The 54635-nt window shown below is 66.8% G+C and carries 57 protein-coding genes and 1 other RNA gene (2 of these 58 cut by a window edge); 32 read left to right on the forward strand and 26 right to left on the reverse strand.

The window, feature by feature from the left end:
• Both MU449_RS03255 and MU449_RS03260 read left to right on the forward strand, forming a co-directional pair.
• Positions 1-36: the 3' end of a hypothetical protein gene (locus MU449_RS03255; protein WP_244736581.1), read on the forward strand. It extends 351 nt beyond the left edge of the window; only the last 36 of its 387 coding nucleotides appear in the window; the start codon falls outside the window, past its left edge; the stop codon is at positions 34-36.
• Positions 37-173: 137 nt separating this feature from the next.
• Positions 174-440 (forward strand): hypothetical protein, encoded by a 267-nt coding sequence (locus MU449_RS03260; protein WP_244736582.1) that lies wholly within the window; start codon positions 174-176, stop codon positions 438-440.
• A 45-nt stretch (positions 441-485) separates the two neighbouring features.
• Here the strand turns inward: MU449_RS03260 and MU449_RS03265 are convergent, their stop codons facing one another.
• The 6 genes from MU449_RS03265 to MU449_RS03290 form a co-directional block, all read right to left on the reverse strand.
• The gene (locus MU449_RS03265) at positions 486-1169 is read right to left on the reverse strand and encodes a molecular chaperone DjiA (protein WP_244736583.1); all 684 of its coding nucleotides are present in this window, start codon (positions 1167-1169) and stop codon (positions 486-488) included.
• 32 nt (positions 1170-1201) lie between these two features.
• Positions 1202-1687, reverse strand: a complete 486-nt coding sequence (locus tag MU449_RS03270) for a GNAT family N-acetyltransferase (RefSeq protein WP_244736584.1) — start codon at positions 1685-1687, stop codon at positions 1202-1204.
• On the reverse strand, positions 1684-3240 hold the full coding sequence (locus MU449_RS03275; protein WP_244736585.1) for a Ppx/GppA family phosphatase: 1557 nt from the start codon (positions 3238-3240) through the stop codon (positions 1684-1686). Before MU449_RS03275 ends, MU449_RS03270 begins: the two co-directional genes overlap by 4 nt.
• 45 nt (positions 3241-3285) lie before the next feature.
• Positions 3286-5463 (reverse strand): RNA degradosome polyphosphate kinase, encoded by a 2178-nt coding sequence (locus MU449_RS03280; RefSeq protein WP_244736586.1) that lies wholly within the window; start codon positions 5461-5463, stop codon positions 3286-3288.
• Positions 5464-5528: 65 nt separating this feature from the next.
• Positions 5529-6215 (reverse strand): P-loop NTPase family protein, encoded by a 687-nt coding sequence (locus MU449_RS03285; protein ID WP_244736587.1) that lies wholly within the window; start codon positions 6213-6215, stop codon positions 5529-5531.
• A complete protein-coding gene (locus MU449_RS03290) occupies positions 6212-7291 on the reverse strand; it encodes an AI-2E family transporter (RefSeq protein WP_244736588.1) in 1080 nt (359 codons plus the stop codon). Before MU449_RS03290 ends, MU449_RS03285 begins: the two co-directional genes overlap by 4 nt.
• A 128-nt stretch (positions 7292-7419) precedes the next feature.
• Here MU449_RS03290 and proS point away from each other — a divergent pair, with 128 nt between their 5' ends.
• From proS to MU449_RS03305, 3 genes are read left to right on the forward strand one after another with little or no spacing between them, the layout of a single operon-like run.
• The gene (gene proS, locus MU449_RS03295) at positions 7420-8757 is read left to right on the forward strand and encodes a proline--tRNA ligase (RefSeq protein WP_244736589.1); all 1338 of its coding nucleotides are present in this window, start codon (positions 7420-7422) and stop codon (positions 8755-8757) included.
• A 10-nt stretch (positions 8758-8767) separates the two neighbouring features.
• The gene (locus MU449_RS03300; protein ID WP_244736590.1) at positions 8768-10057 is read left to right on the forward strand and encodes a lipoprotein-releasing ABC transporter permease subunit; all 1290 of its coding nucleotides are present in this window, start codon (positions 8768-8770) and stop codon (positions 10055-10057) included.
• Positions 10050-10724 (forward strand): ABC transporter ATP-binding protein, encoded by a 675-nt coding sequence (locus MU449_RS03305; protein ID WP_244736591.1) that lies wholly within the window; start codon positions 10050-10052, stop codon positions 10722-10724. The genes MU449_RS03300 and MU449_RS03305 overlap by 8 nt, the downstream gene beginning before the upstream one ends.
• A gap of 138 nt (positions 10725-10862) precedes the next feature.
• Here the strand turns inward: MU449_RS03305 and MU449_RS03310 are convergent, their stop codons facing one another.
• The 3 genes from MU449_RS03310 to MU449_RS03320 form a co-directional block, all read right to left on the reverse strand.
• Positions 10863-11585: a gamma-glutamylcyclotransferase gene (locus MU449_RS03310; RefSeq protein ID WP_244736592.1), complete on the reverse strand. Its 723-nt coding sequence runs from the start codon at positions 11583-11585 to the stop codon at positions 10863-10865.
• A 37-nt stretch (positions 11586-11622) separates the two neighbouring features.
• On the reverse strand, positions 11623-13572 hold the full coding sequence (gene parE, locus MU449_RS03315) for a DNA topoisomerase IV subunit B (protein WP_244736593.1): 1950 nt from the start codon (positions 13570-13572) through the stop codon (positions 11623-11625).
• 69 nt (positions 13573-13641) lie between these two features.
• Positions 13642-14301: a glutathione S-transferase family protein gene (locus tag MU449_RS03320; RefSeq protein WP_244736594.1), complete on the reverse strand. Its 660-nt coding sequence runs from the start codon at positions 14299-14301 to the stop codon at positions 13642-13644.
• A gap of 124 nt (positions 14302-14425) precedes the next feature.
• Here MU449_RS03320 and MU449_RS03325 point away from each other — a divergent pair, with 124 nt between their 5' ends.
• The 6 genes from MU449_RS03325 to MU449_RS03350 all read left to right on the forward strand — a co-directional run bounded on the left by MU449_RS03325 (position 14426) and on the right by MU449_RS03350 (position 21785).
• Positions 14426-15769 (forward strand): MATE family efflux transporter, encoded by a 1344-nt coding sequence (locus tag MU449_RS03325; RefSeq protein ID WP_244736595.1) that lies wholly within the window; start codon positions 14426-14428, stop codon positions 15767-15769.
• Between the two features lie 58 nt (positions 15770-15827).
• Positions 15828-16616 carry a ribose-5-phosphate isomerase RpiA gene (rpiA, locus tag MU449_RS03330; RefSeq protein WP_244736596.1) on the forward strand — a complete coding sequence of 263 codons (789 nt, stop codon included), beginning with the start codon at positions 15828-15830 and terminating at the stop codon, positions 16614-16616.
• 2 nt (positions 16617-16618) lie between these two features.
• Complete coding sequence (gene gor / locus MU449_RS03335) at positions 16619-17977, forward strand: glutathione-disulfide reductase (protein ID WP_244736597.1); 1359 nt, start codon at positions 16619-16621, stop codon at positions 17975-17977.
• A gap of 52 nt (positions 17978-18029) precedes the next feature.
• Entirely contained in the window at positions 18030-19187 is a 1158-nt protein-coding gene (hflK, locus tag MU449_RS03340) for an FtsH protease activity modulator HflK (RefSeq protein WP_244736598.1), read from the forward strand.
• Positions 19187-20101 (forward strand): protease modulator HflC, encoded by a 915-nt coding sequence (gene hflC / locus MU449_RS03345; protein ID WP_425309919.1) that lies wholly within the window; start codon positions 19187-19189, stop codon positions 20099-20101. Before hflK ends, hflC begins: the two co-directional genes overlap by 1 nt.
• Before the next feature lie 241 nt (positions 20102-20342).
• The gene (locus tag MU449_RS03350; RefSeq protein ID WP_425310572.1) at positions 20343-21785 is read left to right on the forward strand and encodes a DegQ family serine endoprotease; all 1443 of its coding nucleotides are present in this window, start codon (positions 20343-20345) and stop codon (positions 21783-21785) included.
• On the opposite strand, the gene MU449_RS03355 is transcribed toward MU449_RS03350, so the two are convergent.
• Complete coding sequence (locus tag MU449_RS03355) at positions 21760-22176, reverse strand: peptidoglycan-binding domain-containing protein (RefSeq protein WP_244736599.1); 417 nt, start codon at positions 22174-22176, stop codon at positions 21760-21762. The two genes, MU449_RS03350 and MU449_RS03355, sit on opposite strands and share 26 nt — an antisense overlap.
• A 130-nt stretch (positions 22177-22306) precedes the next feature.
• Here MU449_RS03355 and MU449_RS03360 point away from each other — a divergent pair, with 130 nt between their 5' ends.
• Positions 22307-22630, forward strand: coding sequence for a 2Fe-2S iron-sulfur cluster-binding protein (locus MU449_RS03360; protein ID WP_244736600.1), 324 nt, complete (start codon positions 22307-22309; stop codon positions 22628-22630).
• Here the strand turns inward: MU449_RS03360 and MU449_RS03365 are convergent.
• Complete coding sequence (locus tag MU449_RS03365; protein ID WP_244736601.1) at positions 22627-22773, reverse strand: hypothetical protein; 147 nt, start codon at positions 22771-22773, stop codon at positions 22627-22629. The two genes, MU449_RS03360 and MU449_RS03365, sit on opposite strands and share 4 nt — an antisense overlap.
• 73 nt (positions 22774-22846) lie before the next feature.
• Between MU449_RS03365 and MU449_RS03370 the strand changes: the two genes are divergently transcribed.
• Complete coding sequence (locus tag MU449_RS03370) at positions 22847-23935, forward strand: PA0069 family radical SAM protein (RefSeq protein WP_244736602.1); 1089 nt, start codon at positions 22847-22849, stop codon at positions 23933-23935.
• Here MU449_RS03370 and MU449_RS03375 read toward each other — a convergent pair.
• Positions 23917-24237: a DUF1476 domain-containing protein gene (locus MU449_RS03375; RefSeq protein WP_244736603.1), complete on the reverse strand. Its 321-nt coding sequence runs from the start codon at positions 24235-24237 to the stop codon at positions 23917-23919. The genes MU449_RS03370 and MU449_RS03375 overlap by 19 nt on opposite strands.
• A gap of 155 nt (positions 24238-24392) precedes the next feature.
• Between MU449_RS03375 and MU449_RS03380 the strand changes: the two genes are divergently transcribed.
• The 3 genes from MU449_RS03380 to MU449_RS03390 all read left to right on the forward strand — a co-directional run bounded on the left by MU449_RS03380 (position 24393) and on the right by MU449_RS03390 (position 25804).
• Positions 24393-25133, forward strand: a complete 741-nt coding sequence (locus MU449_RS03380) for a phosphoribosylaminoimidazolesuccinocarboxamide synthase (RefSeq protein WP_244736604.1) — start codon at positions 24393-24395, stop codon at positions 25131-25133.
• A gap of 10 nt (positions 25134-25143) precedes the next feature.
• Positions 25144-25383 carry a phosphoribosylformylglycinamidine synthase subunit PurS gene (purS, locus tag MU449_RS03385; protein WP_244736605.1) on the forward strand — a complete coding sequence of 80 codons (240 nt, stop codon included), beginning with the start codon at positions 25144-25146 and terminating at the stop codon, positions 25381-25383.
• A 106-nt stretch (positions 25384-25489) separates the two neighbouring features.
• Positions 25490-25804: a hypothetical protein gene (locus MU449_RS03390; protein ID WP_244736606.1), complete on the forward strand. Its 315-nt coding sequence runs from the start codon at positions 25490-25492 to the stop codon at positions 25802-25804.
• Positions 25805-25841: 37 nt separating this feature from the next.
• Here the strand turns inward: MU449_RS03390 and MU449_RS03395 are convergent, their stop codons facing one another.
• Both MU449_RS03395 and glyA read right to left on the reverse strand, forming a co-directional pair.
• Positions 25842-26612 carry an alpha/beta fold hydrolase gene (locus MU449_RS03395; protein ID WP_244736607.1) on the reverse strand — a complete coding sequence of 257 codons (771 nt, stop codon included), beginning with the start codon at positions 26610-26612 and terminating at the stop codon, positions 25842-25844.
• A 32-nt stretch (positions 26613-26644) separates the two neighbouring features.
• Positions 26645-27940 (reverse strand): serine hydroxymethyltransferase, encoded by a 1296-nt coding sequence (gene glyA, locus MU449_RS03400; RefSeq protein WP_244736608.1) that lies wholly within the window; start codon positions 27938-27940, stop codon positions 26645-26647.
• Positions 27941-28048: 108 nt separating this feature from the next.
• Here glyA and MU449_RS03405 point away from each other — a divergent pair, with 108 nt between their 5' ends.
• The gene (locus tag MU449_RS03405) at positions 28049-28810 is read left to right on the forward strand and encodes an NAD kinase (RefSeq protein ID WP_244736609.1); all 762 of its coding nucleotides are present in this window, start codon (positions 28049-28051) and stop codon (positions 28808-28810) included.
• Here MU449_RS03405 and MU449_RS03410 read toward each other — a convergent pair.
• Positions 28807-31086 carry an NADP-dependent malic enzyme gene (locus MU449_RS03410; RefSeq protein ID WP_244736610.1) on the reverse strand — a complete coding sequence of 760 codons (2280 nt, stop codon included), beginning with the start codon at positions 31084-31086 and terminating at the stop codon, positions 28807-28809. The genes MU449_RS03405 and MU449_RS03410 overlap by 4 nt on opposite strands.
• 113 nt (positions 31087-31199) lie before the next feature.
• Here MU449_RS03410 and MU449_RS03415 point away from each other — a divergent pair, with 113 nt between their 5' ends.
• Genes MU449_RS03415 through upp form a run of 5 tightly spaced genes read left to right on the forward strand, consistent with a single transcriptional unit; the run spans position 31200 to position 35457 of the window.
• Positions 31200-31622 carry a cytidine deaminase gene (locus MU449_RS03415; RefSeq protein WP_244736611.1) on the forward strand — a complete coding sequence of 141 codons (423 nt, stop codon included), beginning with the start codon at positions 31200-31202 and terminating at the stop codon, positions 31620-31622.
• Positions 31622-32929, forward strand: coding sequence for a thymidine phosphorylase (locus tag MU449_RS03420; protein ID WP_244736612.1), 1308 nt, complete (start codon positions 31622-31624; stop codon positions 32927-32929). The genes MU449_RS03415 and MU449_RS03420 overlap by 1 nt, the downstream gene beginning before the upstream one ends.
• Positions 32926-34050, forward strand: a complete 1125-nt coding sequence (locus tag MU449_RS03425) for a phosphopentomutase (protein WP_244736613.1) — start codon at positions 32926-32928, stop codon at positions 34048-34050. The genes MU449_RS03420 and MU449_RS03425 overlap by 4 nt, the downstream gene beginning before the upstream one ends.
• Positions 34047-34823 carry an amidohydrolase family protein gene (locus tag MU449_RS03430; RefSeq protein ID WP_244736614.1) on the forward strand — a complete coding sequence of 259 codons (777 nt, stop codon included), beginning with the start codon at positions 34047-34049 and terminating at the stop codon, positions 34821-34823. Before MU449_RS03425 ends, MU449_RS03430 begins: the two co-directional genes overlap by 4 nt.
• Positions 34816-35457 (forward strand): uracil phosphoribosyltransferase, encoded by a 642-nt coding sequence (gene upp, locus MU449_RS03435; protein ID WP_244736615.1) that lies wholly within the window; start codon positions 34816-34818, stop codon positions 35455-35457. Before MU449_RS03430 ends, upp begins: the two co-directional genes overlap by 8 nt.
• Before the next feature lie 116 nt (positions 35458-35573).
• Here upp and MU449_RS03440 read toward each other — a convergent pair whose 3' ends face one another.
• From MU449_RS03440 to MU449_RS03450, 3 genes are read right to left on the reverse strand one after another with little or no spacing between them, the layout of a single operon-like run.
• Complete coding sequence (locus MU449_RS03440) at positions 35574-36596, reverse strand: hypothetical protein (RefSeq protein WP_244736616.1); 1023 nt, start codon at positions 36594-36596, stop codon at positions 35574-35576.
• A 13-nt stretch (positions 36597-36609) separates the two neighbouring features.
• Positions 36610-37203 (reverse strand): thymidine kinase, encoded by a 594-nt coding sequence (locus MU449_RS03445; protein ID WP_244736617.1) that lies wholly within the window; start codon positions 37201-37203, stop codon positions 36610-36612.
• A 54-nt stretch (positions 37204-37257) separates the two neighbouring features.
• Entirely contained in the window at positions 37258-38583 is a 1326-nt protein-coding gene (locus MU449_RS03450; protein ID WP_244736618.1) for a DEAD/DEAH box helicase, read from the reverse strand.
• A 207-nt stretch (positions 38584-38790) separates the two neighbouring features.
• Here MU449_RS03450 and purQ point away from each other — a divergent pair, with 207 nt between their 5' ends.
• From purQ to MU449_RS03480, 6 genes are all read left to right on the forward strand, one after another.
• The gene (gene purQ / locus MU449_RS03455) at positions 38791-39459 is read left to right on the forward strand and encodes a phosphoribosylformylglycinamidine synthase subunit PurQ (protein WP_244736619.1); all 669 of its coding nucleotides are present in this window, start codon (positions 38791-38793) and stop codon (positions 39457-39459) included.
• 46 nt (positions 39460-39505) lie between these two features.
• Positions 39506-41272, forward strand: a complete 1767-nt coding sequence (locus MU449_RS03460; protein WP_425310574.1) for a sensor histidine kinase — start codon at positions 39506-39508, stop codon at positions 41270-41272.
• Between the two features lie 7 nt (positions 41273-41279).
• Positions 41280-42608, forward strand: coding sequence for a sigma-54-dependent transcriptional regulator (locus MU449_RS03465; RefSeq protein ID WP_244736620.1), 1329 nt, complete (start codon positions 41280-41282; stop codon positions 42606-42608).
• Between the two features lie 52 nt (positions 42609-42660).
• Positions 42661-42888 carry a hypothetical protein gene (locus MU449_RS03470; RefSeq protein WP_244736621.1) on the forward strand — a complete coding sequence of 76 codons (228 nt, stop codon included), beginning with the start codon at positions 42661-42663 and terminating at the stop codon, positions 42886-42888.
• Between the two features lie 364 nt (positions 42889-43252).
• Positions 43253-45664, forward strand: a complete 2412-nt coding sequence (locus tag MU449_RS03475) for an Rne/Rng family ribonuclease (protein ID WP_244738958.1) — start codon at positions 43253-43255, stop codon at positions 45662-45664.
• A 101-nt stretch (positions 45665-45765) separates the two neighbouring features.
• On the forward strand, positions 45766-46512 hold the full coding sequence (locus MU449_RS03480; protein WP_244736622.1) for a cytochrome c biogenesis CcdA family protein: 747 nt from the start codon (positions 45766-45768) through the stop codon (positions 46510-46512).
• Here MU449_RS03480 and MU449_RS03485 read toward each other — a convergent pair.
• The 5 genes from MU449_RS03485 to ssrA all read right to left on the reverse strand — a co-directional run bounded on the left by MU449_RS03485 (position 46450) and on the right by ssrA (position 49231).
• Complete coding sequence (locus tag MU449_RS03485; protein WP_244736623.1) at positions 46450-46716, reverse strand: ribbon-helix-helix domain-containing protein; 267 nt, start codon at positions 46714-46716, stop codon at positions 46450-46452. The two genes, MU449_RS03480 and MU449_RS03485, sit on opposite strands and share 63 nt — an antisense overlap.
• Positions 46713-46886, reverse strand: coding sequence for a DUF4169 family protein (locus tag MU449_RS03490; protein ID WP_244736624.1), 174 nt, complete (start codon positions 46884-46886; stop codon positions 46713-46715). The genes MU449_RS03485 and MU449_RS03490 overlap by 4 nt, the downstream gene beginning before the upstream one ends.
• Positions 46883-48274, reverse strand: a complete 1392-nt coding sequence (gene fumC / locus MU449_RS03495) for a class II fumarate hydratase (RefSeq protein ID WP_244736625.1) — start codon at positions 48272-48274, stop codon at positions 46883-46885. The genes MU449_RS03490 and fumC overlap by 4 nt, the downstream gene beginning before the upstream one ends.
• A gap of 90 nt (positions 48275-48364) precedes the next feature.
• Entirely contained in the window at positions 48365-48817 is a 453-nt protein-coding gene (locus MU449_RS03500; RefSeq protein WP_244736626.1) for an SspB family protein, read from the reverse strand.
• A 60-nt stretch (positions 48818-48877) separates the two neighbouring features.
• Positions 48878-49231, reverse strand: a transfer-messenger RNA (tmRNA) gene (gene ssrA / locus MU449_RS03505).
• Positions 49232-49276: 45 nt separating this feature from the next.
• Here ssrA and MU449_RS03510 point away from each other — a divergent pair.
• On the forward strand, positions 49277-49600 hold the full coding sequence (locus MU449_RS03510; protein ID WP_244736627.1) for a DUF3140 domain-containing protein: 324 nt from the start codon (positions 49277-49279) through the stop codon (positions 49598-49600).
• On the opposite strand, the gene MU449_RS03515 is transcribed toward MU449_RS03510, so the two are convergent.
• A complete protein-coding gene (locus MU449_RS03515; RefSeq protein WP_244736628.1) occupies positions 49601-50647 on the reverse strand; it encodes an extracellular solute-binding protein in 1047 nt (348 codons plus the stop codon). It abuts the gene before it with no gap.
• Positions 50648-50772: 125 nt separating this feature from the next.
• Between MU449_RS03515 and MU449_RS03520 the strand changes: the two genes are divergently transcribed.
• The 3 genes from MU449_RS03520 to MU449_RS03530 are packed head-to-tail and all read left to right on the forward strand — an operon-like array spanning position 50773 to position 54024.
• Positions 50773-51729 (forward strand): MDR family oxidoreductase, encoded by a 957-nt coding sequence (locus tag MU449_RS03520; protein ID WP_244736629.1) that lies wholly within the window; start codon positions 50773-50775, stop codon positions 51727-51729.
• A 2-nt stretch (positions 51730-51731) separates the two neighbouring features.
• Positions 51732-53147, forward strand: a complete 1416-nt coding sequence (locus MU449_RS03525) for a cryptochrome/photolyase family protein (RefSeq protein WP_425309931.1) — start codon at positions 51732-51734, stop codon at positions 53145-53147.
• 4 nt (positions 53148-53151) lie between these two features.
• The gene (locus tag MU449_RS03530; protein ID WP_280517627.1) at positions 53152-54024 is read left to right on the forward strand and encodes an NUDIX domain-containing protein; all 873 of its coding nucleotides are present in this window, start codon (positions 53152-53154) and stop codon (positions 54022-54024) included.
• Here MU449_RS03530 and MU449_RS03535 read toward each other — a convergent pair.
• Complete coding sequence (locus MU449_RS03535) at positions 54005-54502, reverse strand: cytochrome b (protein ID WP_244736631.1); 498 nt, start codon at positions 54500-54502, stop codon at positions 54005-54007. The genes MU449_RS03530 and MU449_RS03535 overlap by 20 nt on opposite strands.
• Positions 54503-54546: 44 nt before the next feature.
• A protein-coding gene (gene thrS / locus MU449_RS03540) for a threonine--tRNA ligase (protein ID WP_244736632.1) crosses the window boundary here: on the reverse strand, positions 54547-54635 show its final stretch. 1852 nt of this gene lie beyond the right edge of the window; the window shows 89 of its 1941 coding nt (coding positions 1853-1941); the start codon falls outside the window, past its right edge; it ends in the stop codon at positions 54547-54549.

The following is a 54635-nucleotide window of genomic DNA, read 5'->3' on the forward strand; positions in this document are numbered from 1 at the left end:
CCGCCAGTCACGCCCGACGACGACTGGGACGACTGAAACATTCGTGACCGGTTCCGGCCAAGTTTTGCCGAATGCGTGTCCCTGCACGCGATTGCGTCTTTTCTGGCGACGCGTTTTGTCTATGTTCCATCCACGGAATAACGAGGAGCCGAGCAATGGCGAAAATGAAATTCATGACGGTTGCGGCCGTTCTGGCAACGGTGGCCGTGGCAGGGTGCTCCGACCCCTATGCGGGCAATCAGTATGGCACCTATTACGGTGCAACCCAGGCCCCGCGCGGCAACCAGCCGATCAACAACGCGGCGATCCGCACGCTGGGCGGCGCAGCCGCCGGTGCGCTGGTGGCGGATGCGACCAAGGGCAGCAAGACGCAAGGCGCACTGATCGGCGCGCTGGCCGGTGGCGGGTCCTGCGCCATTCCGGGTCAGAACTGCAACTGATCGGGTCCCTCGGGATCGACGGGCCGCCCTTCGGGGCGGCCTTTTTCATGCGGCCTGCTTGGCGGTGATCTCGGCCCAGGCGCGGTTGATGTCCACCAGCCGCTTCTGCGCCAGCTGCACCGCCTCTTCGGGAACACCGCGCGCGATCAGCCGGTCGGGATGATTGTCGCGCACCGCCTGCCGCCACGCGGCGCGGATGGCGGCGATAGGCGCGTCGGCATCCACCCCCAGAATGTCATAGGGATCGCAGCACTGCGCCCCGGCATAGCGGGTGCGCAGCACGCGGAAACACCGATCCGACAGGCCGAAAATCTCGGCCACCGTGCGCAGGAACGTATCCTCCTCGTCGGCATAGCTGCCATCGGCGGTCGCGATCTGGAACAGCCCCTCCATCACGTCGATCAGCATGGCATGGTCGCGCGCGAACATCCCGGCGATCTTGCGGGCATAGGCGTCGTATCCGGCCACATCCTGACGGGCGAGGTTGAAGACATGCGCCGCGTGCCCCTCCTCCTCGGGTGGGATGGCGAAGACGCGGCGGAAGGCGGCCACCTCGTTGCGGGTCACCACACCGTCGGCCTTGGCCATCTTCGCCCCCAGACCGATCACGGCGATGGTAAAGGCCACGGACCGTTCGGGCGGTGTGCGCAGGCGGGCGAACACCTCGGACAAAGGTTCGCCCGACGCCAAGGCGGCCAGGGCGGCGGTGATGCGGGACCAAAGGGACATGCGGGCCATGTTAGCGCGAAACGAAACCGGTGTCAGAGAAATTTCTGCATCAGGACAAGATCGAGCCACTCGCCCCATTTATGACCCGATTGCGGCACGGTGGCGACGGTGGCATAGCCCAAGGCCGCGTGAAACGCCAAGCCCTCGGGGTTCTTCGCGCTGACGCCCGCGATCATGGAATGGACCCCGCCGCTGCGGGCGTGATCCTCCACCGCCTGCATCAGCGCGCGGCCGTATCCGCAGCCCTTCGCCTCGCTCAGCAGCGCCACCGTGTTTTCCATCGTGAAACGATAGCCGGAATTGGCGCGAAACTGGAAATATGTGGCAAAGCCCACGACACCACGCTCATCCTCGGCCACGAAAATGGGGTAGCCCTGTCGGGGCCGCTCACGAAGGATCTCCTCGACCTCGGCCAACGTCTTTTCGATTTCGGAGAAGTTGGCCGTGCTGTCGGTGATCATCGTGTTCCAGATGGCCCGCACCTGCGGCGCGTCGGCCAGCGTTGCGTGGCGGATCATGCGACCCCCCGCGGCATGACGATCTGCCCTTCGGCCTTCAGGGCCGACACCAGCGATTTGAACCGCGCCTGCGCCACCTCTCCGAACAGATCGTGGCCCTGTCGGGTCAGCGTCAGGGTCAGCACCCGCTTCTTCGGCGCCCAGTCCAGCGTGCCTGCATCGGACGGATCGTCCATGGTGAACATCGCGCCGAACCGCATCGCCTTGCCCAGCACTTCGGCCTCGCGCACCTCCGCCTCGGGCAGCAGGCTGAACAGCGGATCGAACCGCGTGCCGTTGCGGCTGTTCTTGTAACGGTGCAGCAGCGCCAGCCCCAGAAACACCCGGCCTGGATGGTCCAGACCGCCAAGGTTCGCGCGGGTCGCATTGTCGAAACACAGCTCGGCCCGATAATCGGGATGGGCGCGCCATGTCGTGTCATGCAGCAGGCAGGCGGCCTTGATCAGGCGCAGGCGGTCCATGCCCGCCGTTTCGAATATGGGCGACAGGAACCGGAACAGCGATTTGCCGAAACCGGGGATGCGGGCCGAGGTGGCCTCCGTCGCCCGCGCCGCCTCAATCAGCGGATCGCGCTCACGCAGTTTCTGCGGCATCCGTTCGTAAAGCAGCCCCTCGCGGATGCCATAGGACGACACGTCGATCTCGCTCGGTTTGAAGATGCGGATCAGTTCGCGCAGCACCTCGCAGGCCAGGGGCACCAGTTCCATCCGTTCCGACGATGTGCCGGTGGCGCTGCGCAGCTTGGCCGGATCGGACGCCGCGATCCAGTCGAGGGTCTTGAGAACCTCGTCCGGTTGCATCCGGTATTCGTGCAGCACCAGAAGGGGATAGCCGCGCCGCTCCATGTCCATGCGGGCGATCACGCGCCAGGACCCGCCCACCAGAAAGATGCGGTCGTTCTGCGGCGCCATGCGGGTGGCCAGATCCATCAGGATGCGCTGGATATGCTGCTGACGTTCCTGGACACCGCCCGGCACCTGCTGCAACCGGAACGGCCCCAGGGGGGAGGTGCCGCGCACCCCCACCTTGCCATCCCCGATTCGCGCCAGCTCCATGGAGTTGCCGCCGATGTCGCACACGATCCCCTGTGCCCCCGGCCAGCCCAGCAGCACCCCCTGCGAGGACAGGCGCGCCTCCTCGTCCCCGTCGATCACCCACAGGTGCAGGCCGGTCTCCTCCTCCACCTGTCGGCGGAAGGCGGGGCCGTCCTCGGCCTCGCGCACGGCGGCGGTCGCCACCACCGTCAGGTCGTCGATGCCCATGCCGCGCGCAAGGGCGGCAAACCGGCGCAGCGCGGCCAGCGCGCGCGCGCGCCCCTTGGGGTTCAGGCGGTTGGTTTCCGCAAGGCCAAGGCCCAGGCCCGCCATGACCTTTTCGTTGAAGAAATAGGCCGGGCTGCGGGCCGCACCGTCAAACACCACCATCCGGACGGAGTTCGAGCCGACATCGACCACACCCACCCGCCGCAGGGCCCGCACCAGCGGGTCGTTCACCAGCGGCGCACCGAACAGGGTGGCATCATCGGCTTTCGCCAAAGGGGGGGGCTTGGACATGCGGTTCTCCTTGGGCGGCGACTTTGACCGCCCGCATGGCCAAGGTCAATCGCCTGCAGCGCCTGTCAGACGCGGCACATCCTTGTCGCCCGCCGTGCCCCGCCCCGAAAGCGAGGGGTTTTCCATGAAGAACTTGTGGCAGGAGAACAGCGTCTCGCCCGCCGCCCCCTCGGGACGGGTGTAGCGGCCCGTGCCGTCAAGGATCCAGCTGTGCGCCGCGTCCGCCATGTTGGCGACCATGATCTGATCGACGATCTGCGCCTTCACGGTGGGGTTCTTCGCCTCCACCAGCGTCTCCACCCGCCGGTTCAGGTTGCGGCCCATCCAGTCGGCCGAGGACAGGAACACCCGCGCGTGATGCGAGGGCAGGGCATGGCCGTTGCCGAAACACACGATCCGGCTGTGTTCCAGGAACCGTCCGACGATGGATTTGACGCGGATATTCTCCGACAGCCCCTTCACCCCCGGGCGCAATCCGCAGATGCCGCGGATCACAAGGCTGATCTTCACCCCCGCCTGGCTTGCGGAATAAAGCGCGTCGATAACCTCGGGATCCACGACCGAGTTCATCTTGGCCCAGATCTCCGCCGGGCGCCCTTCACGCGCGTTGTCCGCCTCGGCCGCGATCATCTCCAGCAGGCGCGGCTTCAGGCTGATGGGCGAGATGGCGAGGTTTTCCAGCTTTTCCGGCTGCACATAGCCGGAGAGATAGTTGAACACCCGCGTCGCGTCGCGCCCCAGCGCCCCGTCGCAGGTGAAGAACGACAGGTCGGTATAGATGCGGGCGGTGATCGGGTGATAGTTGCCGGTGCCGTAATGGGTGTAGGTGACCAGTTGATCCCCCTCGCGCCGCACGACGGTGGAGATCTTGGCATGGGTCTTGTAGTTCATGAACCCATAGACGACATGCGCGCCCGACCGTTCCAGACGGCGCGACTGGCGGATGTTCGCCGCCTCGTCGAAACGGGCCTTCAGCTCCACCAGCGCGGTCACGGATTTCCCGGCCTCCGCCGCTTCGCACAGGGCGGCGACGATGGGGCTGTCGGTGGAGGTGCGGTAGAGCGTCTGCTTGATCGCCAGCACGTTGGGATCGGTCGCCGCCTGTTTCAGGAAGCGGACGACCATGTCGAACGTTTCATACGGGTGATGCAGAAGCATGTCCTTCTGGCGGATCGCCGCGAACATGTCGCCTTCGAAATCCTGCACCCGTTCGGGCACGCGCGGATTGAAAATCGGCCACAGCAGATCGGGGCGCGACGGCAGGACCAGCTCCTTGAGGTCCGCCATGCCGATCAGGCCCCGCACCTGAATGACCTCCTGATCCGAGACGTCCAGCTCGTCCTTGATCAGCGCGAACAGTTCGGGCGGGGCCCCGGCGCTGATGGTCAGGCGGATCACATCGCCGCGCCGGCGGCGTTTCAGCGCGGTCTCGAACTCGCGCACCAGATCCTCGGCCTCCTCCTCCACCTCCAGATCGCTGTCGCGCAGCACGCGAAAGCTGCAATGGCCGCGCATGGCATAGCCGGGGAAAAGTACGTTCAGATGCAGCAGCAGCAGTTCTTCCAGCGGCAGGAACCGTTGTTCGCCATCGCGGCCCGGAAGGGCGACGAAGCGGGCCACCTGCGCGGGAATCGGCAAAAGCGCCTGAAGCGTGCGACTGTCCGAGGCCCGCTCCATTTCCAACCCCAGGCAGAATCCGGTATTGGGAATGAAGGGGAAGGGGTGCGCGGGGTCGATCGCCAGGGGCGACAGGACCGGAAACACCGCGTCCAGAAAATGCCGCTCCAGATGGACCAGATCGCGTTTCGTCAGCTTCGACCGCGTCAGAAGGCGGATGCCCTCCGCCTCCATCTGCTTGCGCAGACGGTTGTAGACCACCTGCTGCGTGCGCATCAGACGCCGCGCCTCGACATGGACCATCGCCAGTTGCTCGACGGGGGAGCGGCCATCCTCGGACAGGCCGGGCTTGGACCGCCGCGCCAGCGCGCGCAGGCCCGCCACGCGCACGGTATAGAATTCGTCCAGGTTGGTATCGCAGATCGACAGGAACCGTAGCCGTTCCAGCAGCGGCACGGCGGGGTTCGTCGCCTCCTCCAGCACGCGCCAGTTGAAGCCGAGCCAGCTCATCTCACGGTTGAAGAAGCGGCGGGGGCCGGCAATCTCGGGCCCGGGCAGGCTGATCGGGGGGGCATAGGGCGTGCGAAGGAAGTCGGCGGTTGTCATGCGATGTCTTCGGGCAAGAGGCTAGGTCTGAACACTGGGGATGTAGAGGATAGGTCGTGACAGGATCATGACGCCCAAAAATCCGCCCCGTCCAGCAGTTCTGCGGCCATCTGTCGCGTGATGGGGCGCCCTTCGGCCAGCGATCGCGCATCCAGCGCCGCGACCAGCGCCCGCGCGGTCGCCAGATCGCGGTCCATCCGCTGGCCCAGATAGGCGATGAGAGTGGGCGCCACGGTGATCTGGCGGTCGGCGAACAGCTTGACCAGAACGGCCGACAAGAGCGCGTCGTCCGGCGGGTCCAGGCGCGCCAGGGGGGCCGCCTGCATCCGGCTGCGAATGTCGGGCAGGGTCAGGCCCCAGTCGCGGGGAGGGGTGCGCGCGGTCAGAAGGAAGGGCACGCGCCGTTCGGCCAGAAGGTTGTGCAGGTGAAACAGCGCGACCTCGGCGTCGCGGTCGCCCGCCAGACGGTCGGCATCCTCAAGTGCGACGGCGGGTTCTTCGGCCAGCGCGCGCAGATCGGCGCCGGGCAGCGCGCCCGATTCCACCAGAACCGCCCCCGCCGCCGTGGCCCAGACATGGGCCAGATGCGTCTTGCCCGCGCCGTGCGGGCCGGCCAGGATCATGCGGTTCTGTGGCCAGGCCCCCCATCCGTCGAGCGCCGCCACGGCCAGCGTGTTGGCGGGGGAGATGAACAGATCCTCCCGCCGAAGCGATGGCCGTGTGGGCAGGTCGAAGGCGAGCTGTCGGCTCACCCCTGCTCTTCCCGGTAGGGTTGGTCGTCCACCCCGTGATACAGGCGGCTGGCCTTGTATTGCGATACGGCGAACCGTGTCAGCACGCCCAGGGCGGCGGCCACGGGCACCGCGACCAGCATACCCACGAAACCGAACATCGCGCCGAAGGCCGACAGCGCAAAAAGCAGCCACACCGGATGCAGGCCCACCGAACTGCCCACCAGGCGCGGGGTCAGGATGTTGCCTTCCACGAACTGGCCCGACTGGAAGATCGCCCAGATGATCAGGATGTGCCACCATTCGCCCCAGAACTGGAACAGCGCAAGGCCGATCGCCAGACCGCCCCCGACCAGCGCGCCGACATAGGGGATGAAGGTCAGGAACCCCGCGATCGCACCCACGATCGCGCCGAAATTCAGCCCCGCCGCCATCAGCGCCACGGCGTAATAGGTGCCGAGGATCACGCAGACCAGCGTCTGCCCGCGCACGAAGCCCGCCAGGGCGCGGTCGATCTCCTTGGCCAGTTCGCGGATCGTGGGGGCGTGTTCCAACGGCAAAAGCGCGTCGATCTTGGCCACCATCCGGTCCCAATCCAGAAGCATGTAAAACGCCACGACCGGCGCGATGACCATGAAGACCACCGCGTTGATGACCGAGAAGACCGATGCGATCAGCGTGTTCGCCATCTCACCCCCCCGTTGCTGGATCGTCTGGCCCAGCGAATCCAGCGTCTGGCGGATGGTGGAGGTTTCGTCGTTCAGGTCGGGAAAACGTTCCAGAACGAAGGTCTGCAACCGCGTGAAGATTTCGGGCGCCGAATTGATCAGCTGCGTCAACTGGGCGATCAGCGTGGGGATCACGGCCAGAAACAGCATCACCACGATGATGAGGGTCAGCACCGCGATCACCGTCGTGGCCAGGGTCCGGCTCAGCCCCAGCCGTTGCAGGCGGTCGGCCAGGGGGTCGAGGAAATAGGCGATGGCCCCCCCCACCAGAAACGGCAGGATCACGTCGCCCATCGCCCACATGAGGATCAGGAAGACCACGGCGGCGATGCCCCACCACTTGGTCTGGTTGAATTGCGACGTCCGCATGGGGATCTCCGTGTCCTGTGGGCAAGAGATGGCTCATCACCCGACGGTGCGCAAGCGAAAGCGCGTGGCGCTTGCCTGCCCGCGCGCAACGCCCTACACCGCAACAAACCGCATTCAACGAGGGCCCCATGCGTCTGAGCCGTTATTTCCTGCCCGTCCTGAAGGAAAACCCTGCCGACGCGCAGATCGTGTCCCACCGTTACATGTTGCGGGCGGGGATGATCAAGCAACAGGCGGCGGGGATTTATTCCTGGCTGCCCTTGGGCTTCAAGGTCCTGAAGCGGATCGAGCAGATCGTGCATGAGGAGCAGATGCGCGTGGGCCACATCCCGCTTCTGATGCCCACGATGCAGACGGCGGACTTGTGGCGCGAAAGCGGCCGGTATGACGATTACGGGCAGGAGATGCTGCGGATCAAGGACCGTCAGGGCCGCGAGATGCTGTTCGGCCCCACGAACGAGGAGATGATCACCGACATCTTCCGGGCCCACGTGAACAGCTACAAGGATCTGCCGCTGACGCTGTATCAGATCCAGTGGAAATTCCGCGACGAGGTGCGGCCGCGCTTCGGCGTGATGCGCGGGCGCGAGTTCCTGATGAAGGACGGCTACAACTTCGATCTGGACCGCGATGCGGCGATCCACGCCTACAACCGCCACATGGTCAGCTATCTGCGGACCTATGAACGCATGGGCCTCACGGCGATCCCGATGCGCGCCGACAGCGGGCCCATCGGCGGCGATGACACGCATGAATTCCTGGTTCTGGCCGAAACGGGCGAAAGCGAGGTCTTCTATGACAGCGCCGTCACCGACCTGAAGCTGGGCACGCGCGAGATCGACGTGGACGACCGCGCCGCCGTGGCCGATGTGTGCCGCGAATTCACGACGCTTTACGCCCGCACGGACGAAACCCACGACGCCGCCCTGTTCGACGCCGTGCCCGAGGACCGCCGCCGCGTGGCCCGCGGGATCGAGGTAGGGCAGATCTTCTATTTCGGCACCAAGTATTCCGAGGCGATGGGGGCCACGGTCGTCACCCCGGACGGCAGCCGCGTGCCGGTGGAAATGGGCTCGCACGGGATCGGCGTGTCCCGCCTTCTGGGCGCGATCATCGAGGCGAACCACGATGACAAGGGCATCATCTGGCCCGAAGGCGTGACCCCGTTCCATGTGGGCATCGTCAACCTCAAACAGGGCGACGGATCGACCGACAGCGCCTGTTCCGCGCTTTACGCCGCGCTGGTGGCCAAGGGGCTGGAGCCGCTTTATGACGATCGCGACGAACGGGCGGGGGCGAAATTCGCGACGATGGACCTGATCGGGCTGCCGTGGCGCATTACGGTCGGCCCGCGCGGTCTGGCGAACGGCAAGGTCGAACTGACCAGCCGCCGCACGGGCGAATCCGAGGAGGTGTCGCTCGAGGCCGCCGTGGAACGCGTCGCCCAGATCTACGCCAACCTTTAAGGAGCCGTTCATGGCCACCAGACCCTTCGCGTCCTTCGAATGGATGATCGCCTGGCGCTACCTTCGGGCGCGTCGGGCCGAAGGCGGCGTGTCCGTCATGACATGGATCAGCCTGATCGGCATCACGCTCGCGGTCTTCGCCCTGATCGCGACGCTGGCCGTCCGGTCGGGCTTTCGGGCCGAATTCGTGGACACGATCCTGGGCGCCAACGCCCACGTCACCGTCTATTCCGCCGGAACGGTGGATCAGAACGGCGTGGTGACGCGGGGCATCCAGGATTTCGACGCGCAGGCCGAACGGCTGGCGCAGGTGCCGGGCGTGACACGCGCGGCACCTTTGGTGAAGGGGCAGGTCATGGCCTCGGCCAACGACGTGTCGGGTCTGGGCGATGTGTTCGGCATCCGCGAAAGCGATCTGCGCGCCATCCCCCGCGTCGGCGACGGTGCGGCGGACGCGATCGGCACGCTTGACGGCTTCGGCGACGGTCAGGGCATCGCCATCGGCAGCGAGATGGCCCGCGACCTTGGCGTGACGGTGGGCGACCGCATCCGCCTGACCTCGGCCAACGGGGTGCGCACGGCCTTCGGCACCAGCCCGCGCGTCAACGCCTACGAGGTGACGTATATCTTCACCGCGGGCCGCTATGACATCGACAAGGTCCGCATCTACATGCCCTTTGCCGAGGCGCAGAGCTTCTTCAACCGCGAAGGCTTCGCGGACGAGATCGAGGTGATGGTGGAGGACCCCGAGCATGTGGACCGCGTGATGCCCGACCTGATGCAGGCGGCGGCCCCGGGGTCGATGTTCTGGACCTGGCGTGACAGTGCCGGCAGCTTTCTGCGCGCGCTGGATGTGGAGGACAACGTGATGTTCGTCATCCTGTCCATCCTCGTGCTGATCGCCACGATGAACATCGTGTCGGGTCTGATCATGCTGGTGAAGAACAAGGGCCGCGACATCGGCATCCTGCGCACGATGGGCCTTACCGAAGGATCGATCCTGCGCATCTTCTTCATCTGCGGCGCGGGGACGGGGATCGTCGGCACGGCGATGGGGGTGATCCTCGGCTGTCTGTTCGCGATCTATATCGACCCGATCTTCAGCCTTGTGAACTATGTCGGCGGGGGGGGCGTCTGGGATCCGGAAATCCGCGGCATCTATCACCTTCCGGCGCAGCTTCGCGTGAACGATGTGCTGTCGGCGGTGGTGCTGTCCTTGGGCCTGTCCTTCATCATCACGATCTTTCCCGCCCGTCGCGCCGCGCGGATGAACCCGGTGGAGGCGCTGCGCTATGAATGAGATGCTGGTTCTGGACGGGCTGCAAAAGGGCTACAACCCCGGCCGTCCCAATGCGATCACGGTGCTGGACGGGGCGTCGCTTACCGTCGGCGCGGGCGAGGTGGTGGCCCTGGTCGCCCCGTCGGGTGCGGGGAAATCCACGCTTCTGCACATCGCGGGCCTGTTGGATACGGCGGATGCGGGGCGGGTGCTGATCGGCGGCACGGATTACGCCGGCAAGTCCGACCGCGCCCGGACCGAAGCGCGGCGGCGCGACGTCGGCTTCATCTATCAGTTCCACCACCTGCTGCCGGAATTCACGGCCGCCGAAAACATCATCCTGCCGCAACTGGCGAACGGTGTGGTGCGCAAGGATGCCGAGGCGCGGGCGGCGGAGCTTCTGGCCCATGTCGGCGTCGGGCATCGCGGCGACCATCGCCCCGCCGCCATGTCGGGGGGCGAACAGCAGCGCGTGGCCTTCTGCCGGGCGCTGGCGAACCGACCGAAGCTGCTGCTGGCGGACGAACCCACCGGCAACCTCGACCCCACCACCTCGGACCGGGTGTTCGATGCGCTGATGACGCTGGTGCGGGAAACCGGCCTGTCGGCGTTGATCGCAACGCACAACCTTGCGCTGGCCGAACGCATGGACCGGACGGTTCGGATGGAAGGCGGCAAACTGGTGTGATCGTGGGCGCCGGAGGAGGGGGAGGAGAGACCTGGTCCGGCGCCACACCCTCAATCTGCCACCCTTTCGCGGGGGTGCGGATTCAAATCGTTCCATTCCGGCACCGCCGCGCGAAAACGCCTAAAATTCCGGCGCTTTTCAGGTCTCCGGCCCCACAGGATGCGGTTTGTCGATGGGCCAGCCCGCAATCTCCGTCGCGACAAGGTGTTCGAGGTGATGCAGGTTGCGGTCGCGCAGGCCGTATTCCTCCAGCTTGCGCACCGTGTTGTGCAGATATTGCGCCCCTGATCCGCCGTGGCCGCAGGCGTGCGCCAGCCGCCATGCCTGCTCCTCGGGGGGGAGGGAGACCACCATGTCGCCCTTCGGCCCCGCCCAGAAGGTCAGCGCCCGTTCCACGCCGCGTTCGGTCTTGACCTGAACCCAGCGGACATTCTCCACCAGTTCCTTTGCCACCAGTTCGCGTTTCAGCAGGGCGCGCAGGCTGTCCTGCTCGTGCCCCTTCGCGATCTCCATGATCAGGCCGGTGGCCGAACCGCCGCGCGCCAGCGCCATCATCAGGCCGGGGCAATCCTCCGATCCACGCCATTGGCGAATCTCCAGACAGAAGGACCGATGCCAACCATGCGCCACGGCCTTGCGGATGTCGCCAACCGTGAAATCCGGGTTCCAGATCAGGCTGCCATAGGCGAAGATCGGGACCGGTCCCTGATGCCCGCGCATCAGATCGGCCGTCAGATCGTCGTAATCGGCGTCGGTCAGCGGCGTCCAGCCGGGCGGGGGGCCGGGGTCGGGCACATGGCGCAGGGTGCGCAGGACGGCGTCGTCGGTCAGGCTCAGGCGGGGGGAGGGGGTGCGGGGCATGGCCCTCAGATGGCACCGCCCCGCCGGAATTGCCAGATCAGACGTCCAGTTCCTCGACGAATTTGGCGTTTTCCTGAATGTATTGAAAGCGCAGCTCCGGCTTCTTGCCCATCAGGCGTTCGACCAGATCGCCCGCCTCGTTATCCTCGTCGATCGATACGCGGATCAGCTTGCGGGTGGCGGGGGTCATCGTCGTCTCCTTCAGGTCCTTGGCGTCCATCTCGCCAAGCCCCTTGAAGCGCTGCACGTCGATCTTGCCCTTGCCGCCAAGGCCCTTCTTCACCCACTTCTCCTTCTCCGCGTCGTCGGCCACATACATCCGCCGCGCCCCTTGCGTCAGGCGATAGAGCGGCGGGCAGGCCAGATAGAGATGCCCCCGGTCGATCAGCGGGCGCATCTGGGTGAAGAAGAACGTCATCAGAAGGGAGGCGATATGCGCGCCGTCCACGTCGGCGTCGGTCATAATAATGATCTTTTCATACCGCAGGTCGTCGACGTTGAACTTCGCGCCCATGCCGACGCCCAGCGCCTCGCAGATGTCGCGGATCTCGGCGTTGTCGTTCAGCTTGCCGCTGGCCGCGCCCAGAACGTTCAGGATCTTGCCCTTCAGCGGCAGCAGCGCCTGCGTGTTGCGGTCCCGCGCGCCCTTGGCCGACCCTCCGGCGCTGTCGCCCTCGACGATGAACAGCTCGGTCCCGGCGCGGTTCTTGGCGGTGCAGTCGGTCAGCTTGCCCGGCAGGCGCAGCTTTTTCGTGGCGGATTTGCGCGCGGTTTCCTTTTCCGCCCGCCGCCGCATCCGTTCTTCCGCCCGCAGCACCAGAAAATCGAGGATCGCCCCCGCCGATTTGTTGTCGGAGGCCAGCCACATGTCGAAATGGTCGCGGACCGAGGATTCGACGTATTTCGCCGCCTCGTCCGTCGAAAGCCGGTCCTTGGTCTGGCCCACGAAGGACGGCTCTCGGATGAAGATCGAGATCAGCGCGACGCCGCCGGTCAACAGATCCTCGCGCGTGATGTCGGAGGCCTTGCGGTTCTTTACCAGCTCGCCATAGGCCTTGATCCCCTTCAGGATCGCGGCCCAGAACCCCGCCTCATGCGTGCCGCCTTCGGGGGTGGGGACGGTGTTGCAATAGGAATGGATGGACCCGTCGCGCGAAGGGGTCCAGTTGATCGCCCATTCGATCCGGCCCGGCACGCCGAACTTCTCCTGAAACACCACCTTGCCGGCAAAGGGGGCGGCGGCATAAGTCGTCACGCCTTCCAGCGTCTCGTTCAGGTAATCGGCCAGCCCGTTGGGATACTGGAACGTCGCCTCCATCGGCGTGTCGCCATCCTCCAGCGCGGATTTCCAGCGGATTTCCACGCCCGAGAACAGATAGGCCTTGGAGCGCACCATCTTGTAGAGGCGTGAGGGTTTCAGCAGCAGATGGCCGAAAATCTCGGGGTCGGGGTGGAAGGTCACGGTCGTTCCGCGCCGGTTCGGGGCGGGGCCGACCTTGGCCACCGGCCCCTGCGGCACCCCGCGCGAAAACTCCTGCACGTAAAGCTCGCGGTTGCGCGCCACCTCCACCCGCATCCGGTCGGACAGGGCGTTGACCACCGACGACCCGACGCCGTTGAGGCCCCCCGAGGTCGAATAGGCCTTGTTGGAGAACTTGCCCCCCGCATGAAGGGTGCAGAGGATCACCTCCAGCGCCGACTTGTCCGGGAACTTGGGGTGCGGATCGACCGGAATGCCGCGCCCGTTGTCGCGCACCGTCACCGAATGGTCGGCATGCAGCTCCACCTCGATGCGGTTGGCGTGGCCCGCCACCGCCTCGTCCATGGAGTTGTCCAGAACCTCGGCCACCAGATGGTGCAGGGCGCGTTCATCCGTGCCGCCGATATACATGCCGGGGCGTTTGCGGACCGGCTCCAGCCCTTCCAACACCTCGATCGAGGAGGCGTCATAGGTCTCGGTCGTCTGGGAAAGCAAGTCTTCGGGCATGGGCGGTCCTTGGGTTGGACCGCCATTAGACCATTCCGGGCGGGGGCGGGCAAGCCGCCCCCTGTCACGTTACGCGGGTTCCGCCGCCCGTGCGGCCATCATGTCCTGGAACGCGGGCCGCGCCTGGCATCGCGCCAGCCATGCGCCCACCGCCGGATATTCGGCCAGCAGCGTCGGATGCCCCTGACCATAGCGCGTGCATTCGGCCACGTTGATGTCGGCCACGGTGAACCGGTCGCCCACCAGCCAGTCATGCGTGGCCAGATGCCGTTCGAGCCGGGCGAACGGGCGGCGCAGCTTCTGGGCCGAGATCGCCAGCGCGCCCTGCGCCTCCGCCATCTCGGTTCCGCCCTGTTCCAGCACGGTCTGGATTTCCAGCGCGGGGGATTCGATGCCGGTGGCGGCCAGCAGGCTCCACTGACAGATCAGCGCGACCTCCGCCGGGGTGCGCCCGCCCAGATCGCCGCCCCGCACCTGCGCGATATGCTGGGTGATCGCCAGCGATTCGGTCAGGATCAGCCCGTCCTCCTCCATCACCGGGATCTGGCCCAGCGGGTTCAGGGTCAGAAACTCCTCCGACTGGGTGTTGAAGGGCGCATCCGCGTCATGCGGGGCGCCCAGACGATAGGCCTGGATGACCGGCACATGATTGAACGTGCCGCCGATTTCGCGAAGCAGCCACAAGGGCCGCGTCGCGCGCGAGCGATAGACACCATAGATCGTCAGCATTTGCCTCTCCCCGAGATTGCTGCGCGCATGGTCACCATGTTTCGCGGGGAACGGAAAGGGGAACGGTTTCCCTGTTCACAAAACGGCGAAGATTTGGGCATAAGGGCGGGACAAGAGGTGTTCCATGTCATTGCCCGTTCCCGCCCATATCCGCGCCACACTGGCGTTGGGTCTTCCGCTCATCGGTTCCAACCTTGCGCAGATGTCGCTGCATGTCAGCAATTCGGTGATGATGGGCCGATACGGCGTGCCGGAACTGGCGGCGACCGTGCTGGGGGCGTCCACGTTTTTTGTGACGTTCATCCTGGGCGCGGGTTTTGCCAACGCGGTGTTGCCCATGGTCGCCTCGGCCTTGGGGCGGGGGGATGAGGCGCAGGTGCGGCGCGACACGCGGATGGGGCTGTGGCTGTCCATCGCCTATGGAGTGGCGGTGCTGCCGATCTTCTGGTTTTCCGGCACGTTGCTGGGGTGGGCGGGGCAGGAGCCGCAGGTGGCGGCGCTGGCGCAGGACTATCTGCGCATCTCCGGGTTCGGGATGTTCGCGGCGCTGACGGTGATGGTCCTGAAAAGCTATCTTTCCGCGCTGGGCCGGACGCAGGTCGTGCTGTGGTCCACGCTGACCGCGCTGGGGGTGAACGTGGCCGTCGGCTTTCCCCTGATCTTCGGGCTTTGGGGCCTGCCGGAGATGGGGGTGCGGGGCGCGGCCATCGCCAGCCTTGCGGTGCAGGCGCTGAACGTGCTGGTTCTGGGGATCTATGCCGCGTTCCTGCCCGAGCTGCGCCGGTTCGAGCTCTTCAGCCGTTTCTGGCGCCCCGACTGGCCCGCGCTGGTGCAGGTGGCCCGTCTTGGTGCGCCCATCGGCTTCACCGGTCTGGCCGAGGCGAGCCTGTTTCAGGCCACCGCCTTGATGATGGGCTGGATCGGCACGGTGGAACTGGCGGCCCACGGCATCGCGCTGGAGGTGGCGGCCTTGTCCTACATGATCCATCTGGGGCTGGCCTCCGCCGCGACGATCCGCGTCGCGCGCTATCACGGGGCCGGGCTGGTGGAGGAGATGCGCGTGTCGGCCTGGGTCGCGATCGGCCTGTCCTGCGCGGTGGGCGTGGCGGTGGTGGGGCTGTATCTTGGCCTGCCCGCGCAGATCATCGGCTTGTTCCTGACCGACGGCGCGCCCGATACGGCCGCGATCATCGCCTATGGCACCGGCCTTCTGGCGCTGGCGGCGGCGTTCCAGTTCGGGGATGCGATGCAGGCGGTCGCGCTGGGCCTGTTGCGCGCGCTGAAGGACACGCGGACGCCGATGATCATCGCGATCATCAGCTATTGGGTGGTGGGGCTGCCCACCGGCTATCTCTTGGGGTTTCATGTGGGCTGGGGCGGATACGGGCTTTGGACGGGGCTGGTTCTGGGGCTGGGGGTCGCGGCGGCGGCGCTGATGCTGCGGTTCTGGATGCGCGCGCCGCGCTGATTGTGGATGGGCGGGCGCTTGCCTATAAGGGGCGCGACCGTTCCCGCAGGAGGCGCTGATGCCCACCGAACTCTCCCCCATCGAAAAGGCGAAGTTCGCCGCCGCCCGTCATGCCACGACCTTCATCCGCGACGGGATGAAGGTGGGCCTTGGCACCGGATCGACCGCGGCGTGGATGGTGCGCTGTCTGGCCGAGCGGGTGCGGGACGAAGGGCTGCGCGTCACCGGGGTCGCCACATCGACCCGCACGGCGGATCTGGCCCGCAGCCTGGGCCTGACCGTCACCACGCTGGAGGAGGCGGGCTGGCTGGACCTGACCATCGACGGGGCGGATGAATTCGACGGCGATCTGGGTCTGATCAAGGGCGGCGGCGCGGCGCTGCTGCAGGAAAAGATCGTGGCCGCCGCGTCGGACCGGATGGTCGTGATCGCCGATGCGGCGAAACGGGTGGCGGCGCTGGGCGCCTTCCCCCTGCCGGTGGAGGTGATCCCGTTCGGCTGGACCGCGACGCAGCGCCTGATCGAGGAGATGCTGGCCGGTCAGGACGTTCTGGGCCACGAGATCACACGGCGGATGGCCGGCGATCAGCCGCTCCGCACGGATGAAAACAACCTGATCCTCGATCTGCACCTGAAGCGGATCGGCGACGCCCGCGCGCTGGCGCTGATGTTGAACCAGATCCCGGGCGTGGTCGAAAACGGGCTGTTCAACGACATCTGCGACACGGTCATCGTCGGCCATCCCGACGGCCGGGTGGAGGCGTTCGAACCCGACGCCCCCGCGCGCGAGGTGGGGCTGATCGACATCCGCTCCTCCGCCAACATCTTTGCCGATCTGGGAGAATGACGATGGCTTTCGATTACGACCTTTTTGTCATCGGCGGCGGTTCGGGCGGGGTGCGCGCGGCGCGGGTCGCGGCGGGCGATCACGGCGCGAAAGTGGCGCTGGCCGAGGAATACCGCATGGGCGGCACCTGCGTCATCCGTGGCTGCGTTCCGAAAAAGCTGATGGTGTTCGCCAGCGAATACGGCGAAATGGCCGCGGACGCGCAGGCCTATGGCTGGGACATGGAGGTGCGCGGCTTCGACTGGACGCGTTTCCATGCCAACCTGGAGGTGGAGCTGAACCGGCTGGAGGGCGCCTATCGCAACACCCTGCGCAATGCGGGGGTTCAGACGTTCGACCAGCGCGCGACCGTGGTCGATCCGCATACCGTGGCGCTGGCCGATGGCACCCGCCTGACCGCCAGGCACATCCTGATCGCCGTCGGCGGTCGCCCCTTCGTGCCGGAGTTCGAGGGGTCGGACCTCGCCATCACCTCGAACGAGATCTTCCATCTGTCGGCGCTGCCGACAAAGGCGCTGATCGTCGGCGGCGGCTATATCGCGTCGGAATTCGCCTGCATCCTGAACGGGCTGGGGGTGGAGACGCACCAGTATTACCGGGGCGACCAGATCCTGCGCGGCTTCGATCAGGAATGCCGCACCCATATCGCCACGCAGATGCAGGCCGACGGCGTGCGCCTGCGCACCGGCACCGACATCGTCCGGCTGGAGCGGGAGGGCGCGGCCATCCGCGCCACCGCGACCGACGGATCCGACGATCTGTTCGACGTGGTGATGTATGCCACGGGCCGCGTGCCCAACACCGACAGCCTGGGGCTGGAGGGGGCGGGCGTCCATCTTGGCCGCAAGGGCGAGGTGGTGGTGGACGATTACAGCCAGACCAACATCCCCTCCGTCTTCGCCGTGGGCGACGTGACCGACCGCATCGCCCTGACGCCCATCGCCATCCGCGAAGGGCACGCCTTTGCCGATACGATGTTCGGCGGGCAGAAGCGGACGGCGGATTGGGACCTCGTGCCGTCCGCCGTGTTCACCCAGCCGGAATTCGGCACCGTGGGCCTGTCTGAGGAGGACGCGGCGGCCAAGGGTCCGATCGAGGTCTATGTCGCGACCTTCCGGCCCATGCAGACCCTGTTCGCCGGACGTCAGAACCGGGTGCTGATGAAGCTGGTTGTCTGCGCCCAGACGCGTGTCGTCCTGGGCTGTCATATCGTCGCACCCCATGCGGGGGAAATGATCCAGATGGCGGGCATCGCGGTCAAGATGGGCGCGACGAAAGAGGATTTCGACCGCACCGTGGCCGTCCACCCCTCGATGTCCGAGGAGCTGGTGACGATGCGGAAACCCGTGCGCAAAACTTGATTTTGCCGGACGAATGGTCAATTTGACCGCAGTTTGAGAAGAGGGAAGCGGAATGGCGAATGGTGGGCCGTGGGGCGGCGGCGGTGGGGGCGGACGTGATCCGCAGGACGGGCGCAACGAAGGCAATCGGGGCGACAACCGTGGCGGACCCCCGCCCGGCGGCAACGGCGGCCCGGATTTCGACGACATGGTCCGCAAGGGCCAGGAACGTCTGCGCGTGATCATGGGGGGGCGTGGCGGCCGCACCGGGGGCCCCGCCGGGCCTGCGGGGCAGGGCGGCAGCATCCCCCCGAAATACATCGTGTTGGGCGGCCTTGTGGCGGCGGCGCTGATGTGGTCCGTCGCCTCGATCTATACCGTGCGTCCCGAACAACGGTCGGTCCAGCTTTTCCTGGGCGAGTTTTCGACGATCGGTCAGCCGGGTCTGAACTTCGCCCCCTGGCCGCTGGTCACCCATGAGATTGTGGAAGTGACGGGCGAACGCAGCACCGAGATCGGTCTGGGGCAGGCGGGGCAGAACGACACGGGCCTCATGCTGACGCAGGATCAGAACATCGTCGATATCGGCTTTCAGATCGTCTGGAACGTGGCCGATCCGGCGGCTTTCCTCTTCAACCTTGAAAACCCGAACGAGACGATCCGCGCCGTGGCCGAAAGCGCCATGCGCGACATCATCGCGCGTTCGAACCTTGCCCCCATCCTCAACCGGGACCGTGGGGCGATCGCGAACCAGCTTCTGGGCGCGGTTCAGGGCACGCTCGACAGCTATAACGCGGGGATCAACGTGATCCGCGTCAACTTCGACCGCGCCGATCCGCCCGAAGAGGTGATCGACAGCTTCCGCGAAGTGCAGGCCGCCCAGCAGGAACGCCAGCGGCTGGAAAACGAGGCGGGCGCCTATCGCAACCGCGTGACCGCGGGCGCGCGCGGGGAAGCCGCCCGCGTGCTGGAGGCCGCCGAAGCCTATCGCGCGCAGGCCGTCAACACCGCGCAGGGGGAGGCGAGCCGCTTCAACTCCATCTACGACCAGTATGTGACCGCACCCGACGTGACGCGTGAACGCATGTATCTGGAAACGATGGAACGGGTTCTGGGCGGCATGAACACCACCATCCTGGACGGGGTGACGGGCGAAGGCGGGGTCGTGCCCTATCTGCCGCTCAATGAACTTGGCGCGCGTCCCGCGCCGCAAAGCGGGGGGGCGAACTGATGCGCGCGATCTACATTCTTCCGGCACTGATCCTTGCGGCGGCGCTGGTGCTGCTGTCGGTGTTCATCGTCGATGAACGCGAAAAGGCCTTGGTGCTGCAATTCGGTCAGGTCAAGGCCGTGCGGGAGGAGCCGGGCATCGGCTTCAAGATCCCCTTCATCCAGGAGGTCGTCACCTATGACGCCCGTATCCTGAGCCTTCAGACCCAACCGCTGGAGGTGACGCCGCTGGACGACCGTCGCCTGATCGTGGACGCCTTCGCGCGGTGGCGCATCGTCAATGTGGTCGAGTTCCGCGAGGCGGTCGGCAGCGGCGGCATCGCCACCGCGCAGACCCGTCTGGACCGCATCATGAACGCGGCCATCCGCGAGGTTCTGGGCGGCGTGAACTCCAACCGTGTCCTGTCCGAAGACCGGATTCCGCTGATGGTGCAGATCCGCGACATCGCGCGGCGGCAATCCGCCAGCCTGGGGATCGAGGTGATCGACGTGCGCCTGACCCGCACCGACCTGCCGACGCAAAACCTCACGGCCACCTATGCCCGTATGCGCGCCGAACGTCAGCGCGAAGCGGCGGACGAGATCGCGCGCGGCAACGAGGCGGCGCAGCGCATCCGCGCCGAGGCCGACCGCGAGGTGACCGAGGTGACGTCCAAGGCCAGCAGCGACGGCGAGGTGATCCGCGGTCAGGCCGATGCCGAACGCAACCGCATTCTGGCCGAAGCCTATACCCGCGATGCCGAGTTCTTCGCCTTCAGCCGCTCGCTCGACGCCTATGGCCGGGCATTGGGACGGCCCGAAAGCAGCATCGTCCTGACGCCGGACAGCGACTTCTTCCGCTATCTGGACGCGCCGACCGCGATCGCGCCGCCGGCGACACCGCCGCAGGCCCCTGCGCCGCAACCGGCCCAGTGATCCCGCAAAACCGCCCTTCGGGGCGGTTTTTTCATGTTCCGTGGCAAAGGTTACAGCTTTTCACACCCAATTGACGCGGCGCGACCGGGATTGCATTGCGCGGCCCCCCGCCTAGTTGCCATGTCAAGGCTGCCAGCGCCGGGCACGATGCCGGGGCGCGCTTGATGACGACGAAAGGAATGTCGCGGTGCTTACCAATTCCAAAACTCCGCCCCGCCGCACACTGGTCCGCGCCGCGCTGATGCTCAGCGTTGCCGGGTCGATGGCGTTTGGGGCCGTGCCCTATGCGGCCGCCCCGGTGGCCGCGCAGGACGCGCCCTCCAGCTTTGCCGATCTGGCCCAGCAGATCAGCCCGTCGGTTGTGAACATCACCACCACCACCACCATCGCGGCCGACACGCAGCGTCCGCCCATGTTCCCCAACGGATCGCCGTTCGAGGAGTTCTTCCGCGACTTCATGAACCCCGGCGGTCCGGGCGGCCCCGGCCCGCAGGCACAGCCCCACCGCGCCGAGGCGCTGGGGTCGGGCTTCATCATCTCCGAGGACGGCTATATCGTCACCAACAACCACGTCATCGAGAATGCCGACGACATCCAGATCGAGCTTTTCTCGGGCAAGACGCTTGAGGCGAAGCTGGTCGGCACCGACGCCAGCACCGACATTGCCCTGCTGAAGGTCGAGAGCGACGAACCGCTGCCCTTCGTCCCTTTCGGCAATTCGGACCAGATGCGGGTGGGCGACTGGGTTCTGGCGATGGGCAACCCGCTGGGGCAGGGCTTCTCGGCCTCCTCGGGGATCGTGTCGGCCCGCAACCGCGCGCTGCAGGGCACCTATGACGACTATATCCAGACCGACGCCGCCATCAACCGCGGCAACTCCGGCGGGCCGCTGTTCAACATGGACGGGCAGGTCATCGGCGTGAACACCGCGATCCTTTCGCCCAACGGCGGCTCGATCGGGATCGGCTTCTCCATGGCGTCGAACGTGGTGCAGAAGGTCGTCCAGCAGTTGCGCGAATTCGGCGAAACGCGGCGCGGCTGGCTGGGCGTCCAGATCCAGGACGTGACGGCGGACGTGGCCGAGGCGATGGGCGTGGACACCGCCTCCGGCGCCCTGATCACCGATGTGCCGGACGGACCGGCCAAGGATGCGGGCATTCAGGCGGGCGACATCATCACCAGCTTTGCCGGTCAGAACGTCAGCGACACGCGCGAACTGGTGAACCGCGTGGCCGATGCGCCCATCGGAGAATCAGTGCCGGTCGTGGTTCTGCGCGACGGGCGCACGCAGACGCTGAACGTGACGCTGGGCCGCCGCGAAGAGGCGCAGGGCGCGCAACCGGGACGGCCGAACGGCCAGCAGACCCCCGAGCATAACGGGGAAGTGCTGGGCCTGACCGTGATGCCGCTGAACCCCGAGGTGGCGCAGGAACTGGGTCTGGACGCCGAGGCCCGTGGCCTTGCGATCACCGAAGTGGACGAGATGTCCGAAGCCTTCCAGAAGGGGCTGCGCGCGGGCGATGTCATCACCGAGGCGAACCAGCAGCCGGTGGGATCGGTGTCCGACCTGACCGCACAGGTCACGGCGGCGGTCGATGGCGGGCGCAAGTCGATGCTGTTGCTGGTCCGTCGCGAAGGGGCGCCGCGCTTCGTCGCGCTCAGCGTGGAGGCGCAGCCTCAGTGACGGGCGTGGGCGTCGTGTCGGGCCAGTTGCCCGGAATGACGCCCAGGGCCTTGGCGGCGGGAATGGTCAGATCGCCCGTGTCCCGCCCGAACACCGCCTGATACCGGGCGATGGCGGCCCGCGTCGCCGCGCCCATCCCCCCGTCCACCGGCCCGTCATACATCTGCCGCGCGGCCAATGCCCGTTGCAACGTGGCGACACGGTCGGGCGTCAGGTCGCCCCCGCACAGGGTTTGCAGGCGGGCGATGTCGGGGCCGATCCAGCATTCCCCCTCCGCCTCCACCCCCTTCGGCGCACCGGCAAGGTTCAGGTTCGTCGGATCGTCCACATGGGGAAAGCCGCATCCCGCCAGCAGGGCCGTCAGCAGGATGGAAAGAAGGCGCGGGGTCATGACAAGCTCCGGCGGGGGGTGCCCGCCCTTCTTGCCGCAAAGTCGGGGGCAGGGGAAGGCCGGTCGGCGCTGGCATATCCGGCCCGCATCGCCTATGTCGCAGGGCAGGCAATCACGCATGAGGGCGAACATGGCGAAGATCACCTATGTCGAACATGACGGAACCGAGCATGTGGTGGACGTGCGCAACGGTCTGACCGTGATGGAGGGGGCGCGCGACAACGGCGTGCCGGGGATCGAGGCCGATTGCGGCGGGGCCTGCGCCTGTTCCACCTGCCACGTCTATGTCGCGCAGGACTGGGTGGACCGTCTGCCGCCCAAGGACCCGATGGAAGATGACATGCTGGATTTCGCATGGCATCCCGATCCGGTGCGGTCGCGTCTGACCTGCCAGATCAAGGTCAGCGAGGCGCTGGACGGGCTGGTCGTCACCATGCCCGAGCGGCAGATCTAAGCCCGCAGCCGGATCAGTGCCGCCGCGATCAGCGCGGCGATCCCCAGCACCCCCATGAGGCCGGAGGCGGCCGCCAGCGCGATGGTCAGCGCGGCGGCGGCCATGACGATCAGGATCAGGGTCAGCAGGGTATATATCGGCATCACCCCGACATGGGGGCGGGACGCGCGGCGATCAAGACTGGACGAAGTTCCCACTCTGTTCTAACGTCGTCGCATGGGACCCGATGATCGCACCACGCGCCCCGAACAGCGCATCCGGGCGCGCGGGGCCAGCAGCAACACCACCGGGCGGTTCGAAGGGGTGGAGCGCACCGCTTTCGACGACGGCTGGGATCTGCCCGAGGAGGAGCGCCTTCTGCGGACCGAGGTGCGCGACGAGCGGGCGCGGTCGGCCATCACCTACAACACCTCGCCCGATCTGCCGTTCGACCGGTCGGTCAACCCCTATCGCGGATGCGAGCATGGCTGCATCTATTGCTTTGCGCGGCCCAGCCACGCTTATCTGAACATGTCGCCCGGTCTGGACTTTGAAACGAAGCTGATCGCCCGCCCCGGCATCGCGGCGGTGCTGGAGCGGGAGTTGCGGGCGAAATCCTATGTCCCCCGCACCATCGCGCTGGGAACGAACACCGACCCCTATCAACCGCTTGAAACGACCCGCCGGGTGATGCGCGAGGTGCTGGAGGTTCTGGCGGCCTTCGATCATCCTGTGGCCATCGTGACCAAGGGCGCGCTGATCGAGCGGGATATCGACCTGCTGGGCCCGATGGCGGCAAAGGGGCTGGCGCGAGTGGGCATTTCCATCGGCACGCTGGATCATGGGCTGGCGCGGGCGATGGAGCCGCGCGCCGCGTCCCCCACGCGCCGTCTGCTGATGGTGAAACGCCTGGCCGAGGCGGGGATTCCCGTCCGCATCATGGCGGCCCCCATCATCCCCGGCCTGACCGATCCCGAGATCGAGGCGATCCTGACCGAAGGCGCGGCGGCGGGCGCCACGGCGGCCAGCTGGATCCTGCTGCGCCTTCCGCGCGAGGTTTCGCCGCTGTTTCAGGAATGGCTGCAAGTGCACCACCCCAACCGGGCGGCGGGGATCATGGCCCGCATCCGCGACAGTCACGGGGGCCGCGACTACGACCCCGAATGGGGCAAGCGGATGCGGGGCGAGGGGATCTGGTCCGACCTGATCGCGCAGCGGTTCGACGTGGCGATCCGGCGGCTGGGCCTGGGCGTGCCGCAACCGCCGCTTCGAACCGACCTGTTCCGCCCGCCGCCGCGCGCGGGCGATCAGCTGTCCTTGTTCTGATCCAAAAGCTGGGCCTTGGCCTCGGCCTCCATCTCGGTCAGCTTGGCGCGGATATCGGCCTCCGACGCCTTGCCGTCCAGATCGGCCACCAGCTTGCGAACTACATCCTCATGCCCCGCCTCCTGAAAATCGGCCTTCACCACGCTGACGGCGTAATTGTCGGCCTCGTCCCCGGTCTTGCCCAAAAGACCGGCGGCCCAGAGGCCCAGAAGGCGGTTGCGGCGGGCCTCCGCCCGGAACTGCATGTCGGCGTCATGGGCGAAACGGGTCTCGAACGCTTTGGCGCGGTCGTCGAATTGCATCGGAAATCCTCCTGTCCTGTGTCCATGGGAAATGGGGGGCGGCGCGGGGCGGGCAAGGGTGCGCCCTTGCGGCGAACGGTCGCTTGGCATATAGCGCGGGGACGGATGGGTGGCCGCTGCGCCGCCCCGTCCGCATTTGGGTGTTCGGAGTTGAAATGGCGCGCCGCAAGAAGGTCTATGAAGGGAAAGCCAAGATCCTTTTCGAAGGGCCGGAGCCGGGAACCCTGATCCAGTATTTCAAGGACGAATCCGACGAGACCGAATCCCGCCCCGACGGGCGCGGCGTTCTGAACAACCGGTTGTCCGAATTCTTCATGTCCGGCCTCAATTCGGTCGGCGTGCCTACGCATTTCATCCGCCGCATCAACATGCGCGAGCAGCTTGTCCGCATGGCCGAGATGCTGCCGGTGGAGGTGATGGTGCGCAATTTCGCGGCCACCGGCATGACCCAGCGGCTGGGAATTCCCGAAGGCACCGCGCTGCCGCGGCCCATCGTCGAATATTATTTCAAGGACGACGCGCTGGACAATCCGTTGGTGTCCGAGGAACACATCGTCGCCTTCGGCTGGGCCAACCAGCAGGATCTGGACGACATCGTGGCGCTGGTCCTGCGGGTGAACGATTTCCTGTCCGGCACGATGCTGGGCGTGGGCGTCCGGCTGGCCGATTTCCGGCTGGAGGTGGGCCGCATCTGGGAGGGCGATTTCATGCGCCTGATCCTGGCCGATGAGATCACGCCCGACAATTGCACGTTGTGGGACATGCGCGGCCTGGATGCCGAGGGCAACCAGCGCGATCCGTCGCCCTTGCCCGACATGTCCACCGAGCTTGCCCGTCGTCTGGGGGTTCTGCCCTCCAACGTCACGCATACGACCAAACCGACTTTGATCAACTGAGGTGCCCCCGATGAAAGCCCGCGTCCACATCATGCTGAAAGACGGTGTTCTGGATCCCCAGGGGGAGGCGGTGCGCCATGCGCTTGGCACGCTGGGCTTTGCCGGCGTGGAAGGCGTTCGTCAGGGCAAGGTCATCGAACTGGACCTGACCGCGACCGACAAGGCGGCGGCGGAGGCCGAGGTGCGCGCCATGTGCGAAAAGCTGCTGGCAAACACCGTGATCGAGAAATACTCGGTCGAGATCGCCTGATCCCGGCGGCGGCGGGCGAAATCCCGCCGCTTTCCGCCCCCGCCGGTTCGGTTCGGGGCCGGTGTCTGTTACCCTTTGCCCTTCGCGCAAGATCAGGGAGACGGACATGACGGCCCACCCCAAGACCATTCCACAGAATGCGGATTTTTCCCCCGCCCCCGATCTGACCCGCGCGCCCCCGCTCGATGACGGAACGGCTACGTTGATCGACCGCCATCTGCGGGCCATCGACCGCGTGCATATCCGCGTTCTGGGCGACGACCGGGCCGCCTCGCAGCCGGTGGAGCAGCATCTTCGGGCCAAGGGGCTGGGGGTCGATGTCTCGCTCTCGGAACGGATGATCCCGCCGCCGCGCAGCCGATACGTGTTCCGTTATCAGGGGCGGACGGCGTTTCTGACGATCGCGCCGGACCTGGACTGAAGCCGGAACTGGAACGCTTGGGTATACCTGACCGCTCTCAGGCCTCCAGAAACACCTTCACCGTCGCCTCGAATTCGCGCGGGGCGTCGGCGTGCAGCCAGTGGCCCGCCTGGGGCAGCTTGGCGAAACGGGCGCGGGGGAACAGGGCGCGGATGGGCGCGCGATGTTCGGCGCGGACATAGTCGGATGTGCCGCCCGACAGAAACAGGGTCGGGCCGTCGAAGGGGCCGGGGGCGCCCGGCCAATCCATGACCTTCGGCATCTCCCGCTCCATCGTCGCAAGGTTGATCTTCCAGCGCGGCGGGTCGGATTTCAGGTCCAGCGATTGCAGGAAGAAGGCGCGCAGGCCGGCATCCGGCTGAACCTTTGCCATGCGGGCGTCGGCGTCGCGGCGGGTCTTGATGCCGGTCAGGTCCAGATCGCGCATGGTGCGCAGATGGGCCATCTGGTCATGGCCATAGACCACGGGCGCGATGTCGGCCACCACCAGCCGCCGCACCAGATCGGGCTGTGTCAGGGCCAGATGCATCGCCGTCTTGCCGCCCATCGAATGGCCCAGCACATCGGCTTGGCCGCCATGGGCCGCGATCACCTCGGCCACGTCCTGTGCCATCGAGGGGTAGTCGTGGGTGTCCGACCAGAAGCTGTCGCCGTGGTTGCGCTGATCCACCGCGATCACGTCGCGCATGTCCGACAGGGTGCGGGCGATGGAGTTGAAGTTCCGCCCCAGCCCGAACAGGCCGTGGACGATGATCAACGGGACCGCGCCCGAAGGCGTCCGCGCGGGGTGAATAAGGGTGTTCAGCATGGCAAAAGGGGGCCTTTCGGCCCCCCCCTCCGTCACATGTTCGGATAAAGCGGGAAGCGCGCGCACAGGGCCTTCACCTCGGCCGCGACCTTCGCCTCCACCTCGGCATTGCCGTCGGGGCCGTTGGCGGCCAGACCGTCCACGACCTCCACGATCCAGTCGGCGATCTGGCGGAACTCGGCCTCAGCAAAGCCGCGCGTGGTGCCTGCGGGGGCACCCAGACGGATGCCGGAGGTGACGAACGGCTTTTCCGGGTCGAAGGGCACGCCGTTCTTGTTGCAGGTGATGTGCGCGCGGCCCAGCGATTCCTCGGCCGCCTTGCCGGTCACCTTCTTGGGGCGCAGGTCGGCCAGGCACAGATGGTTGTCGGTGCCGCCCGACACGATGTCGATCCCGCCCTTCATCAGCTGGTCGGCCATGGCGGCGGCGTTCGTCTTGACCTGCGCGGCGTATCCCTTGAACTCGGGGCGCAGCGCCTCGCCGAAGGCCACGGCCTTGGCGGCGATGACATGCATCAGTGGGCCGCCCTGAAGGCCGGGGAACACGGCGGAGTTGATCTTTTTCGCCAGCGCCTCGTCGTTGGTCATGATCATGCCGCCGCGCGGACCGCGCAGGGATTTGTGCGTGGTCGTCGTCACCACATGGGCGTGCGGCACGGGGGAGGGGTGCACCCCACCGGCCACAAGACCCGCGATATGCGCCATGTCCACCATGAGATAGGCGCCCACCTCATCCGCGATGGCGCGGAATTCGGCCCAGTCCCAGACGCGGCTGTATGCGGTGCCGCCCGCCACGATCAGCTTCGGCTTGTGCTCGCGCGCCTTGGCGCGGATGTCGTCCATGTCCAGCATGTGATCCTGCTGGCGCACGCCATAGGACACGACGTTGAACCATTTCCCGGACATGTTCACCGGCGATCCGTGCGTCAGGTGTCCGCCCGAATTCAGATCAAGGCCCATGAACGTGTCGCCCGGCTGCAGCAGCGCCAGGAACACGGCCTGGTTCATCTGGCTGCCCGAATTCGGCTGCACGTTGACGAACCCGGCGCCGAACAGCTCCTTCGCGCGGTCGATCGCCAGCGTTTCGGTCACATCCACATGCTGGCACCCGCCATAGTAGCGTTTGCCCGGATAACCTTCGGCGTATTTGTTCGTCAGCACCGACCCCTGCGCCTGAAGCACGGCCAGGGACACGATGTTTTCCGACGCGATCAGCTCGATCTCGTCACGCTGGCGGCCCAGTTCGTCGGTGATCGTGGTGGCGACGGCGGGGTCGCTGTCGGCAAGCGATGTGGTGAAATAGCCGGCGTCGATATGCGGGGCGGTCATCTGGCTCTCCTGCGCTGCGGTTGGGGGGTGTTTATCGCAACGCGGCCCGCGCCGGAAGGCCAGATTCGCACCTTGAGTTCCGCGCGTCCTCACCGCAAGACTGGCGTCATGACACACCGCATCCGCTTTACTGCCAGTCAGGTTCCCGCCGCCCGCGTGGCGCTGGACCGGCTGACCACCCTTCACGGACAGGTGGAGGTGGACGAGGCGGAGGTTGTCGTCGCGCTGGGCGGCGACGGGTTCATGCTGCAGACGCTGCATGATCTGCAAGGGCGCGATCTGCCCGTCTATGGTATGAACCGTGGTACGGTGGGGTTCCTGATGAACGCCTTCACGACCGCGGATCTGCCCCGCCGCTTGTCCGTCGCGGTGGAGGAGGTGATCAACCCCCTGTCCATGCGCGCCGTGACCACGGGGGGGGAGGTGCGCGAGGCCATCGCCATCAACGAGGTCAGCCTGCTGCGGCAGGGGCCGCAGGCGGCGCGGTTGCAGATTTCCGTCGATGGACGGTTGCGGCTGGAGGAGCTGGTCTGCGATGGCGCGCTGGTGGCGACGCCGGCGGGGTCCACGGCCTACAACTACTCCGCCCACGGGCCGATCCTGCCCATCGGCGCGGATGTGCTGGCGTTGACGGCGGTGGCCCCGTTCCGCCCCCGCCGCTGGCGCGGGGCGCTTTTGCCCAAGCGCGCCACGGTTCGGTTCGACGTGCTGGAGGCCGACAAGCGTCCGGTCATGGCCGATGCCGACGGGCGGTCCTTTCGCGATGTCGCCTCGGTGGAGATCCGGTCAAACCCCGAGATCCGCCACCGCATCCTGTTCGATCCCGGACACGGCCTTGATGAACGCCTGATCCGGGAACAGTTTCTTTAGCCGTAATGCGACACCGGCGTGCCGGCGATGGCCGACATATTCAAAAGGCCCCGGGCGGTGACGGCGGGCGTCACGATATGGGCGCGGTTGCCCATGCCCATCAGGATCGGACCCACCTCCAGCGCGTTGGCCTTCATCTTGAGGATGTTGCGCACACCCGACGCCGTGTCGGAATTGGCAAAGACCAGCACGTTGGCCGCCCCCTCCATCCGCCCGCCGGGCAGCAGACGCTTGCGCGACGCCTCGTCCAGCGCGGTGTCGATATGCATCTCGCCCTCATAGCTGAAATCGACGTTCTGCGCGTCCAGAATGGCCAGCGCCTCGCGCATCCGCCGCCCCGAATCGTTGTCGAGGTTGCCGAATTGCGATGACGAGCACAGCGCCACCTTGGGCGTCAGGCCGAAGCGTTTCACATGGCGCGCGGCACCCCGCACGGTGTCCGCGATCTGCCCCGGTGTCGGTTCGGAATGGATATGCGTGTCGGCGATGAACAGCGGCCCGTCTTCCAGAATCATCAGGCTGAGCGCGCCGATCGGGTGCAGGCCGTCCTGCGCCAGAATCTGCTGCACGAAATCCAGATGCCACAGATATTGGCCGAAGGTGCCGCAGATCAGGCTGTCGGCCTCGCCCCGCTGCACCATGGTCGCGGCGATGGCCGTGGTGTTGGTGCGCATGACCGAACGGGCCACGTCGGGGGTGACCCCGTGGCGGGCGCGCAAGTTCAGATAGGTTTCCCAGTATTCGCGATACCGCGTGTCGCTTTCGGGGTTCACGATCTCGAAATCCACCTCGGGGCGGATGGTCAGGCCCGCCCGTTCGGCGCGGACGGCGATCACCTCCGGGCGGCCGATCAGGATCGGCTTGTCGCTGGTTTCCTCCAGCATGGCGTTGGCGGCGCGCAGCACCCGCTCGTCCTCGCCCTCGGCAAAGACGATGCGGCGGGAATGCTGGTTCGACGCCTCGAACACCGGGCGCATGATCAGCGACGACCGGATCATCGACGCATCCAGCCCGCGTTTATAGGCGTCCAGATCCGCGATGGGCCGCGTGGCGACCCCGCTTTCCATCGCCGCGCGGGCGACGGCGGTCGCGACCACGCCCATCAGGCGCGGATCGAACGGCTTGGGGATCAGGTAATTCGCGCCGAAGGTCAGCTGTTCCCCGGCATAGGCGGCGGCGGCCTCGGCGCTGGTGGTGGCGCGGGCCAGCGCGGCGATGCCTTCGATGCAGGCGATCTTCATCTCATCGTTGATCGTGGTCGCGCCCACGTCCAGCGCGCCGCGGAAGATGAACGGGAAACACAGGACGTTGTTCACCTGATTGGGGAAATCCGACCGCCCGGTGGCGATCAGCGCGCCGGGCGACGCTTCGCGCGCCACCTCGGGCAGAATCTCGGGCGTGGGGTTGGCCAGCGCGAAGATGATCGGGTTCGGGGCCATCTTCGCCACCATTCCCGCCGTCAGCACGCCGGGACCGGACAGGCCGAGGAACAGGTCCGCCCCCTCGATCACGTCGTCCAGCGTCCGCAGATCGGTCTTCTGGGCATATTCCGCCTTTTGCGGCGTCATCTCTTCCGTCCGGCCCTCATGGACCAGACCGGCGATGTCGCACAGCCAGACATTCTCGCGTTTCACCCCCAGCTTCAGCAGCATGTTCAGGCAGGCGATCCCCGCCGCCCCGCCGCCGGTGGAGACGACCTTGATCTCCTCCCACGCCTTGCCCGACACGTGCAGCGCGTTGGTGGCCGCAGCCCCCACGACGATGGCGGTGCCGTGCTGGTCGTCGTGGAAGACCGGAATGTTCATTCGTTGGCGGCACAGATCCTCGACGATGAAACAGTCGGGGGCCTTGATATCCTCAAGGTTGATCGCGCCGAAGGTCGGCTCCAGCGCGCAGACGATATCGGCCAGCTTGTGCGGATCGGATTCGTTCACCTCGATGTCGAAGCAGTCGATATTGGCGAATTTCTTGAACAGGACGGCCTTGCCCTCCATCACCGGCTTGGAGGCGAGCGCGCCGATGTTGCCCAAGCCCAGAACGGCGGTTCCGTTGGAGATGACGGCCACGAGGTTGCCCCGCGCGGTATAGCGGCTGGCATCCTGCGGGGTGGCCTTGATTTCCATGCAGGCCTCGGCCACGCCGGGGGAATAGGCAAGGCTCAGGTCGCGGCCATTCGCCAGCGGCTTCGTCGCCCGCACCTCCAGCTTTCCCGGTTTGGGAAATTCGTGGTAGTTGAGCGCGGGGTGACGGGTGCTGTCCTTACGCTGATCTTCCATGCGGCCCTCCGGTAAAAAACTGGTTTAGCTTTAAACCATCTGCCGGTGCGCACAAGGCGCGCTTGCATAAGACCCGCGCGGGGCCATACTTTCCACAAAGACACGGAGAGCCCATGACCAAACCCGATCCCCTGCTTCTGGCCGCCGCGACCGACGTGCGCATGAACGCCTATGCCCCTTATTCGAATTTCAAGGTGGGGGCCGCGATCCGCACGGTGGATGGCCATATCCATGCGGGCTGCAACGTGGAGAACGTCGCCTTCCCCGAAGGCACCTGCGCGGAAGCCGGGGCCATCGCCGCCATGGTCGCGGCGGGAGAGACGAAGATCGCCGAAATCCTCGTGATCGCCGATGCGGCGACGCCCGTGCCCCCTTGCGGCGGGTGCCGTCAGAAGATCGCCGAATTCGCGGGTCCGGGGGCGATGGTCACGCTGTGCAGCACCAACGGGGCCGCGCGCGACATGACGGTGGCCGACCTGCTGCCCGGCGCGTTCGACGCGACCTTCCTCGATCATCCCGCGACGGAACTGTCCTGATGGACCTGCGCGCCTTTCTGTCCGGCCTGCGGCAGGGGCAGGAGCCGGAGGCGGCGGCGCTGGCCGAATTCGCCGCCGGTCTTGCGTCCGGGGCCGTCAGCGATGCGCAGGCCGGGGCCTTCGCCATGGCGGTCTGCCAGCGTGGTCTGTCGGACGGGGCGCGCGTGGCCCTGATGCGCGGGATGCGCGACTCGGGCCGTGTGATGGAGTGGGATCTGCCGGGCCCGGTGCTGGACAAGCATTCGACCGGCGGGGTGGGGGATTGCGTGTCCCTGCTTCTGGCGCCGGCGCTGGTGGCCTGCGGTGCGTATGTCCCGATGATTTCGGGCCGTGGCCTGGGCCATACGGGCGGCACGCTGGACAAGCTGGAGGCGATTCCCGGCTTTCGCGTCGCGATGGACGAACAGGCCCTGCGCCGCCAGATGGAGACGACGCGCGTCGCCATCGTCGCCGCATCCGACACGCTGGCCCCGGCCGACCGCCGTCTTTACGCCATCCGCGATCTGACCGGAACGGTGGAGAGCCTGGATCTGATCACCTCCTCCATCCTGTCGAAAAAGCTGGCGGCGGGGCTGGAAGGGCTGGTGCTGGACGTCAAGGTCGGCTCCGGCGCGTTCATGAAGACGATGGAGGAGGCGGAGGCGCTGGCCCGCGCGCTGGTGACCACCGCGCAGGGGGCGGGCTGCATGGCGACCGCGCTGATCACCGACATGAACCAGCCGCTGGCGACGGCGGCGGGCAACGCGCTGGAAGTGGCGGAGGTGATGGAGACAATCACCGGCGTGTCGGTCAACATGGCCCTGTGGGAGGTGACGGTCGCCCTGGGGGGCGAGGCGCTGGCCCTGGGGGGTCTGGCCGCCGACGCGCTGGAGGGGGAGGGCCGCATCGCCGAGGCGCTGGAATCGGGCCGCGCGGCCGAATATTTCGCCCGCATGGTGGCCGCTCAGGGCGGGCCTGCGGATTTCGTCGAACGCTGGCCCGACCGTCTGCCCGCCGCCGCCGTCATGCTGGAGGTGCCAAGCCCCGCCACCGGTCATATTCACGCCATCGACACCGAGGCGCTGGGCCGCACGGTTCTGGCGCTTGGCGCGGGGCGGCAGGCGGCGGGCGGGCGGGTCAACCCCTCGGTCGGTCTGTCCGATCTGGCCGCGATCGGCGAGGAGGTGGAGGTCGAGGTGCCGCTGGCCATGGTGCACGCCGCCACGCTGGTGGATGCCGAACGGGCGGTTGCCGCCGTGCAGCGCGCCTATCGCCTCGCCCCCGCCGAACCGGATGAGACGCCGCTGATCCGGGGGCGTGTGGCATGAGCCGCGTGTTCCTGATCGTGATGGACAGCGTGGGCATCGGCGGCGCGCCGGATGCCGCGGATTTCGGCGATGCCGGGGCGAACACGCTGGGCCATATCGCGGGCGCGGGACCGTTGCGGATGCCGGTGCTGGACGGGCTGGGGCTGGGTGCGGCGCTGCATCTGGCCAGCGGGATGACCGCCCCCGGTCTGGGTGCCGCCCCCACCGGCGCCTGGGGTGCCGCGACCGAGGTGTCGCGGGGCAAGGACACGCCGTCGGGCCATTGGGAACTGACGGGGGTGCCGGTGCCGTGGGACTGGCATTACTTCCCCCACGCCCCCTTCGACGCCGATCTGGTGGCGCGGGTCTGCGATCTGGCGGGGGTGGACGGCATTCTTGACGGCGGGCATTCGGGCGGCATCGCCATCATGAACGCCCTGGGGGCGGAGCATCTGCGCACCGGGCGGCCCATCTGCTACACCTCGGCCGACAGCGTGTTCCAGATCGCCGCGCATGAGGAGGCGTTCGGGCTGGACCGCCTGCTGGCCCTGTGCGAGGGGCTGGCCCCGATGCTGCACGCCCGCCGTGTGGGGCGGGTCATCGCGCGGCCCTTCACGGGGGCCGAAGGGGCCTTCACCCGCACCGCCAACCGCCGCGATTACGCGATCGCCCCCCCCGCGCCGACCCTGCTGGACCGGGCGCAGGCGGCGGGGCATGTCACCCATGCGGTGGGCAAGATCGGCGACATCTTCTCGCATCGCGGGATCGACCATCTGCACAAGGGGGGCGACGCCGCGCTGATGGACCACCTGCACCGCCTGATGCGGCAGGCGGAGGATGGCGCGCTGGTCTTCGCCAATTTCGTCGAATTCGACAGCCTGTATGGCCATCCGCGCGATGTGGCGGGCTATGCCCGGCATCTGGAATGGTTCGACGGGCAGGCGGGGCGGCTGATCGCGGCCATGCGCGCGGGGGACATCGTCATCTTCACCGCCGATCACGGCAATGACCCCACATGGCGCGGCAGCGACCACACCCGCGAACGCGTGCCGGTTCTGGTGGCGGGCATGACCGGCGCACTGGGGCTGATCCCCTTTACCGGCGTCGGCGATCTGGCCGCGCGGCATCTGGGACTGGCATGAGGGTCGATCTGACGCTGGACCTGATCGGCGCGGCCCCGACGCGGCTGATCGCCGATCTGGCGCGCGAGAAGGACGTGGACCTGTCGCGCCTGTTCGTCGATGGGGGATACAATCTGACGCACGGTTTTCTTGCCGCCTATGACGCGGCGGCGGGGGTGGTGGTCGGCGCGCGCGATGTTGCCCGTGTGGCGGATGCGGTCTTGGGCGAGGGCTATGCCGATCTGCGCCTGACCCCGCGCGAGGGCTGGGCGGATTTGCTTTCGGCGGTGGCCGAGGGGGCGGCGGGACGGCCCCACACGCTGATCGCCCGCCTGCCGCATCATCTGGGGCCGGAGGCGCTGCGCCCCATGGCCCTGTGGGCGGCGGTGGCGGGATCGCCTGTGGCCCTGACCGGCACGCCCGACCCGTGGTGCCTGGACTGCGTGGCCGAGGCGGGGGTGCCGCTGATCCTCGACGGCACCGATCTGGCGCGCACCCCGCGTCGCATTCGCGTGCCCACGCTGACGGATGCCGAGGCCGAACGGATGGCCGAGGTGGGCGTGGGGGTCGAACTGACCGATTGGACGCAGGCCGGGCGGCTGTATGATCGGGGGGTGACGCTGGCCCTGGGGCGCGGGTTCGCCGCATTCCAGCCGCTGGACCTGCCATCGCGCCTGCATGAGGCGTTCGACTGGGACGACGCCGTGTTCCGCGATCTGGACCGTAGGGCCTTTGCGGTGGCCGTCTGCGATGATACGACGCGCGCCAAGATGAAGGAGATGACGGATGCCTGAGACACGCGATCACCTGACCGTGGTGACCCATCCGCTGGTGCAGCACAAGCTGACGCTGATGCGCAAGAAGGACACCTCCACCGCCAGTTTCCGCCGCTTGCTGCGCGAGGTGAGCCTGCTGCTGGGGTATGAGGTGACGCGCGGTCTGGACATGACGACCGTGCGGATCGAAACGCCGGTGACGGAGATGGACGCGCCCGCGCTGGACGGCAAGAAGCTGGCGCTGATCTCCATCCTGCGGGCGGGGAACGGGCTGCTGGACGGGTTGATGGAGCTTATTCCCGCCGCGCGGGTCGGGTTCATCGGTCTTTACCGCGACCCCGACACGCTGAAGCCCGTGCAATATTACTGCAAGGTGCCCGAGGCGCTGGAGGATCGTCTGACCATCGCGGTGGACCCGATGCTGGCGACCGGCAACTCCTCGGTCGCGGCGATTGATCTCTTGAAGGCCAACGGCGCGAAGAACATCCGCTTCCTGTGTCTTCTGGCCTCCCCCGAAGGGGTGGCGGTGATGAAGGCCGCGCATCCCGACGTGCCGATCGTCACGGCCGCCTTGGACGATCGTCTGGACGATCACGGATATATCGTGCCGGGACTAGGGGATGCGGGTGATCGCATGTTCGGCACAAAATAGGCTTTACTTGCGCGCCCGATCCCGGCAATCTGACGTCGATTTCAAGGCCGGACCGTCGGGCAGGACGCAGTACCGAAACCGCCCCCGTCGTACATGCGACGGGGGCGTAATCATGTTCAGCCCTGACAGACGGATTGCAGGCTCAGCCATTCGTTGTCGGTCAGGATCGGGCGCGGCGGGCCTTCGGGCCACGGGTCTTCGGCCACCAGCGCCTCGGCCTGATCGGGCCGCAGGGCGCGGGCATAGGGGGCGACCGACAGATCCGCCGCGCCGAACCGTGCCAGAAGGCGGTCGCCGGGAATGCCTTCGGGCGTGCTTTGCACCAGCCATTCGGCATAGCCGTCCAGCGCGTCCTGCGGCATCTGACCCGTGGTCAAGAGGCGCAGCGTCGCCCATGTCCCGGCATAGCGGAGCAGGGGTTGCAGCGGGTCCACCTCGGTCGAACGGATGCCTTCGGCCAGCGCGGCCCCCGCGGCGACGTCGGGGCTGTCTTGTTGTTCCACAAGGGGGCTGGGCAGCAGGATCTGACGCCCCGGCAGGTGCACGGGGCGGGGCAGGCCGTTCATCACATAGATGCGGACCGAGGCCGCGTTGAACACCCGCGTTGCCAGCGTTTCCGTGGCCGCGCGGCCCAGGGGCGCGGCGCAGGGCGCGCCGGTCAGGTGCAGCATCTCGGTCATCGCCATGTCGCCCAGACGGACGCGCGTGGCGTCGGGCACCACCGCCACGGTGTGCGACCGGATGGCCCCGGGCAGGAACAACCCCGCCAGGATCACAAGGCCCAGGCTGACGGCCAGGATGATGTTGCGCACCCGGCCCGGATGGGGGCGGGCGGCCAGGATCGCGCCATGCACGGTGGACAGCGCCTCGATCATGGCGGGTTCGTCGATTTCCAGCGTTTCGCCATCATGGTCGGCGCCGGGGGCATAGAGGGCGGGGGTCGTGTCGTTCAGCCGTTCGACCGCCGGAAGGGACCAATGGGCCAACGGCTGGTCGGAGCGGGGATCGGCGAGGATCAACGACGCCTCGCGGAAGAACACGATCACCTCGCGCCGTTGGGCGTCGTTATGTTCGCGCCACAGGCCGGAGCATTCCAGACGGGCGTAATGGGACAGCGCGGTGGAGCTTTGGCGCACCATTCAGGCGGACCGGTCAGTGAACGGGATCAACGGCAGACGCCCCTTCGGCAACGGCCCCGCGCCAGTGCCGGCGGCACAGCGAGGCATAGGTTTCATTCCCGCCGATCTGGACCTGCGCGCCATCGCGCACCGCCCGGCCTTCGGCATCCAGGCGCACGACCATCGTCGCCTTGCGCCCACAATGGCAGATGGTGCGAATCTCGCGCAAGTCATCGGCCAAGGCCAGCAAGGACGCCGATCCGGGGAACAATTCCCCCCGGAAATCGACCCGAAGGCCATAGCACATGACGGGAATGGACAGATCGTCGGCCACGCGGGCCAATTGCCACACCTGATCGGGGGTCAGGAACTGCGCCTCGTCCAGAAAGACGCAGGCGGTGGGGCGATGACGGATCAGGGCGAAAAGGTCGGTATCCGTATCGAAGGTCTCGGCCCGTTCGGCGATGCCGATGCGGCTGGCGATCGTGCCCGCGCCCGCGCGATCGTCCAGCGCGGCGGTCAGCAACAGCACCTCCATCCCCCGTTCGCGGTAATTGTGCGCGGCCTGAAGCAACAGGGTCGATTTGCCCGCGTTCATGGTGGAATAATGGAAATACAGCTTGGCCATGGATGTCCCATAGCGCAGGGGGGCCGAGGGGGGAAGTCCCCCCCGGCCCGGGGATCAGCGCGACGAACGGCGCGGGGCGGCGGCCCCGCCGGGGCGGCCCTGCGGGCGGGCGGCCTTGGGTTTCGCGGCGGGTTTGGCCCCGCCGGGTTTGGCGCCTTGGGCCCCGCGCGGCTTGCCGCTGGATCCGTGGCCGCCGGGCCGGGGCCCGCGCGTCTGGTGCGGCTTGCCCGCCGCCGCCACGATGTCGGCTGCCCAGGGTGCGCCGCCGACCACCGGAATGGCCTTTTTCAACACCTTCTCGATGTCGCGCAGCTCGCCCATCTCGGCCGGGGCGCAGAAGGCGATGGCACGGCCGTCGGTGCCCGCCCGCGCGGTCCGCCCGATCCGGTGAACGTAGTTTTCCGGCACGTTCGGCAGGTCGTAGTTATAGACGTGGCGCACATCGGGAATGTCGATCCCGCGCGCGGCCACATCCGTCGCCACCAGAACCTTCAACGTGCCCTCGCGGAACTCCTGCAAGGTGCGCTCGCGCTGGTTCTGGCTTTTGTTGCCGTGGATGGATCCGGCGGCGAAGCCCCAGCTGACCAGCAGCTTCATCAGCTTTTCCGACCCGTGCTTGGTGCGCCCGAACACGATCGACCGTTCTTCGGGATGTTCCTTGAGATAGCCTTCCAGCAGCTTGGCCTTGTCGCCCTGCGGGGTGAAGTGGATCGCCTGGGTCACCTTGTCGGCGGGCTTACCGGGGGGGGAGACCTGAACCTTGACCGGATCGCGCAGATAGGTGCCGGCCAGCTCCTCGATGTCCTTGGGCATGGTGGCCGAGAACAGGAGCGTCTGACGCTTCAGCGGGATGTGCTTGGCGATCTTGCGCAGGGAATGGATGAAGCCCATGTCCAGCATGTGATCCGCCTCGTCCAGGACGAGGTAGCCGCATTTTTCCAGCGTGACGTCGCCGCGCTCCAAAAGGTCGATCAGGCGGCCGGGGGTGGCGACCAGAACGTCGGTGCCGCGCTTCAGCTTTTCCGCCTGCTTGTTGATCGACGCGCCGCCCACGACCGTGGTGATCTTGGTCGGCGTGCCCTTGGTGAAGGTCAGGAAGTTTTCCGAGATCTGGTTCACCAGTTCCCGCGTGGGCGCGAGGATCAGCGCGCGCACATGGCGCGGGCCTGCGGGGTGGTGGATCGCCAGAAGGCGGTGCAGCAGCGGCAGGCCGAAGGCCGCCGTCTTGCCGGTGCCGGTCTGGGCCAGACCCATCAGGTCGTGGCCCTTCATGATGTGCGGAATGGCCTGCGCCTGAATGGGCGTCGGCGTGGTCAGTTTGGTGTGGGACAGTGCTTTCAGCAATGTCTCGCTTAGGCCGAGGTCGGCGAATGTGGTCATGGGTATCCCCTGAGGTTGCGGTGGGTTGCCCCTGCGTGATGGTGGAAACCGATGACCGGCACGCCCGTTCTCTCTGCTCACGCGGCAGGGGGCGGTGCGGTTGTGGTGCAGATGGCGGCAAACACCGGATAAGTCAACCCGTCCCCTCTGGCATCAACGGCGCGGGTGGGGTATGAGCGGCCAATCTCATATTGCCGGAGCCGCCCCATGAAAGCCGCCGTCATCACCTATCCCGGATCGAACTGCGACCGCGACCTTGCGGTGGCCTTCCGCGACGCGGGGGCAGAGGTCGTGACCGTCTGGCACAAGGAGACGGAGCTTCCGGCGGGCGTCGATGTGGTCGGCGTGCCGGGCGGCTTTTCCTTTGGCGACTATCTGCGCTGCGGCGCGATCGCCGCGCGGTCGCCCATCAGCGGCGCGCTGGCCCGGCATGTGGAACGTGGCGGCTATGCCATCGGCATCTGCAACGGCTTTCAGGTTCTGACCGAGACCGGCCTTCTGCCGGGCGCGCTGATGCGCAATGCGCGGTTGAAATACATCTGCCGTCAGGTGCGGCTGAAGGTGGAGACGGCGGACAGCGCCTTCACCTCCGGCTATGCCAAGGGCGCGGCGATCACCGTGCCGATCGCCCACCACGACGGCAACTACACCGCCGATGCGGACACGCTGGCGCAGCTGCGGGCCGAGGATCGCGTGGCCTTCACCTATCTCGACAATCCCAACGGCGCGATGGAGGACATTGCGGGCATCCTGTCGGCCAACCGCCGCGTGCTGGGCATGATGCCGCATCCCGAACGCGCCATGGCCGCCAATGTCGGCAGCGCCGATGGCCGCCCGCTGTTCGAGGCCCTTCTGGGCAGGATGGCGCTTGCCTGACCGCACCCCGCTTGAGGGTGAGGCCGCGGGAGAATATCCTGCGCGCATGACGCGGCAGGGCAAACAGGGCATGGCAGAGGATGGGGGGCGCACGTTGATCTCGTGGCGCCTCAGGATCATCATCGTCCTGCTGATCGCCGTGGCCGTCGCGACCGTCTTCTTCACCAACCGCTGGATGACGGAACGCGCGACGGAAACCACCCGCAACCGGGCCGAGGTGCGGCTCGCGCTCTATTCCGGCAATCTGCTGAGCGAGTTGCAGCGGACCTCGGTCGTGCCGCTTCTGCTGGCGCGGGACAGCTCGCTCATCACCGCGCTGACGTCCGAACAATACTCCGTCACGTCCCAACGTCTGATGACCTTCCGCAACGAGATCGGGGCGGCGGCCATCTCGCTTCTGGATCGCAACGGGCGCGTGGTGGGGGCGACCAACCGCAACCTTCTGGGCACGAATTACCGCAACGAACCGTTCTTCGTCGACGCGATGCGCACCAAGGAAACGGTGTTCAGCGCGACGCGCCGGTCGGAAGGGGCCTTCGATTTCACCTATTCCCGCGCGGTGGTGCAGGACAATCAGATGATCGGCGTCGTGGTCGTCGCGGTCGACATGCTGAAATACGAACGGGTCTGGGCCGGTTTGCAGGACGCGGTCTTGGTGACCGACAGTTCGGGCACGGTGATCCTGGCGACCGAGCCGCGATGGCGTGGGCTGGAGGTGAACCAGGCGCTGGCGGTGCGCGATCCGCCCTCGGCCATCCGGCGGGCGTTTCAGGTGACGACCGACTGGGCGCAGGAACCGCCCGACGCCTATCTTCGGGGCGAGGCGGTGCTGCGCACCGACGCGCGCGTGCCGTTCCGCGGCTGGCGGCTGACGACCTTCACGGCCTATAATTCCGTGCGCGAACGGGTGAACGCCATCCTCGCGCTGGAGATCATGGGCTTTGCGATCCTGTTGGCCGCGACCTTCTATGCCCTGTCGCGGCGCACATGGTCGCGCAGCGTCTCGCTGCAACGGGAATCGGCGGAGTTGCGGATGCTGAACCAGCGCCTGCACCGTGAGATCACCGAGCGGGAGAAGGCGCAGAAGAACCTGGCCGTGGCGGAGGCAACGCTGGCGCAATCGTCGAAACTGGCGGCCTTGGGCGAGATGTCGGCCGCCGTCAGCCACGAGCTGAACCAGCCGCTGGCGGCGATGAAGACCTATCTGGCCGGGGCGCGGCTTCTGTTGCAGCGGCGGCGCACGGATGAGGCGATGTCCTCGTTCCAGCGGATCGACGATCTGATCGAACGGATGGGCGCGATCACGCGGCAGTTGAAATCCTATGCCCGCAAGGGCGGCGAGGCGTTCGAGCCGGTGGACATGCGCCACTGCATCTCGGGCGCGCTGTCGATGATGGAGCCGCAGTTGAAGGCCCGCGTGGTGCGCATCAACCGCCAGATCCCCAAGGGGCCGGTCATGGTCCTGGCCGATCGTCTGCGGCTGGAGCAGGTGATTATCAACCTTTTGCGCAACGCGCTGGACGCGACGCGGAACGTGGCCGAACCGCAGATCGACATCGGTCTGGAGGAGGGCGCGGTCGTGGCCCTGTCGGTGCGCGACAACGGGGCGGGCATCGCCGATCTGTCGAATTTGTTCGAGCCGTTCTACACCACCAAGAAGCCCGGCGAGGGCGTGGGGCTTGGCCTCGCGATATCGTCAGGGATCGTGAAGGATTTGGGCGGGCGGCTGACGGCCACCAACGCCGACGGGGGCGGGGCTGTTTTCGAGGTCCAACTGCCCCTACTTGAAGACCAGATGGAAGCAGCAGAATGAGGTACGCATGGCGCGGGCAATGAAGGTCGCGATTGTCGACGACGAGGCCGATCTGCGGCAGTCCGTAAGCCAGTGGTTGGCATTGTCGGGGTTCGACACCGAAACCTATGCCACCGCCGAAGAGGCGCTGAAGGGGATCGGCCCCGATTATCCGGGGATCGTGGTCAGCGACATCCGTATGCCCGGCATGGACGGGATGGCGCTTCTGAAACGGTTCATGAGTTTGGACAGCGGGTTGCCGGTCATCATGATCACGGGGCATGGCGACGTGCCCATGGCGGTGGAGGCGATGCGCCTTGGCGCTTATGATTTCTTGGAAAAGCCGTTCAACCCCGACCGGATGACGGAGCTGACCAAGAAGGCGACGCAGGCCCGGCGGATGACGCTGGACAACCGTGCCCTGCGCCGCGAACTGGCCGATGCCGGGGCGATCATGCAAAAGCTGATCGGCGGTTCGCCCGCGATGGAGCGGCTGCGCGAGGATATCCTCGATCTGGGACAGGCCGACAGCCATGTGCTCGTGGACGGGGAAACCGGCACCGGCAAGACATTGGTGGCCCATGCGCTGCACGCCGTCGGCCCCCGCGCGGGCAAGAAGTTTGTCACGATTTCGTGCGCGGCGTGGACCGAGGACCAGCTTCAGGCCAAGCTGTTCGGCCCGGTGGAGGAGGGTGGCCTGCCCCTTATCGAAGAGGCGCGCGGCGGCACGCTGTGTCTTGAGGATGTGGAGGCGCTGAGCCACGCGCTGCAATCGCGCCTGCTGACGCTGATCAACGATCAGGCGGTTCCGCCCGAAACGCGGATCATCGCCATCTGCAACCAGCACGCCCCCGACAAGACGCTGGAGGATGTGCTGCGGCCCGACCTCTTCTATCGTCTGGGCGCGATGACCATCGTTCTGCCGCCCCTGCGCACCCGGGGCGAGGATATGCTGACGCTGTTCAACCGCATGTCCGAACAATTCGCCGAGGAATATGGCTGCGACGCCCCGCAGGTGACCGCGCAGGAGGCGGCGCAGCTTCTGCAGGCGCCGTGGCCCGGCAATGTGCGCCAGTTGGTCAATATCGCCGAACGTGCGGTGCTGCAGAACCGGCGCGGCTCCGGCTCCATCGCGTCGTTGCTGATGGCCGACAACGAGGCGTCGGGCCCGGCCCTGACGACCGAGGGCAAGCCGCTGAAGGATTATGTCGAGGCGTTCGAGCGGATGCTGATCGACAACACCATGCGGCGGCACAAGGGCTCCATCGTGGCGGTGATGGAGGAATTGTGCCTTCCCCGCCGGACCCTGAACGAGAAGATGGCGAAATACAGTTTGCAGCGGGCCGATTACGTCTGACAGGATCGCGCGGGGGATGTCCTCCGCGCGTTTTCATATTTCGGGGGGGGCGATGCGCCTGTCTGTTGCCGTGATGCTGATCCTGTCCGCCTGCGGCCCGCTGCCCGCGCATGAAGATGCGGACCGTTCCACCGTCGTTCGGGATGGGGAGGGGTCTTGGACGGATTCCGCGGCGCGGCCGTCCGAACGCGTCGCGACGGGGGCCATTGGCGGGTCTGCGGCGGGCGACACCTTGGGCGGGGGCCCCTTGACCGGCGATGTGATCGGCCCGGTCCACTGATCCGCGCCGCGAAAAGAACCCATTGTGTTTTATGTCACGCTGCCGCTATGGTCGCAGGGCGCGGGTCTGTAATCTGCGCATCGCAAGTTTTGCCGATGGCACGGGACCGGCGGGGAAGCCCGCCCGGCCTGAGACATCGGCGGTCATGGCCGCAAGGCTGCAAGAATACCCGCCACTGGCGGGCGTAACGTAAGGGCGCGACACAGCGTCCGGGATATGAACACGATGGGCGCAGGAGTGATGACAGAAGAGGCGTGGCGCGAAGGCGTCGCGATGCCCTGTCCTCCGCGCAGCCCGTCCCCTGCAAGTCGCCACACGCAATTCTCCCGTTCGCGGACGGGTTGTCTGGGCGCATTGGAACATGATGGCCAAGAAAATGCTGATCGACGCCACGCACCCGGAGGAAACCCGGGTCGTCGTGGTGGACGGAAACAAGGTCGAGGAGTTCGACTTTGAAACCGTCAACAAACGGCAGATCGCCGGAAACATCTACCTTGCCAAGGTAACGCGGGTCGAGCCGTCGCTGCAGGCGGCCTTCGTCGATTACGGCGGGAACCGTCACGGCTTCCTCGCCTTTGCCGAGATCCATCCCGACTACTATCAGATCCCGACGGCGGACCGTCAGGCCCTTCTGGAAGAGGAGCGGGCCTATGCCCGCGCCGAGGAAGAGGAAAAAGAGCGCAACCGCCCCGTCGTCGAGGATGTGAACGACGACAGCGAAGGCGCCGAGGACGAGGAGGGCGACATCGAGTCCGTCGCCGAGGAGGACGTGTCGGAGGAAATCCGCGCGCCCCGCAAGCCGCGCGCCCGCCGCTACAAGATCCAGGAGGTCGTCAAGGTCCGCCAGATCATGCTGGTGCAGGTGGTCAAGGAAGAGCGTGGCACCAAGGGCGCGGCGCTGACCACCTATCTCAGCCTGGCCGGCCGGTATTGCGTGCTGATGCCGAACACGGCGCGGGGCGGCGGGATTTCCCGCAAGATCACCCAAGCCGCCGACCGCAAGAAGCTGAAGGAAATCGCCGGGGAAATGTCCGTGCCGGAAGGCGCGGGCCTGATCATCCGCACCGCGGGGGCCAAGCGCACCAAGGCGGAAATCCAGCGCGATTACGAATACCTGATGCGCCTGTGGGAGCAGATCCGCGACCTGACGATGAAGTCGGTCGCCCCTGCGCCGATCTATGAAGAAGGCGATCTGATCAAACGCTCGATCCGCGACCTGTTCAACCGTGAGATCGAGGAAGTGCTGGTCGAGGGCGAGGCGGGCTACCGCACCGCCAAGGACTTTATGCGGATGATCATGCCCAACCACGCGCGGCAGGTTGTGCGCTATACCGACCAGATGCCGCTGTTCGCGCGCTATCAGGTCGAAAGCTATCTGGGCGGGATGTTCAACCCGGTCGTGCAGCTGAAATCGGGCGGCTATATCGTCATCGGCGTGACCGAGGCGCTGGTCGCCATCGACGTGAACTCGGGCCGGGCCACCAAGGAAGGGTCGATCGAGGAGACGGCGCTGAAGACCAACCTGGAGGCCGCCGAGGAGGTGGCCCGCCAATTGCGCCTGCGCGATCTGGCCGGTCTGATCGTCATCGACTTCATCGACATGGACGAGCGCAAGAACAACATCGCCGTCGAAAAGCGCATGAAGGACCGGCTGAAGACCGATCGCGCGCGCATCCAGGTGGGCCGCATTTCCGGCTTTGGCCTGATGGAGATGAGCCGCCAGCGCCTGCATCCGGGCATGTTGGAATCCACGACCCAGCCCTGCGCGCATTGCCACGGCACGGGCCTGATCCGGTCGGACGACAGCCTGTCGCTGCAGATCCTGCGCCAGTTGGAGGAGGAGGGCACCCGCAAGCGGTCGAAAGAGGTGCTTCTGCGTGCCCCGGTCGCGGTGGTGAACTTCCTTCTGAACGCCAAGCGCGAGCATGTGGCCCAGATCGAGGCGCGGTACGGCATGGCCGTGCGCGTGGAGGCGGATCCGCATCTCGTCTCGCCCGATTATTCGATCGAGAAGTTCAAAACCGCCACCCGCATCGTGCCCGAAGCGCCGACCGTGGTGTCGGGCGATGCCTCGCTGATGGGCGATCTGATCGAGGACGAGGATCTGGATCCGATCGTGGAGGAGGCCGAGGAGGTCTCCGAGGTCGAGCCGGTCGAGGATGAGACCGAGGCCGCGGGCGAAGGGCAGGGCAAGAAGAAGCGCCGCCGCCGTCGGCGTCGGCGGGGTGGCCAGACCGAGGCCGCAACGACCGAGGGCACGACCGACGAAGTTGTGGGCGACGAGGATGGCGGCACCGCCGAAGGTGTCGCGGTCGAAATCGCCGCCGCCCCCGTGATGGCCGAGCCTGCGCCGGAACCCGCGCCCGTCGCGGCCGAGGAGGCGCCGAAGCCGAAGCGCACCCGCACCCGCCGCAAGAAGACCGACGAGCCTGTGGCCGAGGCAGCCCCGGCGGTCGAACCGGTCGCGGTCGAGCCCGCCCCGGTCGAGCCGGAGCCGGTTGAGGAGGCGCCGAAGCCCAAGCGCACCCGCGCCAAGAAGGTGGTGGAGAAGGCGGAGGAACCGGCCCCGGCCAAGCCCGCCACCCGCACGCGGAAGAAGGCGACCCCCAAGGTCGAGGCCGAGGCGGAGGCGGAGACCCCGCCGAAGACCACGCGCACGCGCCGCAAGAAGGCCGATGACGTCCCGGCTCCGGTGGCCGAACCCGAGGCCACGCCCCAGCCGAGCGCCGAGGTGGAGGATGACAAGCCCAAGCGGCGCGGCTGGTGGTCCGCATAAGATACGGAAAAGGGCGCCTCGGGCGCCCTTTTTTCATCCCGCCACGCCTTTGTGACAGGTTGGCAGGGTGACGGCGCGGCGGGGTGTGATAGGGGAAGGGCATGTTCGGTTTCGACATCCTCGACGCGGGTCTTCTGCCTGCCATGCTGATCGCCCTGACGGCGGGTGTGCTGAGCTTTCTCAGCCCCTGCGTTCTGCCGATCGTGCCGCCCTACTTGGCCTATATGGGCGGGATCAGCATGGCGGAGATCGGGGGCCATGCGCGGCGGCGGATCATCCTGCCCGCGCTGTTCTTCGTGCTGGGTTTGTCCACCGTCTTTCTGTTTCTGGGGTTCGCCGTCTCCACCCTCGGCAGTGCACTTTTGCAATATCAGGGGGTGATGACCAAGGTTGCGGGCGTGACCGTCATCCTGTTCGGGCTGCATTTCCTTGGCATCCTGCGGATCCCGTTTCTGGAACGGGACATTCGTGTCCAGGCGGGCGAGCGGGGGGGATCGGCCTTCGGCGCCTATATCCTCGGGCTGGCCTTCGCCTTCGGCTGGACGCCGTGCATCGGTCCGCAACTGGGCGCGATCCTGTCGCTGGCCGCGTCGGAGGGGGATGTTGCGCGGGGGACGACGCTTCTGGGCGTCTATGCCGTGGGTCTGGGGCTGCCGTTCCTTCTGGCCGCGCTGTTCATCCATCGCGCCGTGGGGATCATGAACCGGTTGAAGCCGTGGATGGGCGTGATCGAAAAGGCGATGGGGGCCTTGCTTCTGATCGTGGGAATCGCGCTGGTGACCGGGCTATTCTCGGCCTTTTCGTTCTTCCTCTTGGAACATGTGCCGTTCCTCAGCCGTCTGGGCTGACCGCAACCACCGCAGCACATGGACACGGATGGCGGAGGCGAGGTTCACCTCCCCCCGTTCGGCGTCGATGCTGGCGGCCAGTTCGTTCAGGGCGACATCCCGCGCCGCCGCCATCTGCCGGAACGCGTCCCAGAATTCCGGCTCCAGCGTGACGGAGGTGCGGTGGCCGCGCAGGGTGAGGGAGTGTTTCTGCGGCCCCTTCATTCGCGGGCGTGGCCGTCCAGATCGCGGCGGGCCTTGTCGGCCCGCGCCGTCTGCGCGTCGCGTTCGGCCTTCGTGCGGCCGAATTTCGCCGCATTGGCGTCGCCCTGCGCGCGCCTCTCCTCCCGCTCGCGGGATTTGCGGGCGGCGCGCAGGTTGACGACCTTGGTCATTTCGGGCCGATCATGTCCTCGGGACGGACCACGCGGTCGAACGTCTCACCATCGACGAAGCCGAGGGCGATCGCCTCCTCCCGCAGGGTAGTGCCGTTCTTGTGCGCGGTCTTGGCCACCTTGGTCGCGTTGTCATAGCCGATGGTAGGGGCCAGCGCCGTCACCAGCATCAGCGATTCCTTCATCAGCTTGTCGATCCGCGCGGTGTTGGCTTGGGTTCCCGCGACCATGTTGTCGGTGAACGACCCCGCCGCATCGCCCAGAAGCTGCATGGATTGCAGCACGTTGTAGGACATCATCGGGTTGTAGACGTTCAGCTCGAAATGCCCTTGGCTGCCGGCAAAGCCCACGGCGGCGTCGTTGCCCATGACATGCGCGCAGACCATGGTCAGCGCCTCGGCCTGCGTGGGGTTCACCTTGCCCGGCATGATGGACGATCCCGGCTCGTTTTCCGGCAGGATCAGTTCGCCCAGGCCGGAGCGGGGGCCGGAGCCCAGAAGGCGCAGGTCGTTCGCGATCTTGAACAGCGATCCGGCCACCGTCTTCAGCGCGCCCGAGAACATGACCATCGCGTCATGCGCGGCCAGCGATTCGAATTTGTTGGGGGCGGTGACGAAGGGCAGGCCGGTGATCGAGGCGATTTCCGCCGCCACGCGCGTGTCCCAGCCCTTTTTGGTGTTCAGCCCGGTGCCGACGGCGGTGCCGCCCTGCGCCAGTTCATAGATGTCGGGCAGGCAGGCCTTCACCCGCTCGATCCCTTTGGCGACCTGATGGGCATATCCGCCGAATTCCTGACCCAGCGTCAGGGGGGTGGCGTCCTGCGTGTGCGTGCGGCCGATCTTGATGATGTCCTTGAATTCCTCGGACTTCGCCACCAGCGCCTTGTGCAGCTTTTCCAGGCCGGGGATCAGCGTGTCGCGCGCCATCAGGCCGATGGCGACGTGCATCGCCGTGGGGAAGGTGTCGTTGGACGACTGGCCCATGTTGCAATGGTCGTTCGGGTGGACGGGTTTCTTCGACCCCATCGTCCCGCCCAGCATCTCGATCGCGCGGTTGGAGATGACCTCGTTCGCGTTCATGTTGGATTGGGTGCCCGACCCCGTCTGCCACACGACCAGCGGAAAGTTGTCGTCGAAGCGCCCGTCGATCACCTCGGTCGCGGCGGCGGCGATGGCGTCGGCGGTCTGGGCGTCCATGTCGCCCTGCGCCTTGTTGACCAGCGCGCAGGCCTTCTTGATCACACCAAGCGCGCGGATGATCGCGACCGGCTGCTTTTCCCACCCGATGGGGAAGTTCTGGATGGAGCGCTGCGTCTGCGCCCCCCAATATTTGTCGGCGGGAACTTCGAGCGGGCCGAAGCTGTCGGTTTCGGTGCGGGTCGCGGTCATGACCATCCTCCTGTTTATGCCCAACGTGATAGGCCGGAACGGAGGGCGGTTCAATGCGGCGCCGCGCCGTTCGGGGCCGCGCAAGGTCCGTTACTTGCGGAACTGATCCAGGCTGACGACCTGCGCATCCGTGCGCGGGGGTTCGGGCGCGGGGTCCATCTCTTCGTCCTCCTCCATCTCTTCCAGATCGTCCTGCGTTTCGAAGCGCAGGCCGAATTCCACCGACGGATCGACGAAGGTGCGCACGGCGTCGAAGGGGATGACCATCGGTTCGGGCTGGTTGCCGAAGTTCAGCGTGATGGTGAACCCTTCGTTGGTGACGGTCAGGTTTTCGAACCAGTGCTGGATCACCACCGTCATTTCCTCGGGATAGCGAGCATGAAGCCAGTCCGCCATCTCCACCCCGTCATGGGTGGTGTCGAAGGTGATGAAGAAATGATGCGCGCCGGGAAGACCGTTGGCCGCCACATCCTCAAGCACGTTCTGGATCAGCGTCCGCATCGCGCGGTGCATCAGGGTGCCGTAATCGATGCTGCGGGTCATCAAACTTTCCTCCGTGTCTTTGGGCGGAGCATAGGCAATTCAGGGGCGAAGGAAAGGGAAAGTGCAGGCTTCTGTTGCCAGGTGCCTGCGAACCCCGCCTTACGCGGCTAAGCGCAAGGACTTAGGTTTCGATGTCATCACTGCTTACGCAGCAACAGCCATCGGAGCACGGTTGTCGTTTGCAACTGTACAATTCGGACCGATTACGGTGGTACCTCACCGAGCGAAAGCTGGCCCCTTTAGACGTTCGTCGATCCTGTTTCGACCCCATCCGCCCCAAACGAGGGAGTGTTGGTGGAGTCGCCGGGTACCGCCCCCGGGTCCGATCCGCTTATTACGGGTGCGTTTATCGCCATAGTCCGGGCGAACCCGAACACCCCCAATATAAAGCGCCGGGGCGGCGCCGACAAGGGGAACCCCGCCGCCGTGTTTCAGGTTCACCCCGAAACGGAGGATGATATGGCCGATCACGACGAGACGTGGAGCGAATGGCAGGATCTGGTGAACATGACCCCCGCCGCCCTGAAAAAATGGCTGGACACCGATGAGAGCAAGTCGGTCGGCGCGGGAGAAGGGGAGAGTGTGGGCCATCAGTCGGGCCGCCACATCCTGCGCATCAAGGACAAGAAGAAGGCGGACCTGACTGAAGACGACTGGTCGCACATGGCCAAGGTCGTCGGCTATATCAAGCGCCACACGGCGCAGGGTGGCCCCAAATCGGACAAGGAACACAGCGCCTGGCGCTATTCCCTGATGAACTGGGGCCACGATCCGCTGAAGTGATCAGAACCCGGCCTTGATCTGTTCGAACGTCTCGACCATGCGGTCGCGGCGTTCGACGGGGATCGGGGTCTGGGCCAGAAGCGTCGTGTCCACCGGATCCAGATAGGCGGCCTTCAATTCGTCTTCGGACAGCAGCGCCATGCCGTCGGGGTTGGTGTGGGCATAGCCGATGTTCTCCACCAGCACCGGCGCGGATTGTGGCTCAAGCCAGGCGTTGATGAAATCATAGGCCTTGTCCTCGACCCCCGGCCCGTCCTTGAAGTTGACGTAACCGCAGAAGAAAGACGATGCGCCTTCCTGCGCTTCGCGGTTGAAGCCGACGGGATAGCCGTCGTTCTGCATCAGGGCCACGCCGTCGTTCCACGACCAGGCCACCTGCACCTGCCCGCCCGCCATCAGCTGCGTCAGTTCCGACGGGTCGGCCCAATAGGCGACGACATTGGGATGCACGTCGCGCAGCCATTGGGCGGCGGCCTCGAACTGTTCCTCGGTCGCGGTGGTCCAGTCGGTCACCCCCGTCGCCAGATAGGCCAGCGCCCAGATGTCGTCGGTGTTGTCGGGCAGCGAGATGCGGCCCGCATATTTCGGATTGGCGAAGACCTGAACGCTTGCCACATCCTCCTCGGGGACGGTGTCGGGGTTGTAGGCGATGGCGGTGTAGGCGTAATCGGTCGGGATGAACCACACGCCCTCGTCATCCTTGAAAATCTCGGAATCCGTGAACCGCGCGTCGATCTTGGCATAGTTCGGAATGCGGGCCACGTCCCACGGTTCGATCAGGCCGGCATCGCGGTATTTCGACACCATCTGCGAACAGGGATGGCCGACATCGGCGCGAAAGCCCGCGGCGACCTTCTGGAACGCCTCGTCATCGTCGCCGAACAGCGACCATGTGGGCGCGTCGCCATGGGCATCGACATAGGTCTGCACCAGCGCCGGAATCTCGAACCCCGCCCAGTCGAGGACGATCAGATCGCGGTCGGCGGCGAGTGCCGGACCGGCAAGGGCAAGGGCCGAGGCGGCCCCGAGGACGGACTTGAGCGGCATGGGGCATATCCTTTGCGGCAGGGGAGGTGGGTGGGACGATAATCGCGCGGACCGCCCCATCGCAAGATGCGATCTTGGCACGGGGGGACGGACGCCTAAATCTTGGGCCAAACGGAGGGATCTGAATGTTCCGCGCGCTTCTGGTGTCCGACAACGGGCCGCCCGCCCTGCATCACCTGACCGAGGATGACCTGCCCGAGGGGGAGGTGACGGTCGCGGTCGAATGGTCCTCGCTGAATTACAAGGACGGGATGGTTCTGGCGGGGCGGGGCGGGTTGGTCCGCCGGTTTCCGCATGTGCCGGGGGTCGATCTGGCGGGGCGGGTGACGGCCTCGCAGGATGACCGATTCGCCGTGGGGGATCGGGTGATCCTGACCGGCTGGCATGTGGGCGAGCGTCATTGGGGCGGGTATGCCGAACGCGCGCGGGTGAAGGCCGATTGGCTGGTCCCGTGCCCCAAGGGCCTGTCCTTGCGCGATGCGATGGCGCTGGGCACGGCGGGGTTCACGGCCATGCAGGCGCTGGTCGCGTTGGAGGATCGGGGGATGGAGGCCGGGGCGGAGGTTCTGGTCACCGGCGCCTCGGGCGGGGTCGGGTCGGTGGCGGTGGCGCTTCTGGCCGACCGTTATCGCGTGGCGGCGATGACGGGGCGCGACGGATCCTATCTGCGGGATCTGGGCGCGGCGGAGGTGGTGCCGCGCCCATCGGGCGACGCGCGCCCGCTGGACAGTGCCCGCTGGGGCGGGGCGATCGACGCGGTGGGGGGGGACGGGCTGGCCCATGTGCTGGCCGCGATGCGCCCCGGCGCGGGCGTGGCGGCGATCGGGCTGGCGGGGGGCGCATCGGCGCATCTGTCGCTGATCCCGCTTTTGCTGCGGGGCGTGGCGCTTCTGGGGATTGATTCGGTCACCTGTCCCGCGCCGTTGCGCACCCGCATCTGGGACCGGCTGGCGAACGAGATGCCGCGCGATAAGTTGCAGGCCATGACATACGAGATCGACTTGACCGACCTGCCCGGACATGCGGCGAAAATCCTGAACGGCGATGTGCGGGGGCGGACGGTGGTCCGCGTCGCCCGATGACCATGATCCTGTGGCTTCGGCGCGATCTGCGCACCAGCGATTCGCCCGCGCTGACCGCGGCGCTGGACAGCGGGTGCCCGCTGGTTCCGGTCTTCATCCTCGACCCAGAAACGGAGGCCACGGCCGCCGCCCCGAAATGGCGGCTGGGCGAGGCGATCGGCCATTTTGCCAAACGATTGGAGGAAAAGGGCAGCCGCCTGATCCTGCGGCGCGGCAAGGCCGAGGAGGTGCTGCCCGCGCTGGCGGCCGAGGTGGGCGCGTCGGATGTCCACTGGACCATCCTGCACGACCGCGCCGCGCGGGACCGCGACGGACGCGTGGCCAAGGCGCTGCAGGCCAAGGGCATCGCCGCCCATGCCCATCACGGGCACACCTTGGTCCCGCCCGAGGCGATCTCGACCGGGGCGGGCGGGCATTACAAGGTCTATACCCCCTTCTGGAACGCGCTGCGCAAACATGGGGTGGCGGCCCCCGCGCCGTCGCATCGCAGCTTCCACGCGCCCGAAACCTGGCCCGCATCGGACCGGCTGGGGGATTGGGCGATGGGGGCGGCGATGAATCGCGGTGCGGCGGTCGTGGCACCCTATGCCGTGGTGGGGGAAGAGGCCGCCAGCGCCCGGTTTCGCGCCTTCCTCAAACGCCTTGACGCCTATCCCCGCGCGCGGGACGACATGGGGGAGGAGGGGACGTCGGGGCTGTCGGAAAACCTGACCTATGGCGAAATCGGGCCCCGGACCCTGTGGCACGCGGGGATGGAGGCGCTGCACGACGGATCGAAGGGCGCAGAGCTGTTCCTGCGCGAACTGGCCTGGCGCGATTACGCCCATCACCTGCTGTGGCACACGCCGCATCTGCCCGACCGAAGCTGGCGCGACGGGTGGCAGGATTTCCCGTGGCGCAAGGAGTCCAGGGATGCCGAGGCGTGGCGGCAGGGCCGGACCGGCCAGCCCATCGTCGATGCCGCGATGCGCGAACTGTTCGTGACCGGCACGATGCACAATCGCGCGCGGATGATCGTGGCAAGCTATCTCACCAAACACCTTCTGACCGATTGGCGCATCGGGTTGGCCTGGTTCGAGGAGACGTTGACCGACTGGGATCCGGCCTCGAACGCGCTCAATTGGCAATGGGTGGCCGGGTCGGGGCCGGATGCCTCGCCCTTCTTCCGCATCTTCAACCCGGAAACGCAGGCGAAGAAGTTCGATGCCAAGGGCGCTTATGTCGCCCGCTGGCGGGCCGAGGGGCAGGCGCATCCGCCCAAGACCGCGCTGGCCTTCTTCGACGCCGCACCTCGGTCATGGAAGCTGGACCCGAAGGCCAAGCCCGCCCCGGCCCTGGTCGATCTGGGGGCAGGGCGGCAACGGGCGCTGGACGCTCTGGCGTCGATGCGCGAAGATCGGGCGAATTCCGAGGATTGACGCCATGACCACCGACATCCGCACCCGCCCCGTGCAACAGATCGTGGACGGGGACGACGCCGCGCAGGTGACGGCGCGGCGTGCCTTCTTTCAAGCCGTGACGGCGGGCGACGTGGTCGATGATCCGGCGGGCCGGTTCCTTGCGCGCGATGTCATGGCGCTGATGGGCGCGCGCGATGCGGCGCAGGTCGCGCGGCGTCTGGGGCAGATGCGCGTCGCCGCAACCAGCCGCGCGCGGGCCGAGGCCGCCCCGACAACGCGCCGCCACGATGCCATGCCGCAGGACATCCACGAGGTCCGGCGCATCCAGCCCTACGCCCACTTCTTTGCCGTGGAGGAATACGATCTGACGTTCCGCCGCTTCGACGGCACGCCAAGCGAGGTTGTCAATCGGGCCGTCTTCATCTCGGGCGATGCGGTGACGGTGCTGCCCTATGATCCCGTGCGCGACCGCGTGCTGGTGGTGGAGCAGTTCCGCCCCGGCCCCTACGGCCGCGACGATCCGCAGCCATGGCAGATCGAGGCGATCGCGGGCCGCATCGACGCGGGCGAAACGCCCGAGGTGGCCGCGCGCCGCGAGGCGGTGGAGGAGGCGGGCCTGACCCTTGAGGGGTTGGAGCGGGTGTCGTCCTTCTATCCTTCGCCGGGGGCGAAGGCGGAATTCATCTATGCCTATGTCGCCGTGACCGATTTGCCGGACGATGCGGCGGGGGTGTTCGGGATGGAGGGGGAGGCGGAGGACATTCGCGGCCACCTCATGTCCCTGTCCGACCTGATGGGGCTGGTGGCGAGCGGCGAGGTGCAGAATGCCCCGTTGATCATCACCGCCCTGTGGCTTGAGCGCGAGGCCGCGCGGATCAGAGCATCCGGCCCATGACCCCGTCGCGGCGCAGCCCGTGCCGCGCTGCCGCCGCCATGTGCAGCAGGGTCAGACCGATGATGACGTAATGCGCGGCCCAGTGGACGCGCTTGGCGGTGTCGGCCACCTGCGGATCGCCTTCCATGCGCGGCAGGCCCAGCAGGTCCACGATCTCCAGCGGGAACCCCCCGGCGGTGACGCGGACATAGCCCGACACCCCCAGAACGATCAGCGTGGCATAAAGCGCCCAATGCGTGGCCTTCGCCACCCCCGCCAGCGGAACGGTCAGGGGGGGTGGCGGGCTGATCGCGCGCCAGGCCAGCCGCAGGGCCACCAGAATCAGGATCACCACGCCGACATTCTTGTGAAACAGGAACAGCGCGTCGCCGAAGGGCGCATCGTCGCGCACCATCAGAAGGCCGGCCGCAATCGTCGCCAGAACCAGAACGGCGGTGATCCAGTGCAAGGCCCGGGCCGGTGCGCGGTAGCGTGTCATAGAGGTGCCTCCCGCGCCGATGATGGCACGGAAGGCGGGCCCGGTCACCGGGGGATTGCCGAATCCGCCGATAGGCTGGCGACGATGTCGTCCAGCGTGGCGCTTTCGGTCCGGGTTTCGCCCAGACGGCGGA

This window comes from Falsirhodobacter halotolerans (assembly GCF_022899245.1).
Classification (GTDB): domain Bacteria; phylum Pseudomonadota; class Alphaproteobacteria; order Rhodobacterales; family Rhodobacteraceae; genus Falsirhodobacter; species Falsirhodobacter halotolerans.

What these genes read in the sequence shown, in the direction of transcription:
- MU449_RS03420 (WP_244736612.1), top strand. Translation starts at nt 31,622, where the DNA reads ATGGACCTGCGCGCCTTTCTGTCCGGCCTGCGGCAGGGGCAGGAGCCG.
- MU449_RS03370 (WP_244736602.1), top strand. Translation starts at nt 22,847, where the DNA reads ATGGGACCCGATGATCGCACCACGCGCCCCGAACAGCGCATCCGGGCG.
- MU449_RS03350 (WP_425310572.1), top strand. Translation starts at nt 20,343, where the DNA reads ATGCTCAGCGTTGCCGGGTCGATGGCGTTTGGGGCCGTGCCCTATGCG.
- MU449_RS03390 (WP_244736606.1), top strand. Translation starts at nt 25,490, where the DNA reads ATGACGGCCCACCCCAAGACCATTCCACAGAATGCGGATTTTTCCCCC.
- MU449_RS03475 (WP_244738958.1), top strand. Translation starts at nt 43,253, where the DNA reads ATGGCCAAGAAAATGCTGATCGACGCCACGCACCCGGAGGAAACCCGG.
- proS (WP_244736589.1), top strand. Translation starts at nt 7,420, where the DNA reads ATGCGTCTGAGCCGTTATTTCCTGCCCGTCCTGAAGGAAAACCCTGCC.
- MU449_RS03405 (WP_244736609.1), top strand. Translation starts at nt 28,049, where the DNA reads ATGACACACCGCATCCGCTTTACTGCCAGTCAGGTTCCCGCCGCCCGC.
- MU449_RS03375 (WP_244736603.1), bottom strand. Translation starts at nt 24,237, where the DNA reads ATGCAATTCGACGACCGCGCCAAAGCGTTCGAGACCCGTTTCGCCCAT.
- MU449_RS03510 (WP_244736627.1), top strand. Translation starts at nt 49,277, where the DNA reads ATGGCCGATCACGACGAGACGTGGAGCGAATGGCAGGATCTGGTGAAC.
- MU449_RS03500 (WP_244736626.1), bottom strand. Translation starts at nt 48,817, where the DNA reads ATGACCCGCAGCATCGATTACGGCACCCTGATGCACCGCGCGATGCGG.
- MU449_RS03470 (WP_244736621.1), top strand. Translation starts at nt 42,661, where the DNA reads ATGCGCCTGTCTGTTGCCGTGATGCTGATCCTGTCCGCCTGCGGCCCG.
- MU449_RS03395 (WP_244736607.1), bottom strand. Translation starts at nt 26,612, where the DNA reads ATGCTGAACACCCTTATTCACCCCGCGCGGACGCCTTCGGGCGCGGTC.
- MU449_RS03480 (WP_244736622.1), top strand. Translation starts at nt 45,766, where the DNA reads ATGTTCGGTTTCGACATCCTCGACGCGGGTCTTCTGCCTGCCATGCTG.
- MU449_RS03445 (WP_244736617.1), bottom strand. Translation starts at nt 37,203, where the DNA reads ATGGCCAAGCTGTATTTCCATTATTCCACCATGAACGCGGGCAAATCG.
- MU449_RS03260 (WP_244736582.1), top strand. Translation starts at nt 174, where the DNA reads ATGACGGTTGCGGCCGTTCTGGCAACGGTGGCCGTGGCAGGGTGCTCC.
- MU449_RS03270 (WP_244736584.1), bottom strand. Translation starts at nt 1,687, where the DNA reads ATGATCCGCCACGCAACGCTGGCCGACGCGCCGCAGGTGCGGGCCATC.
- MU449_RS03450 (WP_244736618.1), bottom strand. Translation starts at nt 38,583, where the DNA reads ATGACCACATTCGCCGACCTCGGCCTAAGCGAGACATTGCTGAAAGCA.
- MU449_RS03415 (WP_244736611.1), top strand. Translation starts at nt 31,200, where the DNA reads ATGACCAAACCCGATCCCCTGCTTCTGGCCGCCGCGACCGACGTGCGC.
- MU449_RS03325 (WP_244736595.1), top strand. Translation starts at nt 14,426, where the DNA reads ATGTCATTGCCCGTTCCCGCCCATATCCGCGCCACACTGGCGTTGGGT.
- MU449_RS03425 (WP_244736613.1), top strand. Translation starts at nt 32,926, where the DNA reads ATGAGCCGCGTGTTCCTGATCGTGATGGACAGCGTGGGCATCGGCGGC.
- MU449_RS03310 (WP_244736592.1), bottom strand. Translation starts at nt 11,585, where the DNA reads ATGCCCCGCACCCCCTCCCCCCGCCTGAGCCTGACCGACGACGCCGTC.
- MU449_RS03430 (WP_244736614.1), top strand. Translation starts at nt 34,047, where the DNA reads ATGAGGGTCGATCTGACGCTGGACCTGATCGGCGCGGCCCCGACGCGG.
- MU449_RS03490 (WP_244736624.1), bottom strand. Translation starts at nt 46,886, where the DNA reads ATGACCAAGGTCGTCAACCTGCGCGCCGCCCGCAAATCCCGCGAGCGG.
- MU449_RS03530 (WP_280517627.1), top strand. Translation starts at nt 53,152, where the DNA reads ATGACCACCGACATCCGCACCCGCCCCGTGCAACAGATCGTGGACGGG.
- MU449_RS03410 (WP_244736610.1), bottom strand. Translation starts at nt 31,086, where the DNA reads ATGGAAGATCAGCGTAAGGACAGCACCCGTCACCCCGCGCTCAACTAC.
- rpiA (WP_244736596.1), top strand. Translation starts at nt 15,828, where the DNA reads ATGCCCACCGAACTCTCCCCCATCGAAAAGGCGAAGTTCGCCGCCGCC.
- MU449_RS03460 (WP_425310574.1), top strand. Translation starts at nt 39,506, where the DNA reads ATGACGCGGCAGGGCAAACAGGGCATGGCAGAGGATGGGGGGCGCACG.
- MU449_RS03465 (WP_244736620.1), top strand. Translation starts at nt 41,280, where the DNA reads ATGGCGCGGGCAATGAAGGTCGCGATTGTCGACGACGAGGCCGATCTG.
- purS (WP_244736605.1), top strand. Translation starts at nt 25,144, where the DNA reads ATGAAAGCCCGCGTCCACATCATGCTGAAAGACGGTGTTCTGGATCCC.
- upp (WP_244736615.1), top strand. Translation starts at nt 34,816, where the DNA reads ATGCCTGAGACACGCGATCACCTGACCGTGGTGACCCATCCGCTGGTG.
- MU449_RS03300 (WP_244736590.1), top strand. Translation starts at nt 8,768, where the DNA reads ATGGCCACCAGACCCTTCGCGTCCTTCGAATGGATGATCGCCTGGCGC.
- MU449_RS03520 (WP_244736629.1), top strand. Translation starts at nt 50,773, where the DNA reads ATGTTCCGCGCGCTTCTGGTGTCCGACAACGGGCCGCCCGCCCTGCAT.
- hflC (WP_425309919.1), top strand. Translation starts at nt 19,187, where the DNA reads ATGCGCGCGATCTACATTCTTCCGGCACTGATCCTTGCGGCGGCGCTG.
- MU449_RS03380 (WP_244736604.1), top strand. Translation starts at nt 24,393, where the DNA reads ATGGCGCGCCGCAAGAAGGTCTATGAAGGGAAAGCCAAGATCCTTTTC.
- MU449_RS03360 (WP_244736600.1), top strand. Translation starts at nt 22,307, where the DNA reads ATGGCGAAGATCACCTATGTCGAACATGACGGAACCGAGCATGTGGTG.
- MU449_RS03265 (WP_244736583.1), bottom strand. Translation starts at nt 1,169, where the DNA reads ATGTCCCTTTGGTCCCGCATCACCGCCGCCCTGGCCGCCTTGGCGTCG.
- fumC (WP_244736625.1), bottom strand. Translation starts at nt 48,274, where the DNA reads ATGACCGCGACCCGCACCGAAACCGACAGCTTCGGCCCGCTCGAAGTT.
- MU449_RS03320 (WP_244736594.1), bottom strand. Translation starts at nt 14,301, where the DNA reads ATGCTGACGATCTATGGTGTCTATCGCTCGCGCGCGACGCGGCCCTTG.
- glyA (WP_244736608.1), bottom strand. Translation starts at nt 27,940, where the DNA reads ATGACCGCCCCGCATATCGACGCCGGCTATTTCACCACATCGCTTGCC.
- MU449_RS03365 (WP_244736601.1), bottom strand. Translation starts at nt 22,773, where the DNA reads ATGCCGATATATACCCTGCTGACCCTGATCCTGATCGTCATGGCCGCC.
- MU449_RS03305 (WP_244736591.1), top strand. Translation starts at nt 10,050, where the DNA reads ATGAATGAGATGCTGGTTCTGGACGGGCTGCAAAAGGGCTACAACCCC.
- MU449_RS03355 (WP_244736599.1), bottom strand. Translation starts at nt 22,176, where the DNA reads ATGACCCCGCGCCTTCTTTCCATCCTGCTGACGGCCCTGCTGGCGGGA.
- purQ (WP_244736619.1), top strand. Translation starts at nt 38,791, where the DNA reads ATGAAAGCCGCCGTCATCACCTATCCCGGATCGAACTGCGACCGCGAC.
- gor (WP_244736597.1), top strand. Translation starts at nt 16,619, where the DNA reads ATGGCTTTCGATTACGACCTTTTTGTCATCGGCGGCGGTTCGGGCGGG.
- MU449_RS03280 (WP_244736586.1), bottom strand. Translation starts at nt 5,463, where the DNA reads ATGACAACCGCCGACTTCCTTCGCACGCCCTATGCCCCCCCGATCAGC.
- parE (WP_244736593.1), bottom strand. Translation starts at nt 13,572, where the DNA reads ATGCCCGAAGACTTGCTTTCCCAGACGACCGAGACCTATGACGCCTCC.
- MU449_RS03290 (WP_244736588.1), bottom strand. Translation starts at nt 7,291, where the DNA reads ATGCGGACGTCGCAATTCAACCAGACCAAGTGGTGGGGCATCGCCGCC.
- MU449_RS03535 (WP_244736631.1), bottom strand. Translation starts at nt 54,502, where the DNA reads ATGACACGCTACCGCGCACCGGCCCGGGCCTTGCACTGGATCACCGCC.
- MU449_RS03525 (WP_425309931.1), top strand. Translation starts at nt 51,732, where the DNA reads ATGATCCTGTGGCTTCGGCGCGATCTGCGCACCAGCGATTCGCCCGCG.
- hflK (WP_244736598.1), top strand. Translation starts at nt 18,030, where the DNA reads ATGGCGAATGGTGGGCCGTGGGGCGGCGGCGGTGGGGGCGGACGTGAT.
- MU449_RS03275 (WP_244736585.1), bottom strand. Translation starts at nt 3,240, where the DNA reads ATGTCCAAGCCCCCCCCTTTGGCGAAAGCCGATGATGCCACCCTGTTC.
- MU449_RS03485 (WP_244736623.1), bottom strand. Translation starts at nt 46,716, where the DNA reads ATGAAGGGGCCGCAGAAACACTCCCTCACCCTGCGCGGCCACCGCACC.
- MU449_RS03515 (WP_244736628.1), bottom strand. Translation starts at nt 50,647, where the DNA reads ATGCCGCTCAAGTCCGTCCTCGGGGCCGCCTCGGCCCTTGCCCTTGCC.
- MU449_RS03440 (WP_244736616.1), bottom strand. Translation starts at nt 36,596, where the DNA reads ATGGTGCGCCAAAGCTCCACCGCGCTGTCCCATTACGCCCGTCTGGAA.